The organism is Rhodococcus sp. T2V (genome assembly GCF_029269925.1).
In the GTDB taxonomy this organism is placed as follows: domain Bacteria; phylum Actinomycetota; class Actinomycetes; order Mycobacteriales; family Mycobacteriaceae; genus Rhodococcus_F; species Rhodococcus_F koreensis.
Genome location: NZ_JARJBD010000028.1, coordinates 1 through 57,671, shown reverse-complemented (window position 1 = coordinate 57,671; position 57,671 = coordinate 1). Strand labels below are relative to the sequence as shown.

Sequence of the window (57,671 nt, the reverse complement as noted above, 5' to 3'; positions counted from 1 at the left end):
CCACGCCATGGCCTCGCAGAAGACACACGTCCTTGTCGTCCATCGCGGCGGCCAACTCACCGCCGCGCTCGGGGCGGTCGATCAAGACGGCCCGTTCGTAGATCGGCACGCCGCGAACCGCAAGTTCCATTGCGCCTGGATCGTAGGCCCCGATGGTCGGAGTGAGCGGCAATCCCAGTATTCCGACGAGCAGGGACGACCGTGGGTGGCCGTGGACCACCGCACCCACATCGGGCCGTTTGCGGTAGATCTCGGTGTGGATGGGCCATTCTCCGGGCAGCGCATAGCCGCCTGGGAGGTCTGCGTTCGTCGATTCCAGATCGACGATGTGGATGTCATCGGCAATGGTGAACTCGACACCCGGATCATGTAGTGGGCGGCACCGGACGAGGAACATGTCGCTGTCGGGGACACGCATGCTTACGTGCCCGGTGATTTCCCGCACGCAGCCAGTCGCCGCGAGGATCCGGCAGGACAGCGCGACGGATTCCCTCAGAGCTTGGATATCGGCGGAGTCAGACACGTGAGGTTCCTTTCGTCAGAGAGCGGAGGGCGGCAGCCATCCGGGCGGGCTCGGTGAAGACCCGGATTCCGGACGACGCCAGAGTGGTCATGCCCGCCTCCGCCAGTGGGCGGGCAACGAGCCAGGTGACGAGGATCGGTACATCCGAACGTGACTTCGCCGCTGCGATTTCGTTGGCGACCCGGACGGCATCGTTGCCGGTGATGCTGGTGAGGACGATGCAGACCGCGTCCACATGCGGATCAACGGCGACGACGTCGATTACCTCGGTGAACAGGCCGGGCGTGAAGGCTCCCTCGGCGGTTATGTCGAGAGGATTGGCGACGCTGGCGAACTTGGGCAGAAGACCGGCGAGGGCTCGAGCGGTGCCCTCGGTGAATTCTGCTGTGTCCAGATCTTTCAACGCCAGCAGATCCGCGGTGGCGCTGCCCGCACCTCCGGATGTCGTGATGACCGCGGCCCGCCGCCCTCGGGGAGTCGGGTAGTCCGCGAGAGTGGAGGCTACCTCGAGGAGCTGGCTCATTTCCTCGACCTGGATGGCGCCCGCTTCCTCCAGGACCGCCCGGTAGGCGTCGTGACTGCCTGCCAAGGCACCGGAGTGTGAGGCGACCGCGCGTTGGCCGGCAGCGGTGACACCGGTCTTGAAGACGGTGACTGGGATGCCGGCATCTCGAGCGGTGTGCAGTGCCCGGCGGAATGCAGAACCGTCGGAGACCCCCTCGAGGAACACCGCGATAGATCGCGTGGTGCCGAGACCGGCGAGGTAGCTGATGTAGTCCGCCACATCGAGATCGGTTTGGTTGCCGACGGTGACCCAGTCGCCGATGCTGTAGCCGTCGGAAATCTCGCGCGAGACGAGGCTGCCGGCGACGGCGCCGCTCTGGGCGACGAGGCACACTCCCGACGGGGTGTCGGGGAACTTGTCGATTGCTTGCGAGAACGTCGCCGCCATCTTGTGGTGCGCGCTGACGATCCCGATGGTGTTCGGGCCGCAGAGGAGCGTGCCGGACCCTGCGACGGCGTCCCGCAGTTCGGCGTCGAGAGCGGCACCTTCTGCCCCGACTTCCCCGAATCCGGAGGCGAATACCATTACGGCGCGAACGCCTCGTGCGACGCACTCGCGGACCGCGGCGATGCTGGCTGAGGCTGGGAGGGCGATGCACACGAGCTCTGGGGTATCGACGAGTTCGTCGATGCTCCGCACCACAGGAAGGCCGTCGATCTCTCCGCCGGCCGGGTTGACTGGGTACAACGGTCCGCCGAATCCGTTGCGCTGCAACGCCCGAATCACCTTTCCACCCGGCCTATCCGGAGCCCGGGAGGCGCCGACAACGGCGATCGATCGGGGCCGGAACAGCGCTGTGAGGTCGGGCCCGGTGGCGGCAGAGGTGGACTCCTGCACCGGCAAGACGACCGCACTGGCGTCGAGGACCAGGCACCGGCCGTCCGGAAGAATCCGAACCGGGTTCAAGTCCAGTTCCGCGATCGCCGGAGCCTCGACGGCGAGTCTGCTCACTCGCGCGACGAGTCCACAGAACTGTGCGGTGTCGACCGCCGGCGCCCCGCGGAATCCCTGAAGTAGCCGCGAGGACACCAAGGAGTCCAACATCCTTGCAGCTTGTGCGGCTGTGACCGGTGCCGGATGGCGGGCCACGTCTCGGAACAACTCGACCGTGACACCGCCGAGCCCGACGATGAGAATCGGGCCGAAGGTGGCGTCCCGGTTCCATCCGACGAACAGATCGGTGCCCGCGGGCGCCATCTCCTGGACGACGATGCCGGCGTCGGCGAGACCGAGATCCGAGATCTTCTGGTCCAGCCGCTCGTACGCCGCACGCACCGCGTCCGAGGTGGACAGCTTCAGTTCCACCAGCCCGGCGTCCGTCTTGTGGACCACCTCGTCGGACACAGCCTTGAGCACGACGGTCCCGCCGAGACGCAGAGCCGTCTCGACCGCTTCGTCACTGTGGGTGACCCGCACACTGGGGACGAAGGGCAAGTCGAGCGGCGCGAGAAGGTCGCGTGTGCTCGATTCACCCCACGTGCCGGTCCGGGGAACTGTTGCGGTCACGGTCACAGACCTCCCCTGTTGAGCGCATCGCGGGAGATGAGGAGACGGTGGATGTCGTTGGTGCCCTCGACGATCTGGAACACCTTCGCATCGCGATACGCCCGGGCGACGCCGTAGTCCTCGGAGACACCGTAGGCACCGTGGATCTGCACCGCATCGGTGGCCGCCGCCTGCGCGGCGTCACTCGCAAACATCTTCGCCATGCTCGCTTCGGTCCGCGCACGGCTTCCGGCCTCCATCGCGGTCGCACACTTGTTCGTCAGCAACCGGGCCGCCTCGATCGAGACCGCCATATCGGCGATCTTCTGCTGGGTCATCTGAAAGCTGCTGATCGGCTTACCGAACACGACGCGGTCCTTCGCGTACTGCACCGATGCGTCCAGGCAGGACTGGGCAAGCCCCACCGCACGTGAGGCGACGGCGAGTCTGCCGCGTTCGACGGCGGTCATCGCGACCGTGAAGCCGTCGCCTTCCTCGCCCAGGAGAGCGTCAGGACCGAGCTGGACATTGTCGAGCACCAGGTCACCGCTGCACAGCGGCCGGAATCCGAGCTTGTTACGCATCGGGTTCTTGATGACGCCCGGTGTGTCGGCGGGAACGATGAACGCCGACAAACCCTTCTTACCCAGTGAGGGGTCGTTGGTCGCGAATGTCACGAAAAACGAGGCTTTGTCGAGGTTGGTGATCCACGCCTTCGCGCCGTTGAGCACGAAGCCGTCTCCGGTGCGGGTGTACCGCGTCTCGGTACCGGCGACGTCGCTGCCCGAGCGCGGCTCGGTCACGCCGGCGCCGCCGAAGATCTGCCCCTCGGCGAGCGGGCGCAGCCACTGCTCCTTCTGCTCGTCGGTGCCGAAGGCGAGCAGGCCGCCGCCGACGAGGGCGGACGGCATGCTCATGAAGACACCGAGGCAGTGATCGACCCGTGAGATCTCCTCGATGATCATCGAGAAGGTCAGGTGATCAAGACCCATACCGCCCCATTCGATGGGGACCACGCCGCCGAAGAATCCGAGGCCCGCCATCTGCTGGAGGAGGTCGAGGGGAATCGACTCCGCCTCGTCGTACGCCTGGACCCGGGGGGCGACCTCGCTGCGCGCGAAATCACGGACCAACTGAATCAGTGAGTCGCGTTCGGCGGTGTCGACGGACGGTTCGAGGATGCTGGTCACAGCGATCCTGCCGCTTCGAGGTTCTTGCGAAGGCGCGGGAAGATGTCGAGGGCGGTGTCGCCGAGCATCTGGTCCAGACCCTTTTCCTCGGCGCCGGGCAGTCCGCGCAGCACGGCCGCGATGTCGTCGGCCCATCCTTCGGTGGTGGTCTTCTTGTGCGAGCCGTCGCCGGGACGCTCGGTGCCCAGGACGATCCGGTCGGCGCCGATGGCCTTGACGAGCAGGTCGAGTGCCTCCTCGGTGTAGAGCGAGGTGTCGTAGTAGCACTTGCGGACTGCCTCGTCGAAGGTGCCGGTGCGGCCGGTGCCCTCCCAGTAAGTGCCGCGGAAGCGTCCGAGCTGATACGGAATCGCGCCGCCACCGTGCGGAACGACGACCTTGAGATCAGGGAACACCTCGAAGGCCTCGGACTGCACGAGCGACATCACGGCCACACTCTCTTCGGAGATGAAGTGCAGGCTCTGATTCTCCCGCAGCGACACGCATCCGGCGGAGTGCACGAGCAGCGGTGCCTCGTATTCGACGAGCTTCTCGTACAGCGGGTACCAGTACTCGTCGCCCAGGCCCGGAACCTCCTGGGGTGCACGGCCTTCGCTCGGGTCGGGGTTGAGGAGCACACCCACGAAGCCCAGGTCGTTCATGCAGCGGTCGAGTTCGTCGAAGCAGTCTTCGATCGGGGCGTTCCATGCCAGCGGCAGGTTGGCCATTCCCTGCAGACGATCCGGGAAGAACGCGGACTGGGTGGCGATGGCGTCGTTGACCGTCTGCGCCCACCAGTGGACGATGCGGGCCGGCTTCTCCGAGTGCATGAGGCTGTATGGGCGCGCCGAGACGAGCTGCACGTCTGTGCCCACGTGGTCGAGCCAGGAGATGTGCTCGCGGGCGAAGTGCTCGAGTTCCTCCGGGGGGATGACTCCGGTCCGGCCGTGGCTCATACCCTCGCGTGCCTCGGAGAAGCCCTTGAGACGGCGGCCGTAGTGACCGCGGGTGCCGATGAGGAACTCACGGTAGCTGTAGAGCTCCGACGGGGCCACGATGTGGCCGTGTACGTCAATTACCTTGCGAGGCATGAACAATGCTCCTTGGTTTGAAGAGTGTGATGAGAGGGGGAATAGGTGGCAGGATTGCCGGCGTGTCGCCCGCGGGAGCTATTCGGTGTACACCCGAACCGGGTGGCGGGTCTGTTGGTTGTGCTCGACGGCCGCGATGATGGTGTCCTCACCGATGGCCACGATCCACCCACACTCGCGTTCCCGGCACACTGCGGTCGGGAGCCACTCTCCGCAGACCGCGCAGATACTGCCGGTTTTCACGTGCCCTGGGTGCTCGCAGGGTTGGCGGTTCGGATTGGAATTCCTGGCGAACTCGATGAGATCGGTTCTCATGAAGGGACTCGGCTCGCTTGCTCGGCCTCGGCATCGATCAGTTTCGAGAGCGCGGTCAGTCGAGGACTGTACAGGCTCTGGGTCCGCAGGAACGCCGAGACGGGGTTGCCCTTGGAGGCGCCGCCGAAGCCGAGTTCCTTACGCTCCATGGGAAGCTCGATGACATTGCTTTCGGTGGCCGGGTCGTACACGTTCATCACCGGTTCGTCCGCCTCGTTGGCGTCGAGCTGCTTTCGGAGCAGGGTCCGGAATAGAGCGATGCCCTGATCTGAGGAGCTGAGGTTCTCGTCGTGGCGGCTCGCAATCGGTCCTTGTGTCACCCACACCATCGCGTCCTGCGAGTCGATGGTGTCCATACGGAAGGTGCCGTCGTCGTTCTGCAGCTTGACGTCGTAGATGTCAGGAAGCTGTCGGACCTGCTGGACCAGATGGGAGAACTTCTCCTCCACGTCGAACCAGCAGTACCAGAAATGCAGGGTGTTCGTGTCGTCGACGGGAACACGAATTTGCAGCGACTGCAGTCCGTATCCGCCCACCTTGAGAATGTGGGGGAAGTACACGGGGTGCCCGGTCCGCCAGTCCTCGGACTCCTCGGTCTGGCCTTCACGAAGACGACGCTTGATGATGCCGTAGTCGACGAGATCGAAGCCGATCTTGATGTGGTGACCGGCCAGTTCGGTGGGCTCCTCGCCGGCACGTTCGAGGGTGTAGTTGAAGTACTTGCCGTGCAACCACTCGACGTGGGTGGGATCGAACGAGTTCTCCATGATCTGGAGCCAGTTGCAGGGGATGATCGCCGATCCGATGTCCCGGAACTGCGTGTCGTTTTCCTCGAGCGTGAACAAATCGAGCAAGGGCAGCGCCGGGGCGGGCCCTTCGCCGAGGTAGGCGAAAATCAGGCCGGCGAGCTCACGCACCGGATAGCCGGTGATCGAGGCGCGCTCTCGCAGGCGCGGCGAGGCCGGTTCCTGATTGGGTTGTTCGAGGCAACTACCCGTGCCGTCGAAGAGCCACCCGTGGTACGCACACCGCAGCCCTGGCCCATCCGGGAACCCGTACGCCAACGACGCACCCCGGTGCGGACACTTGCGTGCGACCAGACCCAATTCTCCTGCCTCCGAACGGTAGAGCACCAGGTCTTCGCCGAGGATGCGCACCGGCTTGACCGGGTTCTCGTCGAGCTCTGCCGCGGCGGCGACCGGCAGCCAATACCTCCGGTAGAGCTCTCCAGCGGGAGTGCCCTTGCCGACGCGGCTGAGTCGTTCGTTGAGTTCAGGTTGAAGCATCAGGACCTCACACTTTCGAAACGGACGTTGTTTCATCAATTAGGCTAATCATAGGACCAACCTCCTCGCAAGAGGATAGAGCACATTGATTCGGCGGAACTTACGTTCCCGGCTCGGTGGTGTCGCGCTCGATCTCATACAACTCCTCGAGCCCCGCGATCTCCTGGAACTCCTCCCAGATCCGGAAGGCGTCCGCGGGATTTCGGCCGCTGGACCGGCCCTGGGCGTGCCGCTGATACACCTCGGTGATCGCCGCCCAGGCGGCGGTTTGGCCGGTGACGGGGTCGATCACCAGGGCGTAACCCATGTCCGCCCACTCGTCGGGTGTGTGTAGATCCAATGACGTCAACGTGGCAACCGGACAGTCGAGTTTCTCCGGAATCAGGGCCCGTTGCTCGGACCCCTCCGGGAGCAACATCACAGCGTCGGCGCCGGCATCGCGATAGGCCCTGCAGCGGTTTATGGCGTCATCGAAACCCTCGTTCTGGATCGCCCCGGTTCGCGCGATGATCAGCAGGTCAGGATCCTCGCGCGCCTGCACGGCGAACCGTACCTTCTTGACCATCTCCTCGGCCGGAACGAGGTGCTCGATATGGCGGTGATGGCTCACCCGCTTCGGCGCGACCTGGTCTTCGATCTCGATCGCGTGCGCTCCCGCCGTCTCCAGTTCCGCCACGGTACGGGTCAGGTGAACGGCATCACCGAATCCGACTCCCCCGTCGACGATGAGCGGCAGGGTGGACCGACGCCGCACCGCAGCCACGGCGGAGGCCAGCTCGGTAAGAGTCAGCAGCGCCTCGGACACCGCCAGCGAATACCCCAGGCCTCCGCCGCCGAGATACCCCGCCTCGAACCCCAGGCGCGTACACAACCGCGCGGTGAGCGCGTCCGGCGTGTACGGCACGATAATCGGGTCCTTGCCTTCGAGACGGCGTCGAAAGCTGGCTCTGTCGATTCGAGTCATCAGGTCGCGTTTCCTGTCTGGATCAGATCGATGGGATATGTCCGCTATGACTGCCTGCTCACCCACCGAGCACCTTTACGCCGCTGCGCTGCTCGCACAACGGATTCGCTCAGCGGCTGATCGCACCCGTAACTCGTTTTCTCGCAGTCGAGCTCGCAATCGTCGCCATGGATCAGAAGCAAGATTCGGGGTGGAGTCATATGGGGTACCCCTACGATAGACCCTTGGTTCAATGATTATTCGATATGTGCCACATTCTTCACGCTTTCCCAGTGGTTCCACGGCGTCGCAAACGTGTGGTGCCGACCACTCTATTCGATACCTCGTCGCAGTTCAGCCGCCATTTGTGAGCGAATCGCTGCCTACTACCCGCCATGTGTCGGTCCGGACTCCGCCATTGGAATGGGTACGACATTCGGTATTGACGCACGTCACATAGAGGGTAATCATAGGACCAACCTCACACCCCGGGATACGAGGCCGCCAGTCTGCTCACCCGCTTCAGACGCACGGCATACCAACCATCAGAGGAATTCAGCAATGAGTGGAGACCCATCCAATCTTCCCCTGGACCAGACACACGGCAACACCGTTGTCTCCCAACAGGAAGTGCGTCGCGTAACCATCTCCAGTTACCTCGGCAACACGATCGAGTACTACGACCACACACTTTTCGCCTCGGCTGCCGCCCTGGTGTTCGGCCCACTGTTCTTCTCGAACCTCAGTCCCGCCCTCGGGACCATGGCATCCTTCGCCATCCTTGCCACCGGCTATGTTGCGCGCCCGCTCGGCGGCGTCGTCTTCGGGTACCTCGGCGACCGCTACGGACGCAAGTCCACCCTTCTCATGACTATGACCATCATGGGGATCGGCAGTGGCCTGATCGGATTCCTTCCGACATACGACCAGGTCGGAGCAATCGCACCGATCCTCCTCGTTCTTCTTCGTATTCTGCAGGGCTTTTCGGTCGGCGGAGAATGGGGCGGTGCCGCACTGATGACTGCCGAGCACGCGCCGAACGGTCGCCGCGGCCTCTACACAGCGATCGGCCAGGCCGGAATGGCCTCGGGAGGTGTGGCATCGACCCTGGTCATGGCACTCACGACCCAACTCCCGGATGAGCAGCTGTTCTCATGGGGCTGGCGCGTACCATTCCTGCTGAGCTTCGGACTCCTCATCGTGGGTCTTTACATGCGACTGAAGGTGACTGAAAGTCCCCTGTTCGTGGCGTACGCCGAACGAGGCGAATCCGTGAAGTTGAGCCGATCACTCCTCGATAACCGAGGCGCACTGCTGCGCGGACTCTTCGCCAGCTTGCCCTCGACGATGTCGTCCTCGCTGTTCGGCAGCTTCGCGGTCTCCTACGCGGTAGGCGCCGGCCACAGCCGCTCCATCGTGCTTACCGCACTCGCAGTCGGATGGGCTCTGTCCACCGTGACCATGCCCCTCTACGGTTCGCTGTCCGATCGTGTCGGGCGTCGCACCGTATACATCACTGCCGCACTCACGCTCGTCGTGATCGCGTATCCCTTCTTCTGGGCCATCCACACCATGAACACCGCCCTGTTGTTCCTCGCCTTCATCGTCGTGTTCGCAGTGGTCGCGATCGGTATGCAGGCCGTGATCGCGGCGCTACTGACCGAGATGTTCCCGACCGAGTCTCGCTACACGGCGGTATCGATCTCATACCAGGGCAGCGCCATCCTCGGCGGCCTCGCCCCGGTCATCGCCACCTCCCTGATCACCGCCGCGGACGGCGGCGCACAGTGGGTAGCTGTGATGGTCGCGATCGTTGCCGTGCTCGGGGCAACCATGGTCTGGACAACGGTGGAATCGAGCGGCAAGAGCCTGAGCGCCCGTAACACCGGCCGGGAGCGCCCGGTCCAGCCCGCAGTCGACCCCGTCGGCTGACGCCCAACTCCCTCTAGCTCCGGGCGTCGTGTCGGACCGAACCATCGATCCGTTCCGGCACGACGCTTGGCCGTCGACATCCAGACGGTTGCAGGGCAGAGCCGATACCCAGTCCGGCAGGACGCTCTCCTGCGCTGTGAGTGACCACCACACCACTCTCCAGGGTTCTCATCGGAGGCTCCAGGCACCGGAACGCGCGCAGTCCGAGATGTTCACTCGCAGGCCGAGAGGAGGTTCTCGACCGCGCTGACGACGACCTGGCGTCGGCGCGCTCTGTCCCGGGGTGCGGCGGCGCCGAGCTCGGGTGTCTGGATATGCCAGGACATGGCAAGTGCGCGAACAATGGTAAGAATTTCGTGGGCTGTGTACTGAGTCGGCAGATGCCCGTCCTGCTGTGCCTGAGCGATCTTTTCGAGCTTGGACTGATTCGATGCCGCGATGGACTGCAGCGGCTCCCCGTCGGGCCGCTCGAGCTGGTACCAGGTTGCCAACCTCAGCGTCGACGGGTTGTCTTCGTAAAGATCGAAAGCCCGGCCGACGTACCCGGCCAGGTCGGCGGCATCGAACTGAACAGAGTCGGTGAACGCCACCACCTGACTGCTGAAGACCGAGTCGAAGAGGCCGTCCTTGTTGCCGTAGTACGCATAGATCAGCGACTTGTTGGCCTGCGCTTCAGCAGCGATCCTGTCGACACGTGCTCCCGCGATCCCGAACTTCGAAAACTCAGTTGTGGCCGCGTCCAGAATTCGTTTCTTCGTCGCTTCTGAGTCCCGTGCCATACCGCAATCATAACAACTAACTAGTCAGTTTGTATTGCTTGTATCTAGCGCCGCCTCCTGCAACAAATGCCGACACGACGGAACCCCGATCCGGCGGAACCTCCCGGCTGCGCTTGCCGTACTGCTTCGTCCCTGAAACCCGTGCTCCAACACTGACGTCGCTGGTGCACCGCCGACACGACCGGATCGCCGCCAACCTACTCGCCTCCGACACCCTCACCACCTGGCCAGCGGCCGCATCACCACCGGCGCTGGGCTGGCCGCGGCGCTGGCAGCTGGTGCAGCCGCCGCGCAGCTCGGATCGGTCTTCATGCGCTGCCCTGAAGCGGGTACCTCGGCGGTCGTACGCAACGCACCCACCAAGGCATGCCGACCGCGCCGAACTGGCACGACTACGCAAGGAGAATGCGGCACTCGAACCCAGAGGGCGCGGGCCGCCGACGGCCGAGCAGTCCGGCGCGTCCTGACGGGTCGGTGGTCTCGCCGCACACCCAGATCCGGACACCGCACAGGTGCGTGGGAGCCGCGCACAATCGCCGCATTCGGCTCACGACGCCAGCGCAGTGGTCTTGCGTGTCACGCGGGTCGTCCCGCCGAACTGTTACCCCATTAGCCTCTGGCGATGACCGGGTGGGTAGTGCTTTCGTGAATGAAGGGGGGCAGACCCGATCGATCGAGGAGCCGGTCATGGCCAATCCATTCAGAGGTGTCGTCAATCTCGATATTCGTGATTCGATCCCGGACTGGGGTCCGTACGAGCAACCGAAGGCGCCGCCCGGTTCGCCGAATGTCCTCTACATCGTGCTCGACGACGTCGGTTTCGGGGCTTTGGGCTGTTACGGCGGGCCGATCGAGACGCCGAACATCGACAAGATCGCCGCGAAAGGGCTGCGGTACGGGCAGTGGCACACCACCGCGCTGTGTTCGCCGACCCGGTCCTGCCTGCTGACCGGGCGTAACCACACCACCAACGGGATGGCCTGCATCAGTGAGGCGGCGATCGGGTTTCCGGGCGCGAACGGGCACATCCCGCCCGAGTGCGCCACCCTGGCCGAGATCTTGGTCGAGCAGGGCTTTTCCACCGCGATGGTCGGCAAGTGGCACCTGTGCGCCGAGGACGAGATGAACCTCGCCTCCACCAAGCGCAATTGGCCCGTCGGCCGCGGCTTCGAGCGCTTCTACGGGTTCCTCGGCGCCGAAACCAGCCAGTGGTACCCGGACTTGGTGCACGACAACCATCCCGTCGAGCAGCCCGCCACCCCGGAGCAGGGCTACCACTTCAGCGTCGACATCACCGACAAGGCCATCCAATACCTCGACGACGTCAAGGCGATCGCCCCGGACCGGCCGGTCTTCTTGTACTACGCGCCGGGCTGCGCGCACGCCCCGCACCAGGTACCGAAGGAGTGGGCCGACCGCTACCGGGGCCGGTTCGACGACGGCTACGAAGCGATGCGCGAGCGGACCCTGGCCCGGCAGAAGGAAATGGGCCTGGTTCCCCAGAACACCGAACTTCCCCCGCTGAACCCGATCGGCACCCCCGACACCCGCACCGGACCCGACGGCCTGCCGTTCCCGCCGCTGGACGTCACCCGCCCCTGGGACACCCTGTCCGCCGACGAAAAACGGCTCTTCGCCCGGATGGCCGAGGTGTACGCGGGGTTCCTGTCGCACTGCGATAACCAGATCGGCCGCCTGCTGGCGTACCTCGAGGAGATCGAGCAGCTCGACAACACCATCATCGTGCTGGTCTCCGACAACGGCGCCAGCGGCGAGGGCGGACCCAACGGGTCGGTCAACGAGAACAAACTCTTCAACGGTGTGGCCGACGATCTGGCCGAGAATATGACGATGCTCGACGAGCTGGGCGGTACCAGAACGTACAACCACTACCCGAACGGGTGGGCGATGGCCTTCAACACTCCGTTCAAGATGTGGAAACGCTACTCGTTCAACGGCGGCACCTGCGACCCGTGCATCCTGTCCTGGCCGGCCGGCATCTCTGCGCGCGGCGAGACCCGCGACCAGTACCACCACGCAATCGACATCGTCCCCACCGTGCTCGACTGTCTGGGAATCGAACTGCCGAACATGGTCAAGGGCCACACCCAGCACCCGTTGCAAGGGGTCAGCATGCGCTACAGCTTCGACGCTGCAACCATTCCGACCGCCAAACACACCCAGTTCTATTCGATGCTCGGGACCCGGGGCATCTGGCACGACGGCTGGAAGGCCGTCACCACGCACCCCGCGATCAGCGGGTGGAGCCACTTCCCGGAGGACGCCTGGGAGCTCTACCACACCCAGGCGGACCGCGCCGAACTCCACGATCTCGCCGCCGCGGAGCCCGGCAGACTCGCCGAGCTGGTCGGGCTGTGGTTCCACGAGGCCGGCGCGAACCAGGCGTACCCGCTCGACGACCGCTCCGCCATCGAGATCCTCACCACCCCCCGACCACAACTTGCGCCCCCACGAAACCGGTACGTGTACCGCCCCGGCGGGGCCGAGGTGCCCGAGTCGGTGGCGGTCAGCATCCGCAACCGCTCCTACTCGATCGGGGCGCTGGTCGATCTTCCCGATCCGGGGGCGTCCGGGGTGCTGTTCGCGCACGGCGGCCGGTTCGGTGGGCACGCCCTCTACGTCAAGGACAACCGGCTGCACTACGTGTACAACTTCCTCGGCAGCGAACAGCAGAAGATCGACGCGACCGAGGACCTGCCCACAGGCCGCAACCTGATCCTGGCCGCCTCCTTCGACAAGGACGGGGAGGACCCGCCCGGCACCGCCCACGGCACCCTGAGCCTGTACCACGGGGACCGGAAAGTCGGAGAAGGCCGAATCCGGACGCAAGCAGGGAAATTCGGAGTCGGTGGTGAGGGTCTCAACGCCGGCCGCGACAGCGGCGAGGCGGTCACCGACGACTACCCCGGCACCACCCCATGGGCGTTCACCGGCGGCACCCTCAACCGGATCGCGGTCGATGTCAGCGGCGAACCGTACGTCGACCTCGAACGCGAAGCCGCGGCCATGCTTTCCCGCGAATAGCAGGATTGAAACGACGAGGCGTCGGGCTCTGCCGACATGATGTGCTCGGCGGAGCCCGCGCTGTCCGTCGGCCATGCCCACCGATCAGCGTTCCTGTTGTGCTCCAACGACTCCGAGATGTCGGCGTCAGCGTCCTGATCGGCCGTCGCGGCATAGCCTTACGCGCGGCTACCAGCGAGAGACGACGCTCGGGTTCGGCTCGTCGCTGCCTCGAATCGCGACCGGAGTCGCCGGCGTGATCAGGAGGCGAACTGTCGAGTTCTGGCTGACGAAACCGACGAATCCGCCGTTGCCGCGGTCTTCGAAGATGCCCCTGATGGCGTCCTCGAGGCCGTGGGCGGCGGCCGCATCGGCGAGCGGATAACGGACCCCGTCGTAGATCGCTTCGTAACTCATGATCCTTCTCCCGCTGGTGTCGTGGTCCTCCCAGCGTAAGAGCGCCGGGCGAGCAAGATCTCGATCGGCAGGCGTCGCTCGAAAGACTCACACCGACGACGGTGTTTACCGCGTGTTCAATCCGTGCGGGCACGCTCTCTTCCATGAGTACTCGCCATCAGCCGCCCCCGGAGGACCGACCACCGATGACGCAACGCCACCCGAACGCCCTTCGCTACTACTCCACACGAAAGGACGCCGTGACCGACGGACCGGCCGAGTACACGCCCCCAGGTTCCGCACGGACACACACCACCGAGTGGATCAAGGCCCATCTCCAGCGGATGGACCGTCCCGACCGGCAGGCGGCACCGATCACCGGCGGGACCACCACCGAGCCGACCTGACTCGGCGCACGGCGGTGCACTGAGCGGCGAGGAGTCCGGCACCTGTTGGCGCGCAGCCCTATTCCAATTCTCGCGCACGACCAGTCGCGCCTGCTCGACGTCAACGTTCGCGACCTGCTGGGATACGACCTGCCCGAAATGAGGACAGTCCCCGGCCCGAGGCCGGGGACTGTCCTCGCGTTTGAGGGCTCGGCGTCAGTTACCGAACCGGAACCAGAATCGGATCACCCGGCCGAGGGCGACGATCACCTTCGCGAAGTCGCGGAGACCGGCGGTGCTGCCGGTGAGGATGACAATGAGGATGGCGGTGACCAGGCAGGCGGTCACGAAGAAGACAAAGCACGCGGCAATCACCAAGGCGATCGAGACGAGAATTTCGGGTTGGGCCATGTGGACCTCCTTCTGTTGGCGGACACGCGACGACAGCGACCGTTGTGGTGCTGCCCAATGAGTGATCTCCAACAGAGGGACGGGCCCTCCCCACCCGCAGGTGGGATACCTAAATCATCGCTTGGACCTGGCACTTCCGTCAATAGAGGCATCGAAAAGGTGCGCGAGGTCGTCACGATCGGCATGCCCCGGCGCCTCGATCCCACCGACCGGGTCCGCGAGCTCGGCAGCGCCTCCGTGCCCTTTCCCTTCGACATCTACGCCCTGTACTTCTCCGACGACGCCATCACACTCGAAAACGCACTGCACACCGCGTTCACCGGGCAACGTCTCAACCACGCCAACCTGCGCCGCGAATTCTTCTTCGCCATCCCAGCCCGAGTCCGCGACGTCCTCGCCGCCCACGTCGGCAACCTCCTCGAATACACCGACCAACCCGAGGCCACCCAGTATTTCCAGAGCAGAAGCAACTGGCCGGCGGGCGCCGCAACCGGCCGACCACTCGCCGTCCCGGCGGGCGAGGTGAAGCTCGAGCCCGATATGAACATCTATGGCGTGCAGGACCTTCCGGTGTGCCTTCGGCCCGTGAGTACTTATTAACGTCGGGCGGTTAACAAGTACTCACGGGCGGTCACGCAACCGGGACCACTGGGCGGTGGGCCGTCCGTCGGTGCGCATGATGTCCCGCGTGCGACGCTCCCACCGCTGCGGCCACCCGGCGGGCGAATCCTCCCACGATTCCTGACGGCCGTACGTGGTCATGTCGAGGAGACCGTACGTCGGGGCCATCGGTTCCAGGCCACGGCCACTGGTCCAGAACGTCTCGAACACCCGGCCGCCCTGCCGCAGATAGCAGACCAGCGGCGCCGGCGACCGTGGGCGGTCGCCGAGCAGAGCATCCGCCGCGTCCTGCGCGGAGTACCAGGGCACATCCCAACCCATGAAGTCGCGGTAGCCGACGCTCACGTCGTACGGGCCTTGGCACAGCGTGGCGTATGTGACGTCACGGGAATGCAGGTACGACAGCTCCCGCACCTGGCCGTTGAAGAACGTACAGCCCTCGCATTGTTCGGCCACGGGCTGGTCGGTGTGCCACATGTGGAAGTACGCAATCAACTGGCCGCGGCCCTCGAACACGTCCAGCAGCGGGACCGGTCCGTCCGCGCCGACGAGGGTGATGGTGGGATCCACCTCGACCATCGGCAGTCGCCGGCGGGCCGCCGCGATCGCGTCGCCTTCATGGGTGTGCGCCTTCTCCCGCACCCGCAACGCGTCCAGTTCGGCCTGGTAGGTCGCGTGGTCGACGACGGACGGCGCCGGTGGGGTCGTTTCGGTGTTCACGACAGTCTCCTTTTCCTCCAGGTGGGCTTTCAACCAACCGACGAAGGATGCCATCCGGGATCGACAACAATCGCGAGAGAATCTCGAGATTTCTCAGAGTTCGCGTAGGCGGCCGGTCAGGTAGCGACGCTCGGCGTCGGTCGGTGCCAGCTGCAGGGCCTGCTCGTACGCCAACCTCGCCTCGGCGGCCCGGCCGTCCCGGCGGAGCAGATCGGCCCGGGTCGCAGGCAGCAGGTGGTAGCGGTCGAGCCGGCCGGACGCCGCGATCTCGTCGACCAGGGCCAGACCGGCCGGGATGCCGTCGGCCATCGCGACCGCGACGGCGTGGTTGAGATCGACGACCGGGGACGGCGCCAGCCGCGCCAACTCGGTGTACAGGGCCGCGATCTGCGGCCAGTCCGTGCTCGCCGCGTCGGGTGCGGTGACGTGGCAGGCGGCGATGGCGGCCTGCACCTGGTAGGCACCGGTTCGTCGCATTGCCAGCGCCTGGTCGAGCGTTGCGACTCCTTCGGCGATCAGTGTCTGGTCCCACCGAGTCCGGTCCTGGTTCTCCAGGGTGACGAGCACGCCGGCGTCGGTGCGCGTCACGCGCCGGGACTCGTGCAGCAGCATCAGCGCGAGCAGACCGCGCGGCTCGGGTTCCCCGGGCATCAGCCGGACGAGGAGCCGGGCCAGGCGGATCGCCTCGGCGGTCAGGGCCCGTTCTCCGTTTTCTTCGTCGTAGCCCTGGTTGAAGATCAGGTAGAGCACGGCCAGGACGGCGGTCAGTCTCTGCGGGAGCAGGTCGACGGGCGGTACCCGGTAGGGGATCCCGGCCTCGCGGATCTTCCGCTTCGCGCGGACGAGGCGCTGCGCCATCGTGGACTCGGCGGTGAGGAAGGCCCGGGCGATCTCGGCGGTGCTCAGACCGGCCAACGTCCGCAGGGTGAGCGCGACCCGGGCCGGGAACGGCAGCGCCGGATGGCAGCAGGTGAAGATCAGCCGCAGCCGCCCGTCGGGAATCTCGTCGTGCGGCAGCTCGTCCTGGTCGCGGACCGGCACGGCGAGCCGGCGCACCTTGTCCGCACCCACGGCGTCGCGGCGCAGCCGATCGATCGCACGGTTGCGGGCGGTCGCGGTGAGCCACGCACCGGGGCGCCGCGGAACGCCATCGCGTTCCCAGCTCGTCAACGCGGCGGCGAACGCGTCCTGCGCGCAGTCCTCGGCCAGATCCCAATCCCCCGTCATCCCGATCAGGGTCGCAACCACCTGGCCCCACTCGTCCCGGAACGCCGCATCGACGGCGGAACGGACTCGGTTCTCGGACTCCGTCATTCCCACACGGGGCGGATCTCGACGCCGCCCCACCTCGCGTAGGGATGGCCGGCCGCGATCTCGATCGCCTCGTCCAGATCGGCGCAGTCGACCATCACGAATCCGCCGACGAAATCCTTCGTCTCGGCGAACGGGCCGTCCGACACCAGAGTCTCACCGTCGCGGACCCGCACCGTCGTGGCGTCCACCACCGGCCGCAACCGTTGGCCGACGAGCAGGCCGCCGCGCCGCTGCACGTCGGCCCACCACGCCTGATGCACGGGGTCGGCCTCGAGCTCCTCGTTCGTCGGCGATACCGACTCGTCGTCGCAGATCAGCAGCACGTACTTCATGTCTCCGATCCTGCCCGACCGGCGGCACCACGGTCACCGGATCGGCCGGGCACACCCGCCGTTTGCTCCCCGCGCGGCGTCGGCGACGGTAGATTCACGTATCGCTGCTCCCGCAAGATTCCCGCTCGTCGAAGGGATCGTCCGTTATGAGTACGCCGACTCACCGGTGGATGCGACGCGGTGCATCCGCTGCACTCGCCGTCGCCATCGGATTCGCCACCCTCTCCTGCGGATCGGACGACACCGGGAGCGGTGGAACGGCGTCGACAACCCCGCAATCCCCCGACGTCGCGAAGATCGAGCAGATCGTCCAGGGCAAGATGAGCGAACTGGACCTGTCGTCCGCCGTGTTCGGGGTGTGGCGCGGCGACGAGCAGGTCACCGTCGGCGCGCTGGGCGGATCCCCGATCGGCGTCCCCGCGACACCCGACATGCAACTGCGGGTGGGTCAGCCGATGGAGCCGATGCTGTCGACGGTGCTGCTGCAACTCGACAAGGACGGCGTCGTCCCCCTCGACAAGCCCATCGCCGAATGGGTCCCCGACTTCCCGCGGGCCGACAAGATCACCCCGCGCATGCTCGCCAACAGCACCACGGGCATCGCGGACTACGTCACCGACCCCGAATTCCTGAAGCAGTTCTACGCCAACCCGATGGCGGGCTTCACCGCGCAGCAGATCTTCGACCTCGCCAACGCGCGGCCGCCGCTGTTCGAACCCGGCACCAATTGGGCGTACGCCCACAGCGACCTGTGCCTGCTCGGCGTGGTCCTCGAGAAGGCCACCGGCACGACCCTCCACGATTTGATCCAGCAGCGCATCCTGGACCCGCTCGGCATGAACTCCAGCGACGTCGTCCTCACACCCCAGATGACGGAGCCGACGCTGCACGGCTACACGAATGAACGCGGCGTCTTCGAGGACTCCACGTTCTGGAACCCCACCGCATTCCTCAACAGCGGCAACATGAACTCCACCCTCGCCGACGTCTCCGTGTGGGTACGCGCGCTCGCCGCAGGCAAGCTCCTCTCCGAGGAGCAGTTCAAGGAAATGATGGCCCCCAGCACCGCCGGCCTCGGCCCCATGACGGCGCAGAAATACTTCGCGTTCGGGGTCGTCCACATCGACGACTGGCTCTACATGAACCCGGCGTTCGGTGGCTACAACGGCGTCGCGTTCTACGACACGAAGACCGACACGACGATCGTCGTCTACTGCACCCTCGGGCCGAAAGCGAACTCCGACAACAACAACGCCGTCCCCATCGGCAAAGACATCGGCGCCCTCCTCGTCCCGGACCGACCCCCGAACGTCTGATCTCCGATGTGGCGCGTTCTGTGAGCCTAGCGCGCCGGCAGGCGATACACCCGCCGCGCGGTGTCGCCGAAGAACAGAGCCTGTTCCGCCGACGGCAGGTCGTCGAGGGCTGCCTGCACGGTGGACACCATGGTCTCGCCGTCCCACAGCAGATGGTCGATCGGGTAATGGGAGGCGAACATGCATCGTCCGGCGCCGAAGATCCCGAGCGCCGTCCGCACCCAGCTGCCGATCGCGTCCGGGGAGGTTCCGAAGATGAGGGCGATCCCCTGAAACTTGAGGACGACGTTCGGAAACCGACTCACCGCACCGAGGAGTTCTTCCCAACGGGAGAAGCCGTCGGCCGTGAGGTCTACGGGCCAACCGACCGCCTCCAACACGAAGGTGGTGTCGGGGAACGCCGCAATGAGTTCGTGCGCGTCGGGTAGCTGCTCGTCGTATACCAGCAGATCCCACACGAATCCCGCATCGGCGACCTTCTCGAACCCGCGCAGCCAGGCCGGGTCCGACAGGTAGTCGCCCCGCGCCCCCAGACGCTTGACGGGGTCGTCCGCCCAGTACAGCGGCTGCCGCACCGCCTGGACCACCGGCAGATCCCGGTATCGCGCAAGAACATCTGCCAGACCATCCGATTCGAGCTGCACGGCCGCGATGAAGGCGTTCGGAACGCCGACACGGTCGGCGCACTGCTGAACCCAGAGGGCCTCCGCGACACCGTCCGCTGCGCCGAACTCACATGCGACCGAGGCCGTGACGGGTATCCCGCCGACCTGTGTCCGGTAGTCGTGCGGCACGTATCGGCGCGCCGCGTCGTAGTAATTCGACAGCAGGGCGGTCAGCGCGGGTGGGCGATCGTCGATCCACGGGTACGCGAGGTCGGGCAGATTGACGAAATGATGGTGCGCATCGACAATGTCCACCTCACGCAGCATATTTCACTTCGCCGCGAGCGGCCGAGACTTGGATGAGCTCAATTCGCTGTGACACTGTCCACGGCGGCGGTGACTGCGGCGGCGAATCCTTCTCCCCCGTGCCCGGCGTCGTCGAGCACGACCAACTTGCTGCCGGGCCAGGCCCGCGCGATCTCCCACGCGGTGTCCAACGGGCCGGACACGTCGTAACGTCCGTGCACCAGGATCGCCGGGATGCCGGCGAGGGCGCCCATCCCGTCGAGGATCTCGTTCGGGGAGAGGAAGCAGTCGTGTGACCAGTAGTGCGTCACCAACCGCGCGAACACGCTCCGGAATGCGGGATCGTCGTAGCGCGGGTTCGGCTGCCACCCCGGCATCAGCGAAACATGCGTGTCCTCCCACGCACACCACCTCACCGCCGCCGTCCGGCGCACCTCCGGGTCCGGGTCGGCCAGCAGGCGGGCGTAGGCGGCCGGGAGGTTCCCCGCCCGTTCACTATCCGGCACACCCGCGACGAACTGTTCCCACTGCTGCGGGAACACGCGCCCCATGGCGCGGGTGATCCAGTCGATCTCCCTGCGGGAACCCGTGGTGACCGCACCGAACACCGCCGCTATCACCCGCTCCGGGTACCTCTGTGCGTACACCAATCCCAGGCTGACGCCCCACGAGACGCCGGTGACGATCCACCGCTCGATCCCGAGATTCTCACGCAGGCGCTCGATGTCGTCGACCAGGTGCCCGGTCGTGTTCGACCCCAGGTCGTAATCGGGGCCGTCGGCCAACGGCGTGCTGCGACCGCACCCGCGCTGGTCGAACAGCGCCGCCCGGAAGGCGGTCGGGTCGAAATATCGGCGCGCTCCGGCGGTACTTCCCGAGCCCGGTCCGCCGTGCAGGTACACGACGGGGACCCCGGTCGGGATCCCGACGGTCTCCCAGTACACGCGGTGACCATCGGACACGTCGAGGAGTCCGGACTCGTACGGCTCTACCGCCGGATACAGTGCGTCGCCCACCGCCTCACCCTGCCACGGCGCCGGACGGTCCGCGCGTCACGAGATGGAGTGCGGGTCCAGTCCGTACTGTGATCTCGATGCACTTCGGACTGACTGATCTGATCGACCTGCGCCTGCTGCCTCTCGTCGACGCGTCGCGTGCGTTCTACGCGACGCGCGTCGCCGGTCGGGGTCCGAGTAGCTGGGCGGAACTTCGATCGGTCCGAACCGATGCCCCTGCCCCCGCCCCGTCGCAACCGCCGGCTGTCGAGGAGGTCGTCGTCAGCGGTGGTCGTCGAGTCCCGCTGCGAATTCACGCCCCCGTCGGCCGGGCAGCGACGGGTGTCTACCTGGAGATCCACGGCGGCGGCTTCTACATGGGGTCGGCCGCCGGAAGCGACGTCCGCAACCGCCGGCTCGCGGACGCGCTCGGCGTCGCGGTCGTCAGCGTGGACTACCGGCTCGCTCCTGAACATCCGTGGCCGGCCGCACCCGACGACTGCGAAGCCGCCGCACTCTGGCTGGTCGAGCACGCCGCGGACCGCTTCGGGACGACGAAGCTCTCCATCGGCGGCTTCTCGGCCGGTGCAACGCTCGCGATGACCACGCTTCTACGGCTGCGCGATCGGGGGATATTCGCCATTGATTCCGCCGTCCTGCAGTTCGGAACGTACGACCTCAGCGCACAGACACCCGCCGGACGCCTGATCGCCGACGAGTACTTCCTCGACGCCTACGCGGGCGCGGCGTCGGACCGCACTCATCCCGACCTCTCCCCGATCTATGCCGACCTCACCGATCTGCCTCCGATCCTGATGGTGGTCGGGGACGCCGACATCCTGCTCCAGGACAACCTGGCCATGGCCGCACGACTGTCCGCTTCGGGCGTCGACGTCGATCTCCGAATCTACCCGGACTCGCCCCACGGATTCACCGGCCACCCGACGCCGATGGCCCGGGCGGCCCACGACGACATGCAGAGGTGGCTGAACGGCCACCGACGCGAGACTGCAGGAGGTGATCGGCATCAGTGAGCACCGTTCGAATCAGTTGTCCGATAGTTCCGTTCCGGTAGCACCGCTCGCGCCGCTCTGGGATCGCGGCGAGGTGATCGGCGCAGCGGTGCTGGCGGTCGCGGGGATCGCCTGGTTCGGCTGGGCGCAGCAGGACCCGCCCGCACCGTGGGTGCCCTACCTGGTCGCCGGGTCGGTGATCTCGGCGCTACTCCTGGTCGCGCTGGTGGTGTTACTGGTGCGCCGGCTGACGACGACCGGCTCGGCGATGGCAGACCCACGAGTCCGCCGCCGCTACTGGCTCACGGTGGCGGTGGAGGTGGTGCTGATCGTGGGCGGAAACCTCTTCCTTGCCGCGGTCGGGCATCCGGCGTACGACGCGGCGTGGACGCTGTTCGTCGTCGGTGTCCACTTCATTCCGCTGGGCAAGATCTTTCACGCCCGGGGCCTCGCGCTGACCGGTGTCGTCGCGGCGCTCGTCGCGGTGGCTGCCGCGTGTCTCGGGCTTGCCGGCGCCGTGTCGCCGAGCGCGGCGGCCGGTGCCGGGGCCGGGGTCGTGTTCATCGGTTACGCCGGATGGGTGCTCGGACGTGGACGCCGACCCGTCCGAAGTGGTGACGCTCGGTAAAACGACGCGCGCTCAGCAGTCGAACACCGACCAGCAGATGTCGTTCCGCAAGCGCTGGTCGTCGAGTACGAGTTCGCGAATCGCCTCGGGGAGTTGGTCACGCTGCCAACGGCACTCACGTCGTCCCGCTGCGTCGCCGTCACCCGCGGGCGCGGCGGCACGTGCGGCTTTGATCGCATAGGCGGCGGCACCGAGTTCGTGCGCCGCGACGTGCGCGACCGCCCCGGCCTGCCCCGCAGCGTAGGCGGCGTGCCGGGCGGCTCCACGCAGGTCTCTGGCCGCTCCCATGGCATGGCCGCCGGCGGCGCGGGCCTCCATCATCTTGACCTCCCCACGCACCCACGCGCGGGCGTTTTCGATCGCGTCACGCGGTCGTGGGTCGTCGGGACGAACCGACTCGAACAGGTTCAGCACATGCTCCGCGCACGATGCCGCCCACAGGGCCAGAAGCTGGTGATCCGCGTCGGTGAGGGTGCCACCGCGGCGGATCGTCACGAAGCGCGGGTCTCGGACCTTCGGGAGGATCATGGCTCGATCTTCCAACACGTGCACCCGCCCAACCGACGTTCCCGGACACCGGCGCTTGACCCTGACACAGTGACAAGGACTCGAATGGTCGGCGAAGGAGGTGGTTGCGGTGAACACAACCAACCAGGGTGGGTCGAATGCTCACCTCGTCGACGCTCTGGCCGCGACCGACCCGTCGGCCCGGCTGCGGGCGGCGCTCGCTGCGGGCACGCACCCCGATCCCCGATTCGCGGACGCTCTCGTCGATCGGTGTGCCATCGAACCGGACTTCTATGTCCGCGACATGCTGACCTGGGCATTGTGCCGCCTGCCCGCCGAGGTCACGGTGCCGAGACTGGTCCATGAACTCCGGTCCGGCTCCGCGCAGGGCCGCAGTCAGTCGCTGCACACCCTGTCGAAGATCGGGGATCGGCTCGCGTGGCCCGCGGTGTCGGCGCTGCTGCACGACGAGCACGACGAGGTCGCGCGCAGCGCGTGGCGGGCGGCCGTGGTCCTCGTGCCGCCCGGCGGCGAGGCTGCGCTCGCGGCCGAACTGGTGACCGAACTCGCACGCGGCGACCATCAGATGCACCTCAGTCTGAGCCGTGCCTTCGTGGGACTCGGGGACGCTGCCCTACCGGTCCTCGGCGCAGCCGGGACGAGTCCCGATCCGCACGTTCGCGCGCATGCCGATGCGACGAGGCAGCTCTGCCACGACCCCGACAGCGGATTCGCCCTCTCACTCGAGATGGCGAAGCGCGTCGCTGTCGCCGGCCCGGGCACGTAGGGAGGAGACGGGATGTTGATCGGCGAGGTCTCGCGACGGTGCGGTGTCAGCACGCGAATGTTGCGCCACTACGACAGATTGGGACTGGTCGAGCCCACCGGCCGCACGTCGGGTGGCTACCGCGAGTACTCCGCCGACGACATCCGACGGCTCTTCCACGTCGAGAGCCTGAGGACGTTGGGGCTGTCGTTGAACGAGGCCAAGCGCGCACTGGACGAGCCCGATTTCGCACCGGCCGATCTGGTGGGAGACCTCATTCGGCACACTCGCCAGCGGATCGCCGCCGAGGAGGAACTGCTCGGCAGGCTCGAAAGCGTCGACGCTGCCTCCCCCGCGGAGTGGGACGACGTCCTGAACCTCGTCACCCTGTTACGGGCGCTCGAATCGGAGTCCGCCGCCCGGCGTCAACAGGCGATCCTCTCTGCGAACGGGAAGGCGTCGCTGCCCGTCGAGGCGTTGGTCGAGGCTGCGCTCTCGGAGGACGACCTCAATGTGGCCGGCGCGCTGCAGTGGTCGTTGGCGAGGATCGCCGGTCGAGGACTCGCGGATCTGGCCCACGGCCTGGACGCGGAGGAGGTCGACGTCCGGCGGCGCGCCACCACCGCGATAGCGGCCATCCACACCGAGGAGGCCGCCGTACATCTGAGACGTGCCCTCGACGACTCGGACGCCACGGTCCGCGGATACGCGGCCCTGGCGCTCGGCTCTCGCGGGAACGGCGAGTCGATACCTGTCCTCCTCCAGATGGTCGTCACGGGGCGGCTCGACGTCGAGGCCGCCGAGGTGCTGGGTCTGCTGACGACCCTCTCTCCGACGGCCGACGACATCGTCGGGGCCATGCAGGACACGCTCGACACCGTCGACGACGGGCCTACCCGGTTGCGAATCACGCAGGCACTCGCCGAGATTCCCGGCACCGCGGCACGGAAGGCACTCACCCGGCTGACCCACGACGCCGACCGGACGATCGCCTCCACCGCGGCAGCGATCATGCAGGCGCAGGATCGCGGATAATTCCTGACACGCGATGTCAGGGTCTGGGTGCGAGCATTGTCCCACCTCACGGCCACAGGCGAACCGCGGATCAGCGGTGTGGGACCATCCAGGCATACGAGCGGGTCCTCGCCTCGGACGTCCGTTACCGGTTCGTCATCGACACTGCAACACTGAACTGACCCCGACGTGAACGCCCGCCACACACATTGTGCGGCGGGCGTTCACAGGAGTCAGTCGACTTGCCTGCCAATGCGTCTGTACACATCCGGCCGCTGTTTCCTGAACCAGTACCCGAGGGCGAGACCGACGGTGATGATGACGATCAGTCCAATCGCGCACGCGGTTCCGATGACCGAACTGCCGAGCATCAGGTCGAGATTCGTCAGCGCGAAATACAGGACCGCCCCGAGGCCTGCGAAGGCGAGAACCGGTGCCAGCCATGTGCGCCATACATTCTCGCGGTGGCCGGGATTCTTCCGGAAGAAGAGGATCACGGCAGCGCAGGTGCCCAGGAGCAGTGGCAGCATGCAGATTGTTCCGAAGCCCCCGGCGGCACCGTAGATGAGGACGGCGTCCCTCGTCGACGCGATGGTCGTGAGGTAGACGGCGAGGCAGACACCGATGCTGGCCAGGGTTGCGATGTACGGTGATCCGAGCTTGGGGTGAACGCGCCCCAGCGCTGCCGGGAGAACGCGGTCGTGGCCGAGGGTGTACATGTACCGCACGGACGCGCCTGGACGGAGTTCGCCGCCGCGAGTTGGCTGGTGACCAGCAGGACGGACACCAAGGTCGGGACGAACCCGCCCATGTACGTTTCCACGGTGCCGAAGAACGAGTCGACGGGTGCGGTGCGGGCGTCCTCGACCACCTGGGACGGACCGACCGCGACGATGTAGGCCCAGGCCGCCAGCGCGAAGAATAGGGTCGTGAAGGTGATGGCGCCGTACGCGGCGCGGGGCACCGTCTTCTCGGGATTGCGAGCCTCCTCACGGAAGACCGCCATCGACTCGAGACCGATCATCGTGGTCAGTGCGAACAGCACCGCCAGGCCCGGACTCCCGGACAGGAATTCCGACGGCGCGAAGGACTGCGGCGAATATCCCTCCGGGCCGCCCTTGATCATCACGAGCGCCTGATAGGCCGCGACGATGATGATCTCGAGGACCACGCCGACGGCCACCGCTTTTGCGGACAGATCGACGCGCAGCAAGTTGAGCAGCGTGACGATGGCGAAGCCGACGAGTCCCCACACCTGCCACGGCAGCAGCGTCGTACCGATCAGTTGCTGCGCGAGATTCTGGCTGATCAGGCCGAAGTAGACGTAGCCGGCGACCGCCAGGGACAGGTACGCGAAGGTGGCGAGCAACGAGCCCGCCAAGGCCGCCGGTTTTCCGATGCCTTCGGCGACGTAACAGTAGAACGCGCCCGGCGTCTTCATGTGGCGGCTCATGGTGAGTGTGCCGACCTGGAACAGCAGGAAGAGACCGCCCGCCGCGAGGAACGCGACCGGAGCACCGATGCCGTTTCCGAAGGCGATGACCGGCTGAAGCCACCCCGCCAGCACCGCGAGCGGCGCGTTGAAGGCGACGAAGATGAAGCCGAGGGTGACGGCGTTCAGCGTACGGGGTAGGCGGTCGGGCTGATCCGACCCGGTGACCGGCACGGGATCGGCTCCCTTCGCGGCGGTGGATATTTCATTCATCTGTCGACACACTCCGGAGTGGATGGCAGTGGTGGGATGCGGGCGAACAGTAGCGGCGGTGGCGCCGGTGGCGCGGTCTCCGGGGTTGCCTCCTCCGAATGTGATCCGCGACTCGTTCTGCGCATGACGGTAGGCCCCTTCCCGACCCTCGTCAACAACTGAGTCGATCTTTATTATTTAAATCGCGAATTTTGTACGGATCCGCGTGCAGCTCGCCGATCCGACCGGGACGAGTCGGGTCGCCCACAACGTGTCCACAGGTAGAGGATGCAGACCGCGGGGTCAACAGGGTTGACGCGCCGATTGCCCACTCATACGCTGTTGTAAATATTTAAATTCGATCTCGTTGGGTCACTCCCAGCGAGTCCACACGACCCAGGAGAGCACCCTTGTCCGAGAACGCCACAGTCCCCCGCTTCAACGTGCACGCCACCGACTGGACTCCGCTGCCCGAACTGGGCGGGCACGAGGCGATCCTCTACAAGTCGGAGGACGGACGCCGACTGGCGGGCAGCTTCCGCGAGTCCGGCAGGCACACCATGAAGATGCCGTTCGACGAGTTCCTCTACGTGGTCGCGGGGAGCACACGGATCACGGTCGAGGGCGAGAGCCCCTTCGACCTCGGCGTCGGCGACTGCTGCTACCTGAAGGAAGGCATGGAGGTGACATTTGAGCATTCGGACGACTTCCACGACGTCACTGTCTTGATCTCGGATCAACCCATCGAGTACTGAGGGCTGGACGTCGCACTCCGTCGTCGTGTTCCTCGTGTCGAGTGGACGGAGTGGCCGATCTTCATGCGTGCAACCATGTTTCTCGACGCCCATTCAACTCAGGGGGACCAAGTGCCTTTCGCCGTTGCGGACATGCTCTTCGGCAACATGCCGTCATCGGACCTGTCCGACACGGTCGTACGGAGAATTCGTGCGGCCATCGGACTCGGCCTGCTCAAGGACGGGCAGAAACTTCCGAAGGAAGCGGAACTGGCGAAGCGCTTCGGGATCTCGTCCTCCACGTTGCGAGAGGCACTCGGAGTACTGCGCACCGAAGACCTGATCGAGACCCGCGCCGGTAAATACGGCGGCAGCTTCGTCAAGCATCCCAAGGAAATCGCCTCGCTCGCACGCGACGAACTCGCCCGCATGTCGTTCACCGAGCTCCGCGATCTCGGAGACTGGCGCCAGATGCTCGTGACACAGTCGGCCGGCTTCGCCGCACGCCGGGCGTCGGCAGCCGACGTCGCCCGGCTTGCCGGCTACGCCGATCAGGTCGCCGCAGCGCACACAGCCGAGCAGGCCCGGCGGGCGCACGGGCGATTTCATCTCGTCCTCGCGGCCGCCGGGCAATCGATGCGACTGAACAAGGCCGAATTCGTCATGCACGAAGAGCTCGACTGGCTGTTCGGGCTCGTACTCGACACCGACGAGAAGCGGCAGCTGGATGCGGCCGAGCTGCGGGCCATCGTCGACGAGGTACGCGCCCAGAACGTCGAACGGGCCAGCGCCTCCGCGGCGAGACACTCGATCAATCTCGTCGAAGAATTGGCGCGTCTACGGCTGGCCATCATCGCCGCCCGCCAGTCGGCCAGCCCGGCGGAGACCGGGGCGAAGGATGCGCAGTCACTGGCGACAGAGATCGGCAACTTCACGGAAGGGCTCGTCGACCAGCTCCGCACATTGGCGGCGACCGCTGCGCCCATCCTCGGCGAGGGCACGGACGAACGAAAGATCCGCGCTCGGATCTCGTTGTCGATCATGGTGTTGTTCGAAGACGTGCCGTCCTACGTCCAGGGGCTCGGAATCAACGCGGATGTCGGTGTCGTGCCCGAACACCCGTACTGGATCAACTGGTGGCGGCCCTCCGGACAGGAGTTGGTGGAAGACACCTCGCACGTGATGGACCCTGACGACGAGAACTTCTACGACTACGAGGCGCGGGAATACATGGCGCATCCCCGCGAGCACCTGGAGGAGTGGGCCGCCGGACCCTATGTGGACTACGGCGGGGTGAACGATTACGCGATCACCATCTCGGCACCGATCGTCTACCACGATCGGTTCCTGGGAGTGGCGGCCGTGGACGTCCTCGTTGCCGATCTCGAACACCGGTTTTCGTCGTGGCTGGCCGCGATCGACGAAACCTGCGTGCTTCTCAACGCCGAGAACCGCGTCGTGATCTCCAATTCGGCGGGCTACAACGTCGGCGACGTGGTGAAGACGGCGCCGAGCGATCGGGTGGTACCGCTCAACTGCCTCGGCTGGTCCGTGATGACGAACCACTCCCGAACGAATGCGCCGGCGGCCCTGCCCGATCCCGTACCGGAAATTGCCTAACGAGTCACCGGGCGATATGCGGTCACGTCCAGTTCGACCCGGAACGGCGGATGCAGCCCGACCTGGAATGTCGTGCGGGCGGGTGGCTGTGTGCCGAAAACCTCGGACCACACCTGGTTGTAATCCGGGAAGAAGCCGAGATCGGACAGGTAGCAGGTGACCTTGACGATGTCGGACATGGTTGCGCCCGCGGCAGCCAAGTGCCTGCGCACATTGGCGAAGGCGGCGTGAATCTCGTCCTGCACGCCGCCGGTGACCGGTTGCCAGTCCGCATCCACGCCGACCTGGCCGGACAGGACGATCCAGGGTCCCGCCGTGACGAAAGGCGGTGCGGCAAGCGGTGTCGGCGAGTTCTTCATGCGTGTCCTTCGTGCTGGGGATGAGTGAGGCGACGCCGCGGTGAGACGACCCCCGGACTCACCGGCATGGCACGGTGAGTCCGGGCGGCGTGGCGGCGTCTATCGATCTGCGGGAACGGCTCCGAAGACGGACCGCAGCGTGGTGAGCCGCTCGGCGAGCTCCTTGCTTTCCGTCTCGGACGGCATCAGATACGGCGCGCGCACGTCACCCACCTCGAGACCCTCGAGGGCACATCCGGCTTTGCACAGCGCCACGTAGTTGGGCGACTCCTCCATGAAGCGGAGGAAGGAACGCAGCTCGCGCCACAACTGCTGAGTCAGTTCCTCGTTCGGTGCGGTGCGGAGCCGGTCGATCATCCGCACGATCACGTCGGGAATGAAGCTCGCGGCCCCGAAGACGGCCCCGTTGGCGCCGCCGACGATCGCGTAGGGCAGGAAGGAATCCAGCCCGACGAAGACGTCGAGACCACCGGACGACGGCAGCAGCAGGTCGCCCAGCAAGGTCGTGTCGCCCGAGCTGTCCTTGATGGCGCTGACGTGCGGCAGTGCGGCGAGCTGTCGCACCTGCTCGACGGTGAGGATGCCCGCCGGGGGCGTGTTGTAGATCATGATCGGCAGATCCACACTGGCGGTGACCTGTTCGTAGAACCGGAGGCGCTCGGCCCAGTTGATCGGTTCCCCGAACGGGGAGGCGACCAACAGCCCGAACGCCCCGATCTGCTGGGCGTGCCGGCTCAGCGCAATGGTGTCGCGGGTGGCGAGGGCGCCGGTCTGGACGACCACCGGTACCCGGCCGGCGACCAGTCGTATCGTCTCCTCGGCGAGGGCGCGCCGCTCATCCAGCGACAGGACGCCGAATTCTCCTGTGCCGCCGCCGATCACGAGACCGGACACCCCGGCGTCGACGTGACGTTCGATCAGCTGCCCGAGCGCGGGAACGTCGAGTTCGTCGTCGTACAACGGAGTGACGAGTGCGGGCAACAGGCCGGTCGGCCACGCGGTGGATGCGCTCACTGGGTGATCTCCTCATCGAGCTGGTGGATGGTCTGACGGGCGCGACAGAGAAAGTCGAAGTCGCATCCGGTGTCGGTTTGAGTAACGGTCTGCGCATACAGACGGGCGAACCCGCGCTCGGGCACCTTCGGGGCCGGGGCGCTCAGCGCGGCGCGGCGGGCCTCGAGATCCGCGTCGGAGACCTCGACGTCGACTCGCCGACGGGGGACGTCGAGGTTGATGATGTCTCCGGTGCGGACGAGCCCCAACGGGCCGCCCACCGCCGATTCGGGGGCGACGTGCAGGACAGCGGTCGCCTTGACGGTGCCGCCCATCCGGTTGTCGGAGATCCGCACCATGTCGGTGACTCCCTGCCGGAGCAGCTTGCCCGGCACCGGGATGCGGCCGTACTCGGGCATCCCGACGGCACCTCGCGGACCCTGGCCGCGCAGGACGATGACGTCGTCGGCACGGATGTCGAAATCGGGGTGGTACAGCTTCTCCTGCAGTTCCTCGTTACTCTCGAACACCACCGCGCGGCCACGGTGCACGAGCAGTTCGGGGGTCGCGACACCGGTGCGGACGATAGCCCCGTCGGGGGCGATGTTTCCGCGCACCACGGCGAATCCGCGCGGAGCGGCCACCGGGTTCTCCAGTGTTCCGATGACGCGGGAGTCGGTGATCTCGGCATCCTTGATCGCTTCGCCCAGCTTTTCACCGGTGACGGTGAGGACGTCGCGGTGAATGAGCGGGCCGAGCGCGTCGAGCAGGGCGGGCACGCCGCCGGCGTTGAAGAAGTCGTTCATGTAGAAGTCGCCGGAGGGCTTCAGGTTCAGCAGTACCGGCGTGTCGGCGGAGAGTTCGTCGAACCGCTCGAGGCGCAGATCGACGTCGAGGCGACCGGCGATCGCCAGCAGGTGAATCACCGCATTGCTGGAGCCGTCGACGGTCGCGAGTGCCCGGATGGCGTTGTCGAAGGCGTCGGCGGTCATGATCTGCGACGGTCGGACGTCGTCGGCCACCAGCCGCATGATGTGCTCCCCGACGTCGCGGCACATCGCCAGCCGCCGCGAATCCACGGCGGGAATCGCGGAACTGCCTGCCGGCGCCATGCCGAGGGCTTCGGCGATGGTGGTCATCGTCGCGGCGGTGCCCATAGTGCTGCAGTGACCGGGGGTGCGTTCGAGGGACGACTCGAGGCAGTTGAGGGCGCATTCGTCGATCTCGCCGCGATCGAGCGCGTCGAACGCCTTGTGCATGTCCGACCCGGATCCGACATCGCGGCCGCGCCAGAAGCCGCTGAACGAGGGCCCGCCGGGCAGGATGACGGCGGGCAGGGCCAGGGAGCCCGCAGCCATCAGCATCGCGGGGATCGTCTCGTCGCACGCCCCGAGGAGCACCAGTCCGTCCATCGCGTAGGTGGTGGCCGTCTGCTCGATCTCCATGGCCAGCAGGTTGCGGTGCATGAAGGACACCCCGATCGGCCGGGCGGTGTCGGCGCCCATGGTCATGGTGTTGAAGACCCGGGGAAGACCTCCCGCCTGCAGGATCGCCTCCTTCACCGCGGTGACCATGCCGTCGAAATGCGTGTGGCAGCGGTTGTAATCGCTGGTGTTGTTGCAGATTCCGATGATGGGTTTGGCGTAGTCCTGCTCCCGCAGTCCCTGCGACTTGAGTGCCGCACGTTGCAGGAACCCGTTGATCCCCGTCATCCGAGTCCAGTTCACGCTGCGCAACGGGTGCGTGTCGTCCGTCATGATGTGTCCTTCGAAAATGGTGGTGTGTCAGTGCCCGCGGGGGTCACGAAACAACTTCTCGCGTTCCATGACGGGGTCGAGGATGCCGGTGCCGAATTCCTCCGCGAACTCGTCGGCCTTCGCGGGATGGCGGCGGTTGACCGGGTACGACAGACCGGCCAGCACTTGCGGCGCCATGTAGTACGCGGCACTGACGAGCACGGCGCAGAGGTGAAATTCCTCCGGGTTCTCGCTCGCGTGCTTCTCGACGCTGTCCCAGCGGATGTCGGACGGCAGCGATTCGACGGCGCGCTGAATCGACTTGTCCTCGTACCCACAAGCTCGCACCGCGGTGCGGAGCAGTCCCTCGAACGAGGGCAGACTGCGCACGCTCGGCATCGTCTCGCTACCGGGAATCAGAACTTCGGCCAGCCGGGTACACCGTTCGACGTCGTCTGCGTGCAGTTCGAACGTGCTCACGCCGGTACCTCCTGCACTGCGGCGGTGTCGGCGATGTGCTCGGCGGTCCGCAACGCCATCGCCGCGATGGTGGCGGTCGGATTCATCGCGCCACTGGTGACCATGACACTGCCGTCGACGATGAACAGATTGGGCACGTCGTGACTGCGTCCGAACTTGTCGACCACCGAGGTGGCCGGGTCGTTGCCCATCCGAGCGGTACCGAGGATGTGACCCGGCGCCTCCCGCCAGAGTTCGCGCGTGAAGATGTGCGCAGCCCCGGCAGCTTCGTGCATCTCCCGCTGCCGGGCGAGGGCGAAGTCGAGGTTTTTCTGTGTGTTCTCGCTGATGCGGTAATCGATCTTGGGCGCGGGAAGCCCGTCGCTGTCGGTGAGTACCGAATCGAGAGTGACCCGGTTCCGTTCCTCGGGCAGATCCTCGATGTTGCCGGCCCAGTTGAGCGCATGGCCGGCGAACTTGTCGAGGTCGTGGACGGCGTCACCCCAGCGCTGGTCGAACGGCTGGTCGTCGAATGTCTCCAGGATGTGCTGGACACCCGGCAGAGGCATCAGATTGGCCTTCGATCCTCGGTAGAACCCCCGCGCGAGATCGGTCTCGTAGAACTCGAGTGAGTAGAGCAACTGACCGGCGGGCCCCTTCCACGACTCGACGTCCTCGTCGTAGAGGCCGATGGCGGCGTTGTTCGGATGCAGCATCAGGTTCTTGCCCACCAGTCCGGACGAGTTGGCAAGACCGTCGGGGTGCCGGTCCGACGCCGACAGCAGCAGCAGGCGGGAGGTGCCGATACCGTTGGCGGCCATCACGACCGCGTTGGTACACTGGCGGTGTTCGCGACCCTCCCGGTCGACCCACACCACCGCGTTGGCCCGGCCCTCGGAGTCGACCGCGACCTGATGAACCCGGGCGCCGGTGACCAGTTTCGCCCCGGCGTCGATGGCGTGAGGCCAGTAGCCGATGTCGAACGATGCCTTCGCGCCTGCGGGACATCCGGTCTCGCACACGCCCCACCGCACACACTGCACCAGATGCTTGTGATTGAACGTGGGGATGGCGTTGGTGCCGGGCCACCAGTGCCAGCCGAGTTTGTTCATCCCGCGCGCGGCGACGACGCCGCCCTTGCCCATCGGATGCGGGGGCATGTCGAAGTCCTGATCCGGGAAGGCGGGATCCCCGCCGAGCCCGGCGACGCCGAGGAATTTGTCGACCCGGTTGTAGTACGGCTCGAGGTCCCAGTAGTCGATCGGCCAGTCGTCGCAGATTCCGTCGAGCGTCTTGACGCGAAAGTCGGACGGCAGCAGGCGCATCCACATGGCGCCGTACAGCAGGCTCGACCCGCCCACCCCCGCGAACATGATGGGGACGACGTCGGTGTCGTCGAGATTCATCGGGTAGTCGGCCGGCCGGCCCCGCGTGTTCGGATTCCAGCTCCACTGCTTCTGCAGCAACAGCTCGAACTCGGGCTTGTTACCCGGGTAGTCCGCGGGACTGACCCAGTCGCCCTGCTCGAGGCACACCACCTTGAAGCCGCGGCGGGCGAGCGTGTGGGCGGTGACCGCACCCGACGGACCGCCACCGACGATGACGACGTCAGCGACGTCGTCGCTCAGAGAATTCACGTACTTACCTCCTCGTGTGGCTTCGACGGTAGGCCACCTCCAACTGCCTAGTCAATACAGAATTCACTCTTATTATTTACCGTATGATTTTTGCGTACCGGCGTAACCTGTTGCTTTCACCTCGGTAGATACGGCAGGATGACACCAGGCGACGTGCTCGCGTCTCACAATATGGACACCCTGGAGATTCGTCCCTCCTACGCCGCGCGGACATCCGAACAGACCTCAGAAGCCAAGGAAGTGAACGATGAACAGCCCCACCGACAGCGCCAAGATTCTCCTTCGCACGCGCGAAGACCTCGAGCGGCGGACACTCGGCCACGTGATCGACGGCCGCGTCGAGTCCCCGGGCGAATCGGGCACCCTCGACGTCCTGGACCCGGCCACCGAGGAGGTCATCGCCACCATCCCGCGCGGCACCGCCTCCGACGTCGACCGCGCGGTCGCCGCCGCCCGCGCGGCGCTGCCGGCGTGGCGGGCCACGCCCTCCGGCGACCGGGCCAAGGTACTGACCGCGATCGCCGACGTCGTCGATGCGAACGTCGAGCGCCTCGCCGCTCTGGAATCACTCAATGCCGGCAAACCTCTCGCCGTCTCCCGGGACGAAATCCCGGGCGTGGCAGAAGCATTCCGCTTCCTCGCCGGGGCCGCACGCGCGCTCCAGTCGCCCGCGTCCGAGGAATACACCAAGGGGTACCTGTCGCTGATCCGCCGCGAACCGGTCGGCGTGGTCGGTGCGGTCACACCCTGGAACTATCCGTTGCTGACCGCGTCCTGGAAGATCGCGCCCGCACTCGCCATGGGAAACACGATGGTGCTCAAGCCGTCCGAGCTCACCCCGTTGACCACGCTGCTGTTCATGGACTTGATCGCCGATATCGTTCCCGCGGGCGTACTCAACATCGTCCTGGGCACCGGCAGCGAGGTCGGCTCGGCGCTGTCCCAGCACTCGGACATCGATCTGATCTCGTTGACCGGCAGCGTCGCCAGCGGCAAGGCGGTCGTCTCCCAGTCCGCGGACACCCTCAAACCCACCCACCTCGAGCTGGGCGGCAAGGCCCCGGTCGTGGTGTTCGACGACGCGGATCTCACCAGGGTCACCGACGGCGTGCGGATGGCCGGGTTCTGGAACTCGGGGCAGGAATGCGGCGCGGCCACCCGCATCCTCTGCGCCGAATCCGTCCGGGACGAACTCGTCGAGCGGCTGGTCGCCGCCGTGTCGACGATCCGCGTGGGGTCCGCCGGCGACGGCGAGGAGGTGGAGATGGGCCCCCTGGTCAGCGGCAGGCAGCGCGACGCCGTCGCCGGCATGGTCGACCGCGCCCGGCGGGACGGTGCCACCATCGCCCTCGGCGGTGACGCCCCCGACGGGCCGGGATACTTCTATCCGCCGACCATCGTCACCGACGTCCCGGACGGCAGCGAGATCGCCACGGAAGAGATCTTCGGCCCCGTCGTCACCGTCCAGACCTTCGCCGACGAGGCCGACGCCATCGGCCGCGCCAACGACGTGGCGTACGGGCTCGCCGCCTCCGTGTGGACCGAGAACGTCGGTCGCGCCCTGCGTGTCTCCAGCGCCCTCGACTTCGGGACGGTATGGGTGAACGGCCACCTCGTCCTGGCCAACGAAATGCCCTGGGGCGGGTTCGGAGCCTCCGGTCACGGACGCGAGATGTCGATCTTCGCCCTCGAGGACTTCTCCCGCACCAAACACGTCATGATCTCGACGGGTCAGCAGTAATCACCCGTGGACACCGTCACCTACCAGCGTCGTCGTGCGCTCTTTCTGCTGTACTGCCTACCCGGCGTCGTGTTGGCGTCCTGGGTCACCCGCACTCCCGCGATTCGCGATCGTCTCGACGCCTCCACGGCCGAGATGGGCATCGTCCTGGTCGGCATGTCGATCGGATCGATGACCGGAATCTTCCTCTCCCGCATGCTGGTACGCCGATGGGGAACTCGCGCGGTCACCCTGATGGGCACGATCGCGATGATCGCCGGAGTCGCGACGGTCGGAGTCGCGGCCGCGATCGGGATCTCCTCGGTCGTGTTCACCGGTCTCGCGCTCTTCGGCCTGGGCATGGGAGCGAACGAAATTGCCCTCAACGTCGACGGCGCGGAGATAGAACGCATCCTCGACAGGCCGGTACTGCCGACACTGCACGGCTGCTTCAGTCTCGGTGCGGCCATCGGGGCCGTCGTCGGCATCACCCTCGGCCTGCTGAACTACTCCGTCACCGTGCACCTGCTCGTCGTTGCTCTCGTCTGTGCACCCGCCGTCGTGGCCGTGCGCGCTATTCCCCAGGGCTACGGCATATCCCGGCATCGGCGTGCACGACGTCGGGGCCGGTCCCGCACCGACGCGAATCCACTGCGCGAGGGACGCATCGTCGTGCTCTGCCTGACGGTGCTGGCGATGGCACTCGCCGAGGGCGCCGCCACCGACTGGCTGCCGCTGCTGATGGTGGACGGACACGGCGTCGACCCGGTCGCCGGCTCGGTGGTCTATGCCGTGTTCGCAGCCTCGATGGCAGCGGGACGCTTCGCGGGACCGATCGTCCTGGCACGGTTCGACCGCGCAGCCGTGGTCCGGCTCAGCGCACTTCTCGGTGCCGGCGGCCTCGCCGTCGTCATCTTCTCCCCCGGCGCGGTGTCCGCCGGTATCTCCGTCGTGCTGTGGGGGCTCGGCACCGCCCTCGGATTTCCGCTGGCGATCTCCGCGGCCGGTGACGGCCCCGGGGATCGGTCCGCGGCCGTGAGCGCGGTGGCCACCGCCGGAACCTCCGCGCTCCTCATCGGTCCGCCCCTGCTGGGATTCCTGGGCGAGCAGTTCACGCTCCGAGGCGCCATGATCGTCGTTCTCGCGCTCCTGGTACTCGCAGCCGCCGGTGCTTCCGCGATGCGGCCACCAACACCCGTCCGGTCTGGTGGAGAACGCCGGCGGATCGTCGCCCACGAAACTGAGCCCCTCTGAGCGATACGTTCGATCGGCCAAGTAATTGCGAGGATCTTCGTTCGATCCGCCGATCACACGGGTGTGGTGATCGTCTTTAGTTGCAGGGAGCTTCGTATGAGGCACGTCACGTGCCTCCCGACATCGAGGTCTTGCGGAGAACGACGAAAGGGAAGCCCCCATGTCCATCGCCGAATTACGCGACCAACCCTCGCGGCACGCTGCTTCGATCCGGGCCGGTCGGTCATGAGCAGCGCGCCGGAACTGAAGAAGGCACTCAGCCAGCGACAGCTGACGATGATCGCCATCGGCGGGGTGATCGGTGCCGGCCTGTTCGTCGGATCCGGCGTCGTCATCTCCGACACCGGCCCCGCGGCCTTCATCACCTACGCCGCCAGCGGCATCCTGATCATCATGGTCATGCGCATGCTGGCCGAGATGGCCGTGGCGAACCCGTCGACCGGATCGTTCGCGGACTATGCCCGCACCGCGCTCGGCAACTGGGCCGGCTTCTCCGTCGGCTGGCTGTATTGGTACTTCTGGGTGATCGTCGTCGGCTTCGAAGCGATCGCCGGCGCCAAGATCATCCAGTTCTGGATCGACGTCCCGCTGTGGTTGTGCGCCCTGGTGCTGATGGTCCTGATGACCGCAACCAACCTGTTCTCCGTCTCGTCCTTCGGCGAGTTCGAATACTGGTTCGCGGGCGTGAAGGTGTTCGCGATCTGTCTGTTCATCGGGCTCGGCTCGCTCTACGTGTTCGGTATCTGGCCGAACAAGACAATGGACTTCTCCAACCTGTGGTCCCACGGCGGCTTCCTGCCGCACGGTCCCGCCGCGATCACCGTCGGCGTGGTGACGGTGATCTTCTCGATGGTCGGCGCCGAGGTCGCGACGATCGCGGCTGCCGAGTCGGAGAATCCGGAGAAGGCGGTCGCCAAGGCCGCGAACTCGGTGATCATGCGCATCGCGGTGTTCTTCGTCGGCGCGGTGTTCCTGCTGGTGACGATCCTCCCCTGGAATGACACCGACCTGGCGGTCTCCCCCTTCGTCGCCGCGATGACCGAGATGGGCATCCCCTACGCCGACAACATCATGAATGCCGTCGTGTTGACGGCGGTGCTGAGCTGTCTCAACTCGGGGATGTACACCTCCTCGCGCATGCTGTTCGTCCTGGCCGCGCGCCGCGAGGCGCCACCTCTCCTCACCCGGGTCACCCGGCGCGGCGTGCCGGCCGCCGCGATCCTGGTGTCCTCGGTCGTCGGATTCCTCTGCGTCATCGCCGCCGCGATCTCGCCGGACACCGTGTTCACGTTCCTGCTGAACTCGAGCGGCGCGATCATCCTGTTCGTCTACCTGCTGATTGCGATCTCGCACATCGTTCTTCGCTTCCGCACCCCGGACTCCGAGTTGCGCGTGAAGATGTGGTTGTTCCCGGTGCTGTCGCTGCTGACCACCGCGGCAATCCTCGGCGTGCTGCTGCAGATGTACCTGGAGGACAGCGCCCGGTCGCAACTGGTGCTGAGCCTGCTGTCCTGGGCTGTGGTCATGGTGTTGTTCCTCGCCAACAAGTGGTTCCTGAGTCGTCGCCAAGCCGTCGAATCGCCCCTCACCGCGGCGAAAGCGTGACGGGTACCGCCAGCACCGTCCACCGCGCCGTCGCATAGGAGCGTGCGACGGCGCGGTCGGCGTCGAGAACATGCAGCGTGCCGTCCGCCCGGAGATCGACGACGTGGTCCGGGTCGTACTCGTCGATCCGGGCATCGGATCGGATGGCGAACCCTCGCGTCATGATGTGCCTCCGTGTCATTGGTCAGTCGGTCGATCGGCCGGTGCCGGCGCGGCCGACCATTGTTCGCACCTGCCGGGCCGCGACGGACAGCGTCGACAGGTCGGCCGGGTCGGCGGAAAAGATCTCGGTGAGGATCGAGCGGGCGCGGGCCAGTCGGGAGGTGTTGGTGGCCTCCCAGTCGGTGATCTTCTCGGCGGCGGTTTCGGCGGATTCCGAGCCGGAGAGCACGTCCAGGCACAGCAGTCGCATCGAGCCGTACACGTCGTCGCGCAGGGCGAGCCGGGCCAGGGCGTTCCAGCGGCCGGTGTCGTCGAGGCCGGAGATGGCGGTCAGCAGGTGATCGAGACCCAGGTGCGCGTTGAGGGTGTAATACAGCTCGGCAACCTCGTCGAGCGCCCGGCCTTCGAGATCGGCGACGTCGATGATGTCCATCGCGCAGAACCCGTGCAGCAGGCTGAGCACCGTCGTGGCGTGACGTTCGTCGGCGCCGCGGGCGACCAGTTGCGCCGCCCGGGTGCGCACGACCACCGCGTCCGGGCCCTGCAACCAGCCCGGAACCCTCGGCAGCAGGTGCTCGAAAGCCGTGCCGTATCGGGTGATCTCGGCGCCGATGGCGAGCGGCTGCGGCCGGTGGTGGAGCAACCACCGCGACAGCCGGTCGAGCAGCCGCCGCACCTCCGCCATCATGGCATCGGAGACCGCGGTGTTCGGTGCGTCCGTGTGAATCCGGGACATCAGTGCGGGCAGATCGGCGATCGCACTGGCCGCCGCGTAGGCGCGGACGGCGTCGACGGCGGAGGCGCCGGTGTCCTCGCAAAGCCTGAACACGTAGGTGATGCCGCCGGTGTCGACCACCTCGTTGGTGATTCCGGTGGCGATGATCTCGCGGCGCAGCCGGTGAGTGCGGATCGCGTCCGGATAGTCCTTCCGCAACCGGTCGGGGAAGTAGGCGAGCAGGCGGTCGGTGAAGGCATCCCCGTCGACGAGGTCGCCGGCCAGCAAGTCCGCCTTCAGCGCGAGTTTGACGTGCGCGGTCAGGGTCGCCAGTTCGGGGGAGGTCAGCCCGCGCCCCTGCTTGCCGCGTCGTTCCAGTTCGTTCTCATCGGGGAGGGCTTCGAGGGTGCGGTCGAGGCCTCGCTGCGTCTCGAGCGCCCGGATCTGGCGGGCGTGCACCCGCAGCTTCGCGGCCGCAGTGGCGCGGCTGGTGCCAAGGAGAGCGTTCTGGTCGACGTTGCCGGCCAGAACGAGTTTCTCGACGTCGTCGGTCATGTTCTGCAGCAACCGGTTCCGGGCATCGGGGTCGATGCGCCCGGTGGAGACGAGTCCGTCGAGGAGGATCTTGATGTTGACCTCGTGGTCGGAGCAGTCGACGCCGGCGGAGTTGTCGAGGGCGTCGGTGTTGATCCGGCCTCCGGCGAGGGCGAACTCGATGCGTCCGAGTGCGGTGGCGCCGAGGTTGCCGCCCTCGCCGATCACCTTCGCCCGCACCTGCCCGGCGTCCACGCGGACACCGTCGTTGGCCTTGTCCCCGACCTCGAGGTGCGTTTCACGGGCAGCCTTGACATAGGTGCCGATGCCGCCGTTCCACAGCAGGTCGACGGGGGCGCAGAGGATGGCCCGGATCAGGTCCTGCGGGGACAGCCGGGTCACGGTCGAGGTCAGGCCCAGTGCCTCGCGCATCTCGGCGGACACGGGAACCGATTTGGCGGTGCGGTCGAACACCCCTCCGCCGGTGCTGATCCGATCGGTGTCGTAGTCGTCCCAGGACGAGCGGGGCAGCGCGAACAGCCGGGCCCGCTCCCGGTACGACGTGGCCGGATCCGGGTTCGGATCGACGAAGATGTGCCGGTGATCGAACGCGGCCACGAGCCGGATGTGCTCGCTGAGGAGCATCCCGTTCCCGAAGACGTCGCCGCTCATATCCCCGACTCCGGCGACGGTGAAGTCCTCGTTCTGGGTGTCGACGCCCCTTTCCCGGAAATGCCGCTTGACGGACTCCCACGCGCCCTTGGCGGTGATGCCCATGGCCTTGTGGTCGTAGCCCACCGACCCGCCGGAGGCGAACGCGTCACCGAGCCAGAACCCGTACTCGGCGGCGACGGCGTTGGCGTCGTCGGAGAACGTGGCAGTGCCCTTGTCCGCGGCGACCACCAGGTACGGGTCGTCACAGTCGCGGCGCACCACCCCCGTCGGGGGCACGGTCGCACCCGTTTCCGGATGAACGTTGTCGGTGACATCGAGCAGCGCACCGATGAAGGCGCGGTAGCACCCGATACCCGCCGCTCGGAACGCCTCCCGGTCGGCGACGGGGTCTCCGGTCGCGGCCGGTGGCCTCTTGACGACGAAGCCACCCTTCGCGCCGACCGGGACGATGACCGCGTTCTTCACCGCCTGTGCCTTGACCAGGCCGAGGATTTCGGTGCGGAAGTCCTCGCGCCGGTCGGACCAGCGCAGCCCGCCGCGGGAGACGGCGCCGTAGCGCAGGTGCACGCCCTCGACGTGCGGGGAGTAGACGAACACCTCGAACCGCGGGCGCGGCTGCGGGAGTTGGGACAGCGCACCGGGCTCGAGTTTGAGGGCCAGGGCCGGCGAGCGCCGGACTCCGTCGCCGTTGCGGTAGTAGTTGGTGCGCACGGTGGCCCGCATCAGGTCGAGGTAGGCGCGCAGGATCCGGTCCGCCTCCAGACTGACGACCTCCTCGATCGCTCCGCCGATCTGCTCCGCAACGGCAGTGCTGTCGCGGCTCTGATCGGCGGCGGGGTCGAACAGGGCGGTGAACAGCTCGATCAGTGCCGCGCAGGTGCGGGGGTTGTCGACGAGCACGGCGGCGATGCGTCTGGTGCTGTAGGGGAACCCGATCTGCCGCAAGTACTTGGCGTGGGCCCGCAGCAGCGCCGCCTCGGTCCAGGCCAGGCCGACCCGCGTGACGAGGGCGTTGAAGGAGTCGACTTCGGCCGCGCCGGACCACGCGGCGACGAAGGTGTCGCAGAAGCGGCGGGCCAGGGTGTCCGGAGTCTCCGTGTCGCGTTCAGCGTCGACTGTCGCGGTGATGTCCGCGGATTCGTCGTGGTAGAGGCTGAACTCGTAGATCCACGTCGACAACCCGTCTTGCCGGGTCACCGGGTAGGGGCGTTCGTCGAGTACCTCGACGCCGAGACTGTGCAGGATCGGCAGGATGTCGCTGAGCGAGACGCGTTCACCGGCGACATACAGGGTGAATCGCAGTTCGGTGTGTTCGCCGGCCGGCCGGGTGTGAAGCGCGACGTCGACGCCGCCCGCCGCGAGGGCTTCGAGGCGGGCGATGTCGGCGGCCGCACGCGCCGCGGTGAAGTCGTGTTTGTAGGACGCGGGCAGCCGGTGAATGTAGCTCGTCCCGACCGACTCGGGCACACCGGTGCACTCGCGCAGGTGGTCGTGGAGCGCGTCGTCCCAGCCGCGGCAGACCCCCGCCAGACGGGACCGCACCTGTTCTTCGACGACGCTCCACTCCGAGTGGACGTCCAGCGCCTGGTCGTCGTTGGCGCGGAGGGTGAAATGCACCAGTGCGAGTGGGTTCTCGGTGACCCGCACCGTGTGGTCGACGGCGGTGCCGGGGAATCGTTCGAGCAGGGCGCGCTGCATGCCGGTGCGCACGGCCGTGGTGTAGCGGTCGCGTGGCAGGTAGACCAGCGCCGACAGCCACCGACGGTCGTCGGACGGACGCAGGAACAGCAGCAGGTCTTTGCGTTCGGCGGCACCGAGGACCGCCACCACGGTGCGGTGCAGGGTGTCGACGTCGAGCGCGAACAACTCCGGCCGCGGGTGGTCCTGGATGATTTCCAGCAGTGTCCGTCCGGTGTGGGAGTCGAGCCGGTAACCCGCCCTTGTGATGACCTCGCGGACGCGGTGGGCGAGAACCGGTATGTCGAGGACGTTCTCGTGCAGCGCATTGACGGTGAACGCACCGAGGAATCGGTGTTCGCCCAGCACCGCACCGGTTTCACCGAGATCGGGGACCGTGATCAGATGCGGTCGCAGCCCCCGGGAACTCGTGGGAAACTCCGGGCCCGGAATGACGGCGACCGGGGCCTGCATCACGCTGTCCGGGTCGACCGGAAATCGGGTCGTGCGGAACACCCCGAGTTCGTCGGCGATATCGGCGCCACGGCCCTGGTAGTGGTAGCCGAGGAAGGTGAAGTTCCCGCTGCCGAACCAGCCGAGCAGGTCGACGCTGTCGGAGAGTTCCCGCTGATTCCACGGCGTGGACACCGACGGCGTCGCGGCCAGTGTCGCGGCCACCCGCTGGGCACGTTCGAGCGTGGCGGGCCGGTCCGCGGCGATATTCCTGAGGGCGGTCAGCGCCTGCGCGAGATCGGCCTGCAGCTGCTCGGCCCGCGAATCTTCTATCGGGGCAGCCAGTTCGAACCGAATCCAGGATTCGGACGTCGCCTCGGTTCGGTCGGCGGCGACGTCGACGAGCGTGCCCGTCTCGTCTCGGATCACTGGGACGACGGGATGAAGCAGTCGAGCGATCACCGCTCCGCCGGATTCGACGACGCCGCTGAGCGTGTCGACCAGCAGCGGCATGTCGTCGGTGACGATGAGCACGGCCGGAACACGGCCGGCGGAGTGGAGGTGCACGATGTCGGTGCCCGGGAGGCGTCTCGTCGCGAGATCGAGATGTTCGCGCACGACGGTGTCCGCGGCGGCGTGATCGCCCGGGGCCGCATGGGGAAAGAACGCCGTTCGGAGACTTACGAGGGTCGCGGGAGGCGCCGCGGCGGGCCTCTCACGTATTCCGGAATGCACCGACATACTCACCGGGAGTTCACCGTTCCTTCGTCGAGGTCCACGCACGCGGCGCCGTTGCCGTGTACTGGTGCCAGTCAGTAAACCGATCGCGCCCGTCGAAGTATTGGGCTCGAGGTGAGAAAAGGAATCCCAGTTTTTGTTCTCTAGGCCAACTCTCAGGAGGCGGAGGAATTCGCCTCGCCGCGGCGTCGCAGGGCGAGCTGCAGTTCGAACAGCATCCGGTCGGAGGCGTCGTGCAGGTCGATGCCGACGATCTCCTCGACGCGGCGAATCCGGTAGCGCAGTGTGTTCGGATGTACTTGCAGGACAGCGGCGGCCGCGCGGACGTCGCCGTGTTCCGCGAGATAGGCTTCGGCGCTGTCCTGCAGGTTCGACGCGTGCTTGTCGTCGTAGTCGACGAGGGCGTCGAGCCGCGGGTCGTGCAGTTCCCGGTGTTCGGCGAGGAGGTCGAGGATCTCCCCGAACAGCACCGCGGTGCGCGATTCGGCGAGCGTGGTCACCCGGCCCTCGGGGAAGGTCGCGGCGGTGCCGTCGAGAACACGGTCGACCTCTCCCCGTGCTCCGGCGACCTGCCCCAGATCGGGCACCGGGATCGCGATCGCGGCACGCAGGGCGATCGACCGCTTCGCCTCGAACTGCTCGACGAGTTGCCGGGTCCACGTGGTCACCGATTTCGGGCTCGTGTAGCGCGGGAGCAGCACGTAGGCGCGCTCTCCGATGATCGTCGCCACGGAGTCGCGGCGAAAGGAACTGGCCTGCAGGCGCAGCATGCTGCCCAGTTCCGTGAGCCGGCCGCCGCCGGCGGTCTCGGTGGCACTGACCGCAAAACCGACGACCGCAGCGGGCCCGGTCGCCGACAGGTTCAGGGCACTGACCACGGACGGGACGTCCACACCACCCCCACGGGCGCCGAACAGCCGCTGGATCAGCAGGCCCTCGGTGGATGGCGCATTGAGACTGCGGGAGATGATCCGCGCTGCGATCGCGGACGCGCCCCGCAACACGTCCTCGGCGTCGTCGGCGAACGGCGCCACCCCCTGTTGCAGCCAGATGGACCCGAGCGTGCGCGCCGATGTCGTGGCGTCGTCGGAGGACTGCCGGATGCTGACCACCAGCCGCCGCTTCGTGCCGAGCTTGCGATGGGCGGGAACGTCGATGACCTCGTCGCTGCTGCGGAGACGGTCGAAAACCCCCCACCGCTGCAGTGCCCGCAGGTAGTCGCGGGGCCCTTCGCGGCCGAGGATCGACAGCGTCCGCAACTCGTCCGCGGCCTCGTCGGAGGCGGAGTAGGCCAGCACGTGCGATTGCGCGTCCTCGATCGACACCATGCCGCCGGCGTTCTGGGCGACGATCTGCGCGAGCCCGAACAGGTCGGTGTCGGTGGCCAGCAGATCCGGATCACCCAGGCCCGTGCTGCGGCGGGAGCGGTCCAGCATGCGTTGCACCAGCGGGAACACGTGATCCCAGCGGGCCTTCGGGTGCACCGCCACCAACGCGACACCGGCGCGCCGCGCCGCTGCCTGTAGCGCCGTCGACGTGGCCGCATTCTTGGACATCACCGCCCTTACCCGGTGCTCGGACGGGCGGAGGGCAATGCCGTCGAACCAGCGCACGGCCTCCGTCTTGCCGATCCCGACGTGCAGGTACAGGTCCGGCAGCGGCGATTGCGAATCGGTCTCGGTGGCCAGGTCGGAGCTGTCGACGAGTGCGACGGAGGACAGCGCGATCTCGGTGCCGGCCGGCGCGTCGATCAGTTCGACGACCGAGGTGTCGAGGGCGCTGAGAAGCTCACGCAGCGTGATGCTTCCGGTGGCACGGCCGGACGAATCGGTTGAACCCCCATGGGTTCCGCCTTCAGAATTCACGGGACGATCTCCACTTCGGGATCACACGAGCAGTTGGCTGATTGTACAACTCCAATAATAGAGATTTGTTCGACTGGCTCATTCTTTTGCCGCCGTGCTGGTGTTGACTACGGCTAGTTCGTTGCGGCGGCCGTCTTCGCCGCCACATCTCGTAGGAGGGTTTCATGGACGCCGTCACCACCACCCCGCAGCCCGTCAACGAGCCGGTCGGCAGTTTCGCACCGGGCAGCCCCGAGCGTGCCCGGCTGCAGGCGAAGCTCGTCGAACTCGGGTCGAACCCCACCGAGATCCACCACGTCATCGGCGGAGCGCACCGACGCGGCAACAACCCGACGATCGACGTCGTCCAGCCGCACCGGCATGCCGCGGTGCTGGGCACCTTCACCAACGCCGGCACACAGGACATCCAGGACGCGGTCGCCGCGGCCACCGCCGCCGCCCCGGCCTGGCGAGCCCTCTCCTTCGAGGACCGCGCCGCGGTGTTCCTGCGCGCCGCCGACCTACTGTCCGGACCCTGGCGCGAAACACTCGCCGCCGCAACCATGCTCGGCCAGTCCAAGACCGCATACCAGGCCGAGATCGACACCCCGTGCGAACTCATCGACTTCTGGCGGTTCAACGTCCACTTCGCCCGCCAGATCCTCGCCGACCAGCCGATCTCCTCCCCCGGCGTCTGGAACAAACTCGAATACCGCCCCCTCGAGGGCTTCGTCTACGCCATCACCCCGTTCAACTTCACCGCCATCGCCGGCAACCTGCCCACCGCACCCGCCCTGATGGGCAACACCGTGATCTGGAAGCCCTCGCAGACACAGGCCGTCGCCGCGTACTGGACGATGACACTGCTCGAGGCCGCCGGACTGCCGCCCGGCGTGATCAACCTCGTCAACGGTGCCGGCGCCGCCGTCTCCGACGTCGTTCTCGCCGACCCCCGGCTCGCGGGAATCCACTTCACCGGTTCCACCGCCACGTTCCAGCACCTGTGGCGCCAGGTCGGCAACAACATCTCGAACTACCACTCCTACCCGCGGCTGGTCGGCGAAACCGGCGGCAAGGACTTCGTCCTCGCCCACAGCTCCGCCAACCCCGACACCCTCACCACCGCCCTGCTCCGCGGCGCCTTCGACTACCAGGGCCAGAAATGCTCCGCCGCCTCCCGCGCGTTCGTCCCGAAATCGGTGTGGGCGAAGATGGGTGACGACCTCATCGAGAAGGCATCGACGCTGAAATACGGTGACGTCACCGACTTCTCGAACTTCGGCGGCGCCGTCATCGACAAGCGGGCCTTCGACCGCAACGCCGACGCCCTCGCCCGCGCCAAGGCCACCCCCGGCCTGACCATCGCCGCCGGCGGCCACGTCGACGACAGCGTCGGGTACTTCGTCGACCCCACCGTCCTCCTCGGCGACGACCCCACCGACGACGCCTTCCGCACCGAATACTTCGGGCCGATCCTGTCCGTCCACGTCTACGACGACTCCGCCGCCGGATCCTTCGACACCGTGCTCGACGTGGTCGACAAGGGCTCGAAGTACGCGCTGACCGGGTCGATCATCGCCGACGACCGCACCGCGATCGCCCAGGCCACCGACGACCTGCGGTTCGCCGCCGGCAACTTCTACATCAACGACAAGCCCACCGGCGCCGTCGTCGGACAGCAACCCTTCGGCGGTGCCCGCGCCTCGGGCACCAACGACAAGGCCGGCTCCCCACAAAACCTCCTCCGCTGGGCCTCCGCCCGCACCATCAAGGAAACATTCGTCCCCGCCACCGACCACCGCTACCCGCACCAGGGCGCCGACACCTCCGAGGACATCTGATGGCATTCTCCGCCCTGCTCCGCCCCGCCCTGCTGGCCGTCGCCCGCTCGCCTCGGATGGAACGCACCGTCACCAAGATCCCGGTGACCCGGAGCCTCGTCGACCGGTTCGTCGCCGGCGAGACCGAGGACCAGGCGATCGCCGCGACCACGTCGATCCTCGATACCGGCCGCTACATCACCATCGACCACCTCGGCGAGGACACCACCGATGCGGCGCAGGCCGACGCCACCGTGTCGCACTACCTCACCCTGCTGTCCGACCTGGCTGCCCTCAGCCAGAAGACTGCGTCGACGTCGCCGGACTCGGTTCGCAATGTCGAGGTCTCGTTGAAGCTGTCCGCCCTGGGTCAGTTCCTGCCCCGCGACGGACACAAGGTGGCCCTCGAGAACGCGCACAAGATCTGCACCGCAGCCGAGGAGGCCGGCGCGTGGGTCACCGTCGACGCCGAGGACCACACCACCACCGACTCGACGCTGTCGATCGTCCGCGAACTCCGCAAGGACTTCCCGTCCCTCGGCACCGTGCTGCAGGCGTACCTGAAGCGCACCGAGGCCGACTGCCGGGACCTGCCCGGCCCCGGATCGCGCATCCGGCTGTGCAAGGGCGCCTACAAGGAACCCGCCTCGGTCGCGTACCAGGGCAAGGAGGCGGTCGACGAGGCCTACCTGCGGTGCCTGCGCATCCTGATGAACGGCCAGGGCTACCCGATGGTCGCCTCCCACGACCCGGCCATGATCGAGGCCGCCCTGCAACAGGCGAAGGCCAAGGGCCGCACCGCTTACGAATTCGAAATCCAGATGCTCTACGGCATCCGCGACGCCGAACAACTCCGCCTGATCGGAGAGAACAAGCACCTGCGGGTGTACCTCCCCTACGGCGAGCAGTGGTACGGCTACTTCATGCGCCGACTCGCCGAACGCCCCGCCAACCTGACATTCTTCCTCCGGTCATTGAGGTCACACAGCTAGGCGTTCCTCCTGCAGGACAGCGGGTCTGGCTCGACCTCCGCGGTCGAGCCAGACCCGCACTCGCCCAGCTCACAACGAGGTGCACAGGGATGAACGAGACCAACTTCAATTACATGATCACCTTCGCAAAGAAGTGGCGCCACCGGGGCGGAGGATCCGGCGAGGACATCCTCGTCGAATTCGGACTTTCGCAGGCCGAGTACTTTCGTCAACTGCAGATGATTCTCGACGAACGTGCCGGCGCAGCATCGGATCTTCCTCCCGACCTCCGTCACGAACTGCTGTCGATCTGCCGTTCTCGTCTGCTGCCACAGACGCCGCAACAACATTCGTGGTGATTCATACGTGCTATGGGATACACCAGCGTCCTGCTCGGTTCCGGGACGGTTCACCGCGTGGCCGGCGCCAGCACACGAACCGGTGTTCCTACCCCTGGACCGAATGACCGCCAAATGCCGTCGGTTGGTGAACCAGACATTGCCGCGCAGTGGTTCCCACCGGCGACGCCGCTACGTGGCATGACCCACTGGGTGATGTGCGCGGTGCTTCGACATCGGAGGTCGAGTTCTCACTGATGGCCGAATCCGACCCGTTCTGCTCCGTGGGCATCGACGGTCGCTTTCCGCGTTTCGACCCCTCTCTCGATCGACGCAATGCGTTCCCATTCGTCGTCATTCACGATCGTCCACGTAGAACCTGGCGGCCCTACCGTGCCGTTCGGTACAGGCGTTCGGGTCGGCCGCCGCCATACTTGTGACGGACTGTGGCCTCTCCCGATTCCACGAGGTATTCGAGGTATCGGCGGACTGTGGAACGCGCCATCCCGGTAGCCTGCCCGCATTCGGTGGCCGACAACTCCTGACCCGCGGCCAGGGCGTTCCGGACCAGGTCGAGGCTCTCGTTGCTGAGACCTTTCGGAGGCGGTGATACCGGGGTCCGTCGGCCCGGCAGGAGTGAGAACGCGGCGTCGATCGCGGTTTGATCGGTGTTGCCCTTTTCCAGCCGGGCGGCGGCGTAACCCAGAATTCGGGCCTTGAGTTCGTCCAAATCGAACGGTTTGACCAGATACTGGGCTGCGCCGCCACGCAGAGCCGCTTTCACTGAGTCTGCGTCGCGTTCGGCGGTGACAACGATGGCATCGACGTCGTCACCGCGTTCCCGCAGACGTCTGAGTACCTCGAGACCGTTGAGGTCAGGCAGGTGAACATCGAGCAGGATCAGGTCCGGCGCCAAGGCGGCAACCATGTCCAATGCCTTCGCTCCGGTTCCCGCCGTTCCGACCACACGGAACCCGTCAACTTCGTGGTTGACGAGTTCGGCGTGGATGCTCGCCACCATGAAGTCGTCGTCGACGACGAGCACCGTCAGCTCGCTGTTGTCTCGAGGCCGCATGGTGTCACGATACGGGCAGCTCGGCCTGTCCGGATCCCCGCACGAACCGCTCCTCGATCTCGAAGTACGAGTCGATCGCCATCAGGTGGTTCCACTCGTCAGGTGTCGCCATGAGCGGGCGGATGCTGGTGCTCTGTCCCTCTTCGCGCAGGACCTTCAGAGCCCGTTGGGCGGCCGCGACCATGGAGTAACGGATTACCCCGGGGTAGATGGCCGCAGAGAATCCCAGGTCACCGATCTCGGAGACGTGCTTGGTCGACAGTGGTCCCTTTTCTTCGACGAGGGTCAGGACCGGTGCGCCGTCGACGATCGACAGCAGTGTTGCGATGTCGTCCGGTTCGCGGACACCGACGACGAGGACGGCGTCGGCTCCGGCGTCGATCGCGCGTTTGGCCCGTTGTGCAGCGGCCTCGACCCCGAGCGTGCTCGCGGCGTCGGTACGGGCGATGATCTGGAAATCCGGGTCCTGACGCGCCCAGAGGGCAGCCTCGATCTTGCCGAGGTATTCGCGTTCGCTGACCACCGGAATAGGTATGTCGAGGACGCCGCAGCGCTTGGGGGTCACCTGGTCCTCGAGCTTGATCGCGGCGACACCGGCGTTCTCGAATTCGGCGACGGCCCGGGTGACGTTGAGCGCGCTGCCGTAGCCGGTGTCGGCGTCGAAGATCGCCGGAATATCTACGGCCCCAGCTATATTGTGAGCGACCTGGGCGCTTTCGGTGAGAGTCACCAGTCCGATGTCGGGTTTGCCGAGCAGGCTGGCGGCGATCCCGTTTCCTGTCACGCTGACGGCCTGGAAGCCGGCGGCTTGAGCGAGGCGTGCGGACAGACCGTCGAAGACGGACGGAATCTGCACGATCTGGGGGTCACGAAGTAGTTGCTTGAGTTTCTGGCGCGCGTTCACGGTTCTCCTTTTGCTCGGGAGTTCACCGTCCTTCGTGGTCGGGGTCACAGTCAATCTTGAGGCGGTAAGTTCTGTTGTGCTCGTTGTGGCAACGGGATGCTCGCGGTGAATACGGCTCCGTCATCGTTGCGAACGCCGATCTCACCGCCGCGCTGATCGCAGACGGCTTTGGCGAGCGCAAGACCGAATCCGCGTGTGCGATCCGTGGATTTGGTGCTCACTCCGCGCTCGAATATCGAGTCCATTACTTCGGTGTCGACGCCGGGGCCGTTGTCCCGCACCTCGACGACGATCCGGTCGGCGGTCTCGACCACCTCGAGCCGCACGGTTCGCCCCGGGACCCCTGCGCAGGCCTCGAGGGCGTTGTCGACGAAGTTGCCCATGACGGTTTCGAGGGTGGCCGCGAGGTCGAGCGACAGAATCCCGACGTGGGTGTGTTCGGACATCGTGAGGTCGACGCCGCGCTCGGAGGCCACCGAACCCTTGGCGACCACCAGAGCGGCCAGCGTCGGGTCCTCGATGCGGGAGGTCACCGCCTGCATGAACTGGTTGTGCCCTGCCTGAACCTCGGTCACGTACCGGCGGGCTCGGTCGGCGTGGCCGAGGCGGAGCAGACCGGCGATCGTGTGCAGGCGGTTGGAGAACTCGTGGGTCTGCGCCCGGAGTGCGTCGGCGGTATGCCGAGTGGTGTCGAGTTCTTGTCGCAGGCCCCATAGTTCGGTGCGGTCGCGCAGCGTCACCACCGACCCGATGACCCGGCCGTGGGTGCTGACCGGCATGCGGTTGAGCACCACGTTGCGGGTGCTGGTGTCGAGCACCCTGTCGGTGGCGCTCTTCTGATCGGTGAGCGCAGCGACGACGTCGCCCGGCAGATCGAGTTCGTGCAGGCTCTTGCCGACGGAGTCGGCGGGAAGCCCGAGCAGGTGGCATGCCTCGGAGTTGACGATGGTGACCCGATGCTGCAGATCCAGTCCGATCACACCTTCCTTGATGCCGTACAACAGCGCTTCTCGGTGTTCGACGAGTCCGGTGATGTCGCGGGGTTCGAGTCCGAGGGTCTGCCGTTTGATGCGTCTGGCGAGCAGCGCGGATCCGGCAATTCCGATCGCGCTCGCGACCCCGAGGTAGATCAGCAGGTCCGGGACCGCGGACGTCAATCGTGTGCCCACGCTCGGCGCGTAGCGGCCGATCACGACGTACCCGAGCCGCTCCCGGTTGTCCGGGTCCAAGATCGGAACGTGCGCCTGGATGGAGGACTTCCCGTCGGGCAGCTCCTGGGGTCCGACCCACGCCCGCCCGGACTGCACATCACTTTCACCGAAATCCCATGCGCCGGTGAGATGGTCGGGATCCTGGCTGGCAACGACATCCCCACTGTCGTCGATGACGACGACGAAATCGGCTCCGGAGACCGATTGCACGCGGGCCGCGGCGGGTGGGATCGCGTCGATGGGCAGACGGCCGGCCAATCCCGACCGGACCACCGTGTCGGTCGCGAACGTTTCCGCAAGCCCGAGGACGCGGTTGCCGGTCGAGCGACGGAAATCGCTCGTCGACTGGACGTAGGTGATGGCCACGACGACGCCGAGGACTGCGAGAATGATGGCGACCTGGAGCACGAGGAGTTGACGCGCCAAGGGCAGCCGACCGAGCCTCACCCCGTCGATCCTAGGCCAGGAAACCCCATCCCAGGTGCCTGGATCGGGAGCATAACGAGCACAACCATCGTTGCCAGCGCAAGCGTGACACGAGCGGTGGTGTGGATCACTCTTCCTGTCAGACCCATCACAGGAGGTACAGATTATGAACCGGCTCACCAAAGGCGTGCTGGCCACCGCGGCCGTGGCCGTCAGCCTCGTTGCCACTGCGTGCGGCGGCGTGTCCGGAGGCGAGGGCGGTCAGTTCCGCTACATGGTGCCCAATGCCGCAGGCAGCGGCTGGGACAACACCGCTCGGACCGCGGCCAAGATCATGGAAGAAGACAAGATCGCCGACCGCATCGACGTGTTCAACGTCGACGGGGCGAACGGCACGGTCGGGCTCTCCCGGCTCGTCGCCGACGACGGGAACGGCGCCCTCGTGATGCAGATGGGGTACGGGCTCGTCGCTGCCACCGTCTCGCAGTCCTCGTCGACCACGTTCGCCGACACCACCCCCGTCGCGAAACTGCTCGACGAGTACCTGGCAGTCGTCGTTCCCGCAGATTCACCCTTCAACAACCTCGACGACCTCCTGGCCGGCTGGAAGGCGAACCCCCGCCTCAACGCCGGCGGTGGGTCGGCCATCGGTGGCGCCGACCATGTCGCCACCCTCCTCATGGCCGACGCGAACGGCATCGCACGCACGGACGTCAACTACGTGAGCTTCAGCGGCGGACTGCTCCCCGCAGTCCTCGGCGGCCAGGTCGACTTCGCCGTCACCAGTGCCGCGGACGCGGTCGAGCAGATCGAGGCAGGCAAGCTCAAGGCGATCGCCGTCACCGGCGAAAGACGCTTCGACGCGCTGCCCGACGTCCCCACCCTCACCGAATCCGGCACCGACGTCGTCGTGGCCAACTGGCGCGGGGTCGTCGCCCCGCCCGGCCTCGACGAGCAGGAAACCCAGAACCTGATCGACACCTTCACCGCCCTACACGAGAGCCAGGGCTGGAAAGACGCCGTCGAACGCAACGGCTGGGTGGACGCCTTCGTCACCGGCGACGAGTTCGGCACCTACCTCGACCAGCAGGCCGTGCAGATCAGGGCCGCACTCGACGGGCTCGAACAGTGAGCACCCCCACCTCCGCGGCGCGCACCTTTCTCGCGGGCAAGTCCGAACTGTGCGTCGCCGCCCTGCTCTTCGTCCTCGGCTCAGTGGCACTCGTGGACGCCGCAACGTTGACCGACAACGCGGCCACCCGCGGCCCGCTCAATTCGGCCACTGTGCCGATCGTCGTCGGAACCCTGCTCGTGGTCGTCAGCATCGCACTCGCGGTCAACGTACTGCGCGGCGGTACCGGGGACATGGAAAGCGGCGAGGACATCGACCTCGACCAGCCGACCGCCTGGGTGCCGTTCGTCGCTCTCGCCGGAGTCTTCCTCGCCAATGCCGTGCTCATGGAGTCGCTCGGCTGGCCGATCACCGGCACCGTCCTGTTCTGGGGCGCCGCAACCGCGCTGGGCAGCAAGCACCTGATACGCAACCTGATCGTCGCCGCCGCCATCGCGTTCGGCAGCTACGCCCTGTTCGCCTACGGACTCGGCGTCAACCTCCCGGCCGGCCTTCTCCACGGGGTGATCTGACATGGAATCGCTGAACCTGCTCCTCGACGGCTTCGCCTCGGCCCTCACCCCGACGCATCTGCTGTTCGCGCTCATCGGGGTCATTCTCGGCACCGCGGTCGGCGTCCTGCCGGGCATCGGCCCGGCAATGACCGTCGCGCTGCTACTGCCGGTGACCTACAGTCTCGACGCGTCGGGCGCCATCATCATGTTCGCCGGCATCTACTACGGCGGCATGTACGGCGGGTCGACCACCTCGATCCTGCTCAACACCCCAGGCGAAGCGTCGTCGGTGATGACCGCGCTCGAGGGCAACAAGATGGCCAAACTCGGCCGCGCCAGCCAAGCCCTCGCCACCGCCGCCCTCGGCTCGTTCGTCGCAGGCACCATCGCCACCGGTCTGCTGGTCATGGTGGCCCCGTTCGTGGTCGATCTCGCCCTCGCGATCACCCCCGCCGACTACTTCGCCCTGATGGTCCTCGCCTTCGGCGCCGTCACCCTCGTCCTCGGCTCATCCCGAATCCGCGGCCTGGCCTCCCTCGGCATCGGCCTGTTCATCGGCCTGGTCGGCATCGACATGTCCACCGGGCAGGACCGGCTGACCTTCGGCGTCCCGCAGTTGCTCGACGGCATCGATGTCGTCATCGTCGCGGTCGGCATCTTCGCCCTCGGCGAAACCCTGTGGACGGCAATGCACCTGCGCCGCCGCCCCGCCGAGATCATCCCCGTCGGGCGCCCGTGGATGGACCGATCCGACTGGTCCCGGTCGTGGAAGCCCTGGCTGCGCGGTGCGGCAATCGGATTCCCCTTCGGTGCCATGCCAGCAGGCGGAGCCGAACTGCCGACCTACCTGTCCTACGTCACCGAGCGGAAACTGACCCGCAAACCCGAGGAGTTCGGTCACGGCGCCATCGAAGGCGTCGCCGGTCCGGAGGCGGCCAACAATGCCTCCGCCGCCGGAGTGCTCGTGCCTTTGCTCACGCTGGGCCTGCCGACCTCGGCGACCGCCGCCGTTCTGCTCGCCGCCTTCCAGCAATACGGAATCCAGCCCGGACCATTGCTTTTCGAGCACGAACCGGAACTGGTCTGGGGTCTGATCGCCAGCCTGTTCATCGGCAACATCCTGCTGCTGGTGCTGAATCTGCCGCTGGCACCGCTGTGGGCGAAACTCCTGCGCATTCCCCGTCCCTACCTGTATGCGGGCATCCTCGGCTTCGCCTCGGTCGGCGCCTACGCCGCCGACGGCACACCCATCGGTCTCTATCTGCTCCTCGCCATGGGTTTGCTCGGAGTCCTGATGCGGCGCTACGGATTGCCGATTGTCCCGGTCATCATCGGCGTGATCCTCGGCCCGCCGGCCGAACAGCAACTCCGCCGCGCTCTGCAACTGAGCGACGGAGACCCGGCCGTGCTGGTGCACTCCCCGTTCTCCATCGCCATGTACACCCTGCTCGCACTCGCCCTCATCGTCCCGCTGCTCTGGCGGTGGCGGGCCTCACGCAAGCAGGTACCCGGCGTGCGGGAAGTGTCCGACATCGACACCGACACCGGTATCAACGGGATCGCTACCGGTGACCACGCCGATAAGGAACTTGCCAAGTCCACGGCAACACAGAGTGCCACGAACGATCGACGGGAGGAAGCGACACTGAGGCCCGCACAACGATGGGTGAACCCGGCCGACCCGAACGGTGGCGGACCTGGGCTCCTCTGGGGGTCCACGCCGTCACCGTTCAGGCTGTGGGATTTTCCGTACGTCCCGCCGTGTCCTATGCGGCACTGGACGCAGGAATTCCCACGGCGATGCTCGGCGTCCTCTCCGCGAGTTTTGCACTGGCCCCGCTGATGCTTGCGCTGCCTGTGGGTAGAGCGGTCGACCGGGTCGGGGAACGCTCGATCCTCGTTGTCGGGGCGAGTGTCATGATCCTCTCGTGCCTGATTCTTCTGGCCGGTAGACACGACATCGCGTGGCTGGTAGCAGGTCTGATACTTGCCGGGGTCGGCCATCTGTTGTGCGTGACAGGCGAACAGACCGCAGTCGCTGCCATGACCACGGGATCGAGCGACTCCAGGTTCGGGGCGTACACATTCGCCACCTCACTCGGTCAGGCTGTCGGACCATTGCTGATGACCTTGGGGAGTGGCAGTGCACCCTCGATCGCACCGGTGCTGACCTGCGCCCTGGCCTTCTCCTCCCTGACTTTCGTCACCTCCTTCGCGCTGGGCCGCAGGCAGCGCGAAGTGTCGACCCGCCCCGGCGGTTCTGCGTCGTCACTTCTCCGAGAACGCAAGTTTCGACGCGCGGTGCTGCTCAGTGCCATCGTCATGGCCGCCGTCGATATCACGCTGGTGTTCCTTCCCGCACTCGGACGAGAAGTCGGGATCAGCGCGGCGTTCATCGGTTGGGTGCTTGGGGCGCGGGCCGTCGCGTCCATGGCTGTGCGGACGGTGACAGGGCGATTGGTCAGTGCGCTCGGTCGACGAGCAGTATTGACGGCCGGAATACTCTCGGCAGCTATCGCATTTGTCTCCGTTGCGATATGGCCCACACCCAGTGTCCTATTGATCGGTGCCATCGCAGCCGGCGCCGGACTCGGTGTGTGCCAGCCGATCACCATGTCGTTGGTCGCCGACATCGCCCCCAAGAACCAGCGTGGGACCGCCATGTCCCTGCGCCTACTCGGCAACAGGCTCAGCGTCGTGCTCGTACCCGGTGTGATGGGGGCCGTCACGGCCTCAGCGGGCGCTTCCAGTGTACTCAGCGCAACCGCAGTCCTACTCTTCATCGGATTCGCAGCCTCGGTGCGCCAGTGAACGACCGGACCCGCCCTGCAGCTGACCTCCTCACCACAATCCCACCCCTCAGCGAGGGACAGCATTCATGATGCCAATTCCACTAACAGCCAACGAGATACGTAAGTCATTCAACCGAAGTGCGGTTGCAGTACTACACGGGCACTCGCCAGCGATCGAGGATCTTCTTGGTTGCGTTGCCCGGGCTTTGCGCATGCCGTTGGCGAAGATCGTCGAGTACGTCTATGTCGTTGCGCAGGTTGGGGACTGGAACATCGAGTGCGGCGAGGCCGGCCTCGGTATGAGCTCTCGCCGAGTTCGGACCGAAACGGTGCACCACCGCCTCGGTCGAGGCGGCTGTCACGCATGTCGTGCCCGTGCCGGCGACGTCAGCCAGGAAGGCCCGCAGGCGGCCGCGCGCAGAGGCGAGCAGCAGGTCGAACGCGTCGGTGGTCGCATAGGGCAGGTCCGGAAGGACGACGGCCACCGACCCCGAATGGCGCAACCGCCGGAGCCTTTCGATGCCACGATCGATCGCGGCGGGGAGGCCGATCTCCCCGTCGGGGACGATGTCGCAGCGCCCCCGCACCCACCCCTGAACGGTGGCGTCACGCGAGACCACCACGATCCGCTCCACCTCAGTGCTGCGTTCGAGCGCGGTGATCGTGTCGAGGAAGAACGCCAACGCGAGTTGCGCACGCATCACGTCGGATTCGGTCTGAAGTCGACTCTTCGCCGTCCTTAAGGATCTGATCGGCACCACCACCGCGTAGCCGCCGAACCCATTCGCGTTCATAGCAATGCCGGCAGGGTGTGCGGGTAGGTGTGGGTGGTGGTGCGTTCGCGGGCGGGGCGGCCGATGCCCTCGGCGATGGCCCGCAACTCTGCGACGGTCTTCTCCGATCCGTGCTCGGAGCCGGCCATCCGGGAGATCGTCTCCTCCATCAGCGTGCCCCCGAGATCGTTCGCCCCACCCTGCAACATCACCTGGGTGCCGGTCACCCCCAACTTGACCCAACTGGTCTGAATGTTCGGGATCCGCCCGTGCAACATGATCCGCGCCAACGCGTGCACCGCCCGGTTGTCCCGGTTGGTCGGACCCGGCCGCGACGCCCCCGCCAGATACAGCGGCGCACTCTGATGCACGAACGGCAACGGCACGAACTCGGTGAACCCACCGGTGCGGTCCTGAATCCCGGACAACACCCGCAGATGCCCCACCCAGTGCTTCGGGTTGTCGACATGCCCGTACATCATCGTCGAACTCGACCGCAACCCCACCTCGTGCGCGGTGGTCACCACCTCCACCCAGGTGGCGGTGGGCAACTTGCCCTTGGTGAGCACCCACCGCACCTCGTCGTCGAGGATCTCCGCGGCGGTGCCGGGAATGGTGTCCAGACCGGCCTCGCGCAACTCGGTCAGCCAGTCCCGGATGCTCTGCCCACCCCGGGAGGCGCCGTTGACGATCT

49 protein-coding genes and 4 pseudogenes (1 of these 53 running past the window's edge) are annotated in these 57,671 nt (G+C 66.6%); 22 read left to right on the top strand and 31 right to left on the bottom strand.

Annotation, left to right across the window (positions count from 1 at the left end; genetic code table 11):
* The 7 genes from P3H15_RS23405 to P3H15_RS23375 form a co-directional block, all read right to left on the bottom strand.
* On the bottom strand, positions 1 to 523 hold the 5' portion of the coding sequence (locus P3H15_RS23405) for a class II aldolase/adducin family protein (protein WP_276139415.1). 245 nt of this gene lie to the left of the window's left edge; the window shows 523 of its 768 coding nt (coding positions 1-523); it begins with the start codon at positions 521 to 523; its stop codon lies off the left edge, out of view.
* Positions 516 to 2,594, bottom strand: a complete 2,079-nt coding sequence (locus P3H15_RS23400) for an acetate--CoA ligase family protein (protein WP_276139414.1) — start codon at positions 2,592 to 2,594, stop codon at positions 516 to 518. The genes P3H15_RS23405 and P3H15_RS23400 overlap by 8 nt, the downstream gene beginning before the upstream one ends.
* A 2-nt stretch (positions 2,595 to 2,596) precedes the next feature.
* The gene (locus P3H15_RS23395; protein ID WP_276139413.1) at positions 2,597 to 3,763 is read right to left on the bottom strand and encodes an acyl-CoA dehydrogenase family protein; all 1,167 of its coding nucleotides are present in this window, start codon (positions 3,761 to 3,763) and stop codon (positions 2,597 to 2,599) included.
* Positions 3,760 to 4,833: an amidohydrolase family protein gene (locus P3H15_RS23390; RefSeq protein WP_276139412.1), complete on the bottom strand. Its 1,074-nt coding sequence runs from the start codon at positions 4,831 to 4,833 to the stop codon at positions 3,760 to 3,762. The genes P3H15_RS23395 and P3H15_RS23390 overlap by 4 nt, the downstream gene beginning before the upstream one ends.
* 78 nt (positions 4,834 to 4,911) lie before the next feature.
* Complete coding sequence (locus P3H15_RS23385) at positions 4,912 to 5,076, bottom strand: hypothetical protein (protein WP_276139411.1); 165 nt, start codon at positions 5,074 to 5,076, stop codon at positions 4,912 to 4,914.
* Between the two features lie 68 nt (positions 5,077 to 5,144).
* The gene (locus tag P3H15_RS23380; protein WP_276139410.1) at positions 5,145 to 6,434 is read right to left on the bottom strand and encodes an aromatic ring-hydroxylating dioxygenase subunit alpha; all 1,290 of its coding nucleotides are present in this window, start codon (positions 6,432 to 6,434) and stop codon (positions 5,145 to 5,147) included.
* A gap of 100 nt (positions 6,435 to 6,534) precedes the next feature.
* Entirely contained in the window at positions 6,535 to 7,398 is an 864-nt protein-coding gene (locus P3H15_RS23375) for an oxaloacetate decarboxylase (protein ID WP_276139409.1), read from the bottom strand.
* A 540-nt stretch (positions 7,399 to 7,938) separates the two neighbouring features.
* Here P3H15_RS23375 and P3H15_RS23370 point away from each other — a divergent pair.
* A complete protein-coding gene (locus P3H15_RS23370; RefSeq protein WP_276139408.1) occupies positions 7,939 to 9,309 on the top strand; it encodes an MFS transporter in 1,371 nt (456 codons plus the stop codon).
* Between the two features lie 212 nt (positions 9,310 to 9,521).
* Here P3H15_RS23370 and P3H15_RS23365 read toward each other — a convergent pair whose 3' ends face one another.
* Positions 9,522 to 10,088: a TetR/AcrR family transcriptional regulator gene (locus P3H15_RS23365; RefSeq protein WP_276139407.1), complete on the bottom strand. Its 567-nt coding sequence runs from the start codon at positions 10,086 to 10,088 to the stop codon at positions 9,522 to 9,524.
* 223 nt (positions 10,089 to 10,311) lie between these two features.
* Here P3H15_RS23365 and P3H15_RS23360 point away from each other — a divergent pair, with 223 nt between their 5' ends.
* Positions 10,312 to 10,701: a nitronate monooxygenase gene (locus tag P3H15_RS23360; RefSeq protein ID WP_276139461.1), complete on the top strand. Its 390-nt coding sequence runs from the start codon at positions 10,312 to 10,314 to the stop codon at positions 10,699 to 10,701.
* A gap of 74 nt (positions 10,702 to 10,775) precedes the next feature.
* Positions 10,776 to 13,133 carry an arylsulfatase gene (locus P3H15_RS23355; protein WP_276139406.1) on the top strand — a complete coding sequence of 786 codons (2,358 nt, stop codon included), beginning with the start codon at positions 10,776 to 10,778 and terminating at the stop codon, positions 13,131 to 13,133.
* Between the two features lie 168 nt (positions 13,134 to 13,301).
* Here the strand turns inward: P3H15_RS23355 and P3H15_RS23350 are convergent, their stop codons facing one another.
* Positions 13,302 to 13,529 (bottom strand): hypothetical protein, encoded by a 228-nt coding sequence (locus P3H15_RS23350; RefSeq protein ID WP_276139405.1) that lies wholly within the window; start codon positions 13,527 to 13,529, stop codon positions 13,302 to 13,304.
* A gap of 143 nt (positions 13,530 to 13,672) precedes the next feature.
* Here P3H15_RS23350 and P3H15_RS23345 point away from each other — a divergent pair, with 143 nt between their 5' ends.
* Positions 13,673 to 13,915 (top strand): hypothetical protein, encoded by a 243-nt coding sequence (locus tag P3H15_RS23345; RefSeq protein ID WP_276139404.1) that lies wholly within the window; start codon positions 13,673 to 13,675, stop codon positions 13,913 to 13,915.
* A 195-nt stretch (positions 13,916 to 14,110) separates the two neighbouring features.
* Here P3H15_RS23345 and P3H15_RS23340 read toward each other — a convergent pair whose 3' ends face one another.
* A complete protein-coding gene (locus tag P3H15_RS23340) occupies positions 14,111 to 14,305 on the bottom strand; it encodes a hypothetical protein (RefSeq protein ID WP_005565087.1) in 195 nt (64 codons plus the stop codon).
* A gap of 159 nt (positions 14,306 to 14,464) precedes the next feature.
* On the opposite strand from P3H15_RS23340, the gene P3H15_RS23335 reads away from it, so the two are divergent.
* Complete coding sequence (locus tag P3H15_RS23335; RefSeq protein WP_276139403.1) at positions 14,465 to 14,905, top strand: GIY-YIG nuclease family protein; 441 nt, start codon at positions 14,465 to 14,467, stop codon at positions 14,903 to 14,905.
* Between the two features lie 21 nt (positions 14,906 to 14,926).
* On the opposite strand, the gene P3H15_RS23330 is transcribed toward P3H15_RS23335, so the two are convergent.
* From P3H15_RS23330 to P3H15_RS23320, 3 genes are all read right to left on the bottom strand, one after another.
* Positions 14,927 to 15,646, bottom strand: coding sequence for a DUF899 family protein (locus P3H15_RS23330; protein ID WP_276139402.1), 720 nt, complete (start codon positions 15,644 to 15,646; stop codon positions 14,927 to 14,929).
* A 93-nt stretch (positions 15,647 to 15,739) separates the two neighbouring features.
* Positions 15,740 to 16,960, bottom strand: a complete 1,221-nt coding sequence (locus P3H15_RS23325; RefSeq protein WP_276139401.1) for an RNA polymerase sigma factor — start codon at positions 16,958 to 16,960, stop codon at positions 15,740 to 15,742.
* Positions 16,957 to 17,292, bottom strand: a complete 336-nt coding sequence (locus P3H15_RS23320) for a YciI family protein (RefSeq protein ID WP_276139400.1) — start codon at positions 17,290 to 17,292, stop codon at positions 16,957 to 16,959. Before P3H15_RS23320 ends, P3H15_RS23325 begins: the two co-directional genes overlap by 4 nt.
* 146 nt (positions 17,293 to 17,438) lie before the next feature.
* Here P3H15_RS23320 and P3H15_RS23315 point away from each other — a divergent pair, with 146 nt between their 5' ends.
* Positions 17,439 to 18,608, top strand: a complete 1,170-nt coding sequence (locus P3H15_RS23315; protein ID WP_276139399.1) for a serine hydrolase — start codon at positions 17,439 to 17,441, stop codon at positions 18,606 to 18,608.
* A gap of 26 nt (positions 18,609 to 18,634) precedes the next feature.
* Here P3H15_RS23315 and P3H15_RS23310 read toward each other — a convergent pair whose 3' ends face one another.
* On the bottom strand, positions 18,635 to 19,540 hold the full coding sequence (locus tag P3H15_RS23310; protein ID WP_276139398.1) for an amidohydrolase: 906 nt from the start codon (positions 19,538 to 19,540) through the stop codon (positions 18,635 to 18,637).
* Positions 19,541 to 19,578: 38 nt separating this feature from the next.
* Positions 19,579 to 20,535, bottom strand: a complete 957-nt coding sequence (gene pip / locus P3H15_RS23305) for a prolyl aminopeptidase (protein WP_276139397.1) — start codon at positions 20,533 to 20,535, stop codon at positions 19,579 to 19,581.
* 77 nt (positions 20,536 to 20,612) lie between these two features.
* Here pip and P3H15_RS23300 point away from each other — a divergent pair, with 77 nt between their 5' ends.
* Positions 20,613 to 21,548, top strand: coding sequence for an alpha/beta hydrolase (locus P3H15_RS23300; protein ID WP_276139396.1), 936 nt, complete (start codon positions 20,613 to 20,615; stop codon positions 21,546 to 21,548).
* The gene (locus P3H15_RS23295; RefSeq protein ID WP_276139395.1) at positions 21,532 to 22,155 is read left to right on the top strand and encodes a hypothetical protein; all 624 of its coding nucleotides are present in this window, start codon (positions 21,532 to 21,534) and stop codon (positions 22,153 to 22,155) included. The genes P3H15_RS23300 and P3H15_RS23295 overlap by 17 nt, the downstream gene beginning before the upstream one ends.
* A gap of 12 nt (positions 22,156 to 22,167) precedes the next feature.
* Here P3H15_RS23295 and P3H15_RS23290 read toward each other — a convergent pair whose 3' ends face one another.
* A complete protein-coding gene (locus P3H15_RS23290; RefSeq protein WP_276139394.1) occupies positions 22,168 to 22,683 on the bottom strand; it encodes a putative immunity protein in 516 nt (171 codons plus the stop codon).
* A 100-nt stretch (positions 22,684 to 22,783) separates the two neighbouring features.
* On the opposite strand from P3H15_RS23290, the gene P3H15_RS23285 reads away from it, so the two are divergent.
* Together P3H15_RS23285 and P3H15_RS23280 are read left to right on the top strand one after the other, a co-directional pair.
* Positions 22,784 to 23,449: a HEAT repeat domain-containing protein gene (locus P3H15_RS23285; RefSeq protein WP_276139393.1), complete on the top strand. Its 666-nt coding sequence runs from the start codon at positions 22,784 to 22,786 to the stop codon at positions 23,447 to 23,449.
* A 12-nt stretch (positions 23,450 to 23,461) separates the two neighbouring features.
* Positions 23,462 to 24,463, top strand: a complete 1,002-nt coding sequence (locus P3H15_RS23280; protein WP_276139392.1) for a MerR family transcriptional regulator — start codon at positions 23,462 to 23,464, stop codon at positions 24,461 to 24,463.
* Positions 24,464 to 24,675: 212 nt separating this feature from the next.
* Here P3H15_RS23280 and P3H15_RS23275 read toward each other — a convergent pair whose 3' ends face one another.
* Together P3H15_RS23275 and P3H15_RS23270 are read right to left on the bottom strand one after the other, a co-directional pair.
* The gene (locus tag P3H15_RS23275) at positions 24,676 to 25,161 is read right to left on the bottom strand and encodes an amino acid permease (protein ID WP_276139391.1); all 486 of its coding nucleotides are present in this window, start codon (positions 25,159 to 25,161) and stop codon (positions 24,676 to 24,678) included.
* A gap of 32 nt (positions 25,162 to 25,193) precedes the next feature.
* Positions 25,194 to 26,147 (bottom strand): annotated as a pseudogene (locus tag P3H15_RS23270) (APC family permease); the annotation flags it as partial.
* 389 nt (positions 26,148 to 26,536) lie between these two features.
* Here P3H15_RS23270 and P3H15_RS23265 point away from each other — a divergent pair.
* Entirely contained in the window at positions 26,537 to 26,881 is a 345-nt protein-coding gene (locus tag P3H15_RS23265; RefSeq protein ID WP_276139390.1) for a cupin domain-containing protein, read from the top strand.
* A gap of 111 nt (positions 26,882 to 26,992) precedes the next feature.
* A complete protein-coding gene (locus tag P3H15_RS23260; RefSeq protein WP_276139389.1) occupies positions 26,993 to 28,480 on the top strand; it encodes a GntR family transcriptional regulator in 1,488 nt (495 codons plus the stop codon).
* Here the strand turns inward: P3H15_RS23260 and P3H15_RS23255 are convergent.
* The 5 genes from P3H15_RS23255 to P3H15_RS23235 form a co-directional block, all read right to left on the bottom strand.
* A complete protein-coding gene (locus tag P3H15_RS23255) occupies positions 28,477 to 28,839 on the bottom strand; it encodes a RidA family protein (protein WP_276139388.1) in 363 nt (120 codons plus the stop codon). The two genes, P3H15_RS23260 and P3H15_RS23255, sit on opposite strands and share 4 nt — an antisense overlap.
* A gap of 99 nt (positions 28,840 to 28,938) precedes the next feature.
* Positions 28,939 to 29,853: a dihydrodipicolinate synthase family protein gene (locus P3H15_RS23250; protein ID WP_276139387.1), complete on the bottom strand. Its 915-nt coding sequence runs from the start codon at positions 29,851 to 29,853 to the stop codon at positions 28,939 to 28,941.
* Complete coding sequence (locus P3H15_RS23245; RefSeq protein WP_276139386.1) at positions 29,850 to 31,589, bottom strand: dihydroxy-acid dehydratase; 1,740 nt, start codon at positions 31,587 to 31,589, stop codon at positions 29,850 to 29,852. Before P3H15_RS23245 ends, P3H15_RS23250 begins: the two co-directional genes overlap by 4 nt.
* Positions 31,590 to 31,616: 27 nt before the next feature.
* Entirely contained in the window at positions 31,617 to 32,048 is a 432-nt protein-coding gene (locus P3H15_RS23240) for a hypothetical protein (RefSeq protein ID WP_276139385.1), read from the bottom strand.
* On the bottom strand, positions 32,045 to 33,664 hold the full coding sequence (locus tag P3H15_RS23235) for a GMC family oxidoreductase (RefSeq protein ID WP_276139384.1): 1,620 nt from the start codon (positions 33,662 to 33,664) through the stop codon (positions 32,045 to 32,047). The genes P3H15_RS23240 and P3H15_RS23235 overlap by 4 nt, the downstream gene beginning before the upstream one ends.
* Positions 33,665 to 33,911: 247 nt before the next feature.
* Here P3H15_RS23235 and P3H15_RS23230 point away from each other — a divergent pair, with 247 nt between their 5' ends.
* The 3 genes and pseudogenes from P3H15_RS23230 to P3H15_RS23220 all read left to right on the top strand — a co-directional run.
* Positions 33,912 to 35,405 (top strand): aminobutyraldehyde dehydrogenase, encoded by a 1,494-nt coding sequence (locus P3H15_RS23230; RefSeq protein WP_276139383.1) that lies wholly within the window; start codon positions 33,912 to 33,914, stop codon positions 35,403 to 35,405.
* A gap of 6 nt (positions 35,406 to 35,411) precedes the next feature.
* Entirely contained in the window at positions 35,412 to 36,638 is a 1,227-nt protein-coding gene (locus P3H15_RS23225; RefSeq protein WP_276139382.1) for an MFS transporter, read from the top strand.
* A gap of 225 nt (positions 36,639 to 36,863) precedes the next feature.
* A pseudogene (locus P3H15_RS23220) lies at positions 36,864 to 38,216 on the top strand (amino acid permease); the annotation flags it as partial.
* A 7-nt stretch (positions 38,217 to 38,223) separates the two neighbouring features.
* Here P3H15_RS23220 and P3H15_RS23215 read toward each other — a convergent pair.
* The 3 genes from P3H15_RS23215 to P3H15_RS23205 form a co-directional block, all read right to left on the bottom strand.
* The gene (locus P3H15_RS23215) at positions 38,224 to 38,406 is read right to left on the bottom strand and encodes a hypothetical protein (protein WP_276139380.1); all 183 of its coding nucleotides are present in this window, start codon (positions 38,404 to 38,406) and stop codon (positions 38,224 to 38,226) included.
* A 21-nt stretch (positions 38,407 to 38,427) separates the two neighbouring features.
* A complete protein-coding gene (locus P3H15_RS23210) occupies positions 38,428 to 43,200 on the bottom strand; it encodes an NAD-glutamate dehydrogenase (RefSeq protein ID WP_276139460.1) in 4,773 nt (1,590 codons plus the stop codon).
* Positions 43,201 to 43,352: 152 nt separating this feature from the next.
* Positions 43,353 to 45,062: a CdaR family transcriptional regulator gene (locus P3H15_RS23205; RefSeq protein ID WP_276139379.1), complete on the bottom strand. Its 1,710-nt coding sequence runs from the start codon at positions 45,060 to 45,062 to the stop codon at positions 43,353 to 43,355.
* A gap of 164 nt (positions 45,063 to 45,226) precedes the next feature.
* On the opposite strand from P3H15_RS23205, the gene pruA reads away from it, so the two are divergent.
* From pruA to P3H15_RS23190, 3 genes are all read left to right on the top strand, one after another.
* Positions 45,227 to 46,882, top strand: coding sequence for an L-glutamate gamma-semialdehyde dehydrogenase (gene pruA / locus P3H15_RS23200; protein WP_276139378.1), 1,656 nt, complete (start codon positions 45,227 to 45,229; stop codon positions 46,880 to 46,882).
* The gene (locus P3H15_RS23195; protein ID WP_276139377.1) at positions 46,882 to 47,853 is read left to right on the top strand and encodes a proline dehydrogenase family protein; all 972 of its coding nucleotides are present in this window, start codon (positions 46,882 to 46,884) and stop codon (positions 47,851 to 47,853) included. Before pruA ends, P3H15_RS23195 begins: the two co-directional genes overlap by 1 nt.
* Positions 47,854 to 47,942: 89 nt before the next feature.
* Complete coding sequence (locus P3H15_RS23190; RefSeq protein WP_276139376.1) at positions 47,943 to 48,191, top strand: hypothetical protein; 249 nt, start codon at positions 47,943 to 47,945, stop codon at positions 48,189 to 48,191.
* Positions 48,192 to 48,558: 367 nt separating this feature from the next.
* On the opposite strand, the gene P3H15_RS23185 is transcribed toward P3H15_RS23190, so the two are convergent.
* Genes P3H15_RS23185 through P3H15_RS23175 form a run of 3 tightly spaced genes read right to left on the bottom strand, consistent with a single transcriptional unit; the run spans position 48,559 to position 51,807 of the window.
* Positions 48,559 to 49,245, bottom strand: coding sequence for a response regulator (locus tag P3H15_RS23185; protein ID WP_276139375.1), 687 nt, complete (start codon positions 49,243 to 49,245; stop codon positions 48,559 to 48,561).
* A gap of 4 nt (positions 49,246 to 49,249) precedes the next feature.
* Positions 49,250 to 50,149: an oxaloacetate decarboxylase gene (locus P3H15_RS23180; RefSeq protein WP_276139374.1), complete on the bottom strand. Its 900-nt coding sequence runs from the start codon at positions 50,147 to 50,149 to the stop codon at positions 49,250 to 49,252.
* 50 nt (positions 50,150 to 50,199) lie between these two features.
* Complete coding sequence (locus P3H15_RS23175; RefSeq protein ID WP_276139373.1) at positions 50,200 to 51,807, bottom strand: sensor histidine kinase; 1,608 nt, start codon at positions 51,805 to 51,807, stop codon at positions 50,200 to 50,202.
* Positions 51,808 to 51,952: 145 nt separating this feature from the next.
* On the opposite strand from P3H15_RS23175, the gene P3H15_RS23170 reads away from it, so the two are divergent.
* From P3H15_RS23170 to P3H15_RS23155, 4 genes and pseudogenes are all read left to right on the top strand, one after another.
* Positions 51,953 to 52,918, top strand: coding sequence for a tripartite tricarboxylate transporter substrate binding protein (locus P3H15_RS23170; RefSeq protein ID WP_276139372.1), 966 nt, complete (start codon positions 51,953 to 51,955; stop codon positions 52,916 to 52,918).
* Complete coding sequence (locus tag P3H15_RS23165; protein ID WP_276139371.1) at positions 52,915 to 53,430, top strand: tripartite tricarboxylate transporter TctB family protein; 516 nt, start codon at positions 52,915 to 52,917, stop codon at positions 53,428 to 53,430. Before P3H15_RS23170 ends, P3H15_RS23165 begins: the two co-directional genes overlap by 4 nt.
* 1 nt (position 53,431) lies before the next feature.
* Positions 53,432 to 54,889, top strand: a pseudogene (locus tag P3H15_RS23160) (tripartite tricarboxylate transporter permease); the annotation flags it as partial.
* Between the two features lie 323 nt (positions 54,890 to 55,212).
* On the top strand, positions 55,213 to 56,223 hold the full coding sequence (locus P3H15_RS23155; RefSeq protein ID WP_276139370.1) for an MFS transporter: 1,011 nt from the start codon (positions 55,213 to 55,215) through the stop codon (positions 56,221 to 56,223).
* Positions 56,224 to 56,356: 133 nt separating this feature from the next.
* Here the strand turns inward: P3H15_RS23155 and cofC are convergent, their stop codons facing one another.
* Together cofC and fbiC are read right to left on the bottom strand one after the other, a co-directional pair.
* Positions 56,357 to 56,998, bottom strand: a complete 642-nt coding sequence (cofC, locus tag P3H15_RS23150) for a 2-phospho-L-lactate guanylyltransferase (protein WP_276139369.1) — start codon at positions 56,996 to 56,998, stop codon at positions 56,357 to 56,359.
* Positions 56,995 to 57,671, bottom strand: a pseudogene (gene fbiC / locus P3H15_RS23145) (7,8-didemethyl-8-hydroxy-5-deazariboflavin synthase); the annotation flags it as partial. The gene cofC and the pseudogene fbiC, both read right to left, overlap by 4 nt.

What these genes read in the sequence shown, in the direction of transcription:
- P3H15_RS23315 (WP_276139399.1), top strand. Translation starts at nt 17,439, where the DNA reads ATGAGTACGCCGACTCACCGGTGGATGCGACGCGGTGCATCCGCTGCA.
- P3H15_RS23320 (WP_276139400.1), bottom strand. Translation starts at nt 17,292, where the DNA reads ATGAAGTACGTGCTGCTGATCTGCGACGACGAGTCGGTATCGCCGACG.
- P3H15_RS23290 (WP_276139394.1), bottom strand. Translation starts at nt 22,683, where the DNA reads ATGATCCTCCCGAAGGTCCGAGACCCGCGCTTCGTGACGATCCGCCGC.
- P3H15_RS23350 (WP_276139405.1), bottom strand. Translation starts at nt 13,529, where the DNA reads ATGAGTTACGAAGCGATCTACGACGGGGTCCGTTATCCGCTCGCCGAT.
- pruA (WP_276139378.1), top strand. Translation starts at nt 45,227, where the DNA reads ATGGACGCCGTCACCACCACCCCGCAGCCCGTCAACGAGCCGGTCGGC.
- P3H15_RS23155 (WP_276139370.1), top strand. Translation starts at nt 55,213, where the DNA reads ATGCTCGGCGTCCTCTCCGCGAGTTTTGCACTGGCCCCGCTGATGCTT.
- P3H15_RS23355 (WP_276139406.1), top strand. Translation starts at nt 10,776, where the DNA reads ATGGCCAATCCATTCAGAGGTGTCGTCAATCTCGATATTCGTGATTCG.
- P3H15_RS23185 (WP_276139375.1), bottom strand. Translation starts at nt 49,245, where the DNA reads ATGCGGCCTCGAGACAACAGCGAGCTGACGGTGCTCGTCGTCGACGAC.
- P3H15_RS23325 (WP_276139401.1), bottom strand. Translation starts at nt 16,960, where the DNA reads ATGACGGAGTCCGAGAACCGAGTCCGTTCCGCCGTCGATGCGGCGTTC.
- P3H15_RS23245 (WP_276139386.1), bottom strand. Translation starts at nt 31,589, where the DNA reads ATGACGGACGACACGCACCCGTTGCGCAGCGTGAACTGGACTCGGATG.
- P3H15_RS23380 (WP_276139410.1), bottom strand. Translation starts at nt 6,434, where the DNA reads ATGCTTCAACCTGAACTCAACGAACGACTCAGCCGCGTCGGCAAGGGC.
- cofC (WP_276139369.1), bottom strand. Translation starts at nt 56,998, where the DNA reads ATGAACGCGAATGGGTTCGGCGGCTACGCGGTGGTGGTGCCGATCAGA.
- P3H15_RS23210 (WP_276139460.1), bottom strand. Translation starts at nt 43,200, where the DNA reads ATGTCGGTGCATTCCGGAATACGTGAGAGGCCCGCCGCGGCGCCTCCC.
- P3H15_RS23340 (WP_005565087.1), bottom strand. Translation starts at nt 14,305, where the DNA reads ATGGCCCAACCCGAAATTCTCGTCTCGATCGCCTTGGTGATTGCCGCG.
- P3H15_RS23310 (WP_276139398.1), bottom strand. Translation starts at nt 19,540, where the DNA reads ATGCTGCGTGAGGTGGACATTGTCGATGCGCACCATCATTTCGTCAAT.
- P3H15_RS23190 (WP_276139376.1), top strand. Translation starts at nt 47,943, where the DNA reads ATGAACGAGACCAACTTCAATTACATGATCACCTTCGCAAAGAAGTGG.
- P3H15_RS23390 (WP_276139412.1), bottom strand. Translation starts at nt 4,833, where the DNA reads ATGCCTCGCAAGGTAATTGACGTACACGGCCACATCGTGGCCCCGTCG.
- P3H15_RS23195 (WP_276139377.1), top strand. Translation starts at nt 46,882, where the DNA reads ATGGCATTCTCCGCCCTGCTCCGCCCCGCCCTGCTGGCCGTCGCCCGC.
- P3H15_RS23345 (WP_276139404.1), top strand. Translation starts at nt 13,673, where the DNA reads ATGAGTACTCGCCATCAGCCGCCCCCGGAGGACCGACCACCGATGACG.
- P3H15_RS23170 (WP_276139372.1), top strand. Translation starts at nt 51,953, where the DNA reads ATGAACCGGCTCACCAAAGGCGTGCTGGCCACCGCGGCCGTGGCCGTC.
- P3H15_RS23300 (WP_276139396.1), top strand. Translation starts at nt 20,613, where the DNA reads ATGCACTTCGGACTGACTGATCTGATCGACCTGCGCCTGCTGCCTCTC.
- P3H15_RS23280 (WP_276139392.1), top strand. Translation starts at nt 23,462, where the DNA reads ATGTTGATCGGCGAGGTCTCGCGACGGTGCGGTGTCAGCACGCGAATG.
- P3H15_RS23370 (WP_276139408.1), top strand. Translation starts at nt 7,939, where the DNA reads ATGAGTGGAGACCCATCCAATCTTCCCCTGGACCAGACACACGGCAAC.
- P3H15_RS23215 (WP_276139380.1), bottom strand. Translation starts at nt 38,406, where the DNA reads ATGACGCGAGGGTTCGCCATCCGATCCGATGCCCGGATCGACGAGTAC.
- P3H15_RS23275 (WP_276139391.1), bottom strand. Translation starts at nt 25,161, where the DNA reads ATGTACACCCTCGGCCACGACCGCGTTCTCCCGGCAGCGCTGGGGCGC.
- P3H15_RS23230 (WP_276139383.1), top strand. Translation starts at nt 33,912, where the DNA reads ATGAACAGCCCCACCGACAGCGCCAAGATTCTCCTTCGCACGCGCGAA.
- P3H15_RS23375 (WP_276139409.1), bottom strand. Translation starts at nt 7,398, where the DNA reads ATGACTCGAATCGACAGAGCCAGCTTTCGACGCCGTCTCGAAGGCAAG.
- P3H15_RS23365 (WP_276139407.1), bottom strand. Translation starts at nt 10,088, where the DNA reads ATGGCACGGGACTCAGAAGCGACGAAGAAACGAATTCTGGACGCGGCC.
- P3H15_RS23255 (WP_276139388.1), bottom strand. Translation starts at nt 28,839, where the DNA reads ATGAAGAACTCGCCGACACCGCTTGCCGCACCGCCTTTCGTCACGGCG.